Below are 57,671 nucleotides of genomic sequence, written 5' to 3' on the forward strand. Positions count from 1 at the left end.
TGCTTACTTTTGCGCTTTTCAAAAGTGAGCCGCCGTCAGGGCGGAACCCTAAGTGGCCGTTACCGCAGAAACGGATATGTACTCGGTCTGATCCAACATCCTGGTCGGCCCCGAGGCCGCCATCGGGGGCAAGCCCCTCCCACATTTGAGCCAGGATCGACACAAAATTCTGGTCGGCTCTGAGGCCGCCATCGGGGGCAAGCCCCCTCCCACAGTTGGGCCAGGATCGACACAAAATTCTGGTCGGCTCTGAGGCCGCCATCGGGGGCAAGCCCCCTCCCACAGTTGGACCAGGATCGACACAAAATTCTGGTCGGCTCTGAGGCCGCCATCGGGGGCAAGCCCCCTCCCACAGTTGGACCAGGATCGACACAAAATTCTGGTCGGCTCTGAGGCCGTCATCGGGGGCAAGCCCCCTCCCACAGTTGGATTGTGGAGCATCCGTAAATAGTCATAGGCTGCTCCCTCCCCCAGCGTCGCACCAAAGCTGTGTAGACACCTAGGGTGCCACGGACGATCAAGGCAGCCTGGAACTCACGTTCACTTATGCAAAATCGCCCGATGAATATCCCCCAACGCCATGATGCGCTGGGCGGCATTGAGCTTGATCGCCTCCTTGGGCATGCCGAACACCACACAACTGGCCTCGTCCTGGGCCACCGTGGCGGCGCCGGCGTCAAGCATCTCCTTGAGCCCGCGCGCGCCGTCGTCGCCCATACCGGTCATGATGATGCCCGTAGCGTTCCTGCCAGCGAACCTGGCCACCGAACGAAACAGCACATCCACCGAAGGCCGGTGCCGGTTGACCAGCGGCCCGTCGATCACCTGAGCGTGGTAATAGGCGCCGCTGCGGGTGACCATCAAGTGCTTGCCGCCAGGGGCAATCAGGGCCAGGCCGGGCAGGATACGGTCATTGTTGCGCGCTTCGCGCACCTCGATCTCGCAGACGCTGTTGAGACGCTCGGCAAACGAGGCGGTGAATTTTTCCGGCATGTGCTGCACGATCACCATGCCCGGGCACACCCGCGGCAGTGCCGTCAGCACCGCCTCCAGCGCCTGGGTGCCACCGGTGGAGGTGCCGATGGCGACAATACGTTCGGTGGTGTGCGCCATGGCCTGGCCATTGGCGGCGGGCAAGATTGCATCCGCACTGAGCTTGCCGGCCGGTGCCGGTAACGGCGTCACGCTGACGCTGCGCTTTCCCAGGTTCCTGACGTTGGCATTAGCCGCGGCACGGATCGCCGCCACCAACTCGGCCGCCGACTCGATCAGAAAACTCTTCAGGCCGGTCGTGGGCTTGGTAATGATTTCCACGGCACCCGCTGCCAGCGCCTGCAGGGAGGTTTCCGCGCCTTTTTGGGTCAGCGACGAGCAGATCACCACCGGTGTCGGCCGCTCGCTCATGATTTTCCTGAGAAAGGTGATGCCGTCCATGCGCGGCATTTCTACATCCAGCACGATCACATCCGGCCATTCCCGGGCGAGTTTGTCCATGGCGAAAATCGGGTCGGAGGCGGCCCCCATCACATGGATATCCGGCGTGTCAGCGAGAATCGCCAGCAGTACCTGGCGCACCACGGCCGAGTCATCGACCAGCAGCACACTGATTTTTTTGGTAGGCATCTTGTTGAAGTGTTCCCATAGGTTGGTGCCGGACCCAGACGTTGCCGTTCCACAGGTCGAACATGATCGTGCGGTAACCGGTACTGCCCATGTCCTGGGCCGTCAGGTGCAATTGATAGCGCTCGGCCAGGGCCAGCGCCGCGCGAATATTCAGGCTGGCCACGTCGTGGGTCGGCAGGCGGCGCTGGTGATCGGGAAACATCTCGCCGCCGCCGAACAACTTGACCTGGTAATCCTGCGCCCCCGTGCCATTGGCCTGGGCGTGGCGCAGCAGCAGTTCCATGGCTTCGTCGCCATAGCGGCCGTCCAGGGGCTGATGATTGCGCAGGCGCCCCGGCAGCATGAAATGACACATGCCGCCGATCCGCCGTTGCGGGTGCCAAAAGGTGATCGCCACGCAGGAACCGAGCAAGGTGCGCAGGCGCGTCGGCCGTGTCGCAAAGCTGACCTGGCCAGGCGCCAACACCACTTCGCTCACACCGACTGGTTTTTTCATGGCTTGCGGTAAATCGACGGCGCCACCAGCTTCAAGGTGTCGTTGACACCGTTGAGGCTTTCCGAATGGCTGATGATGAAATAACCGCCGGGCTTGAGCAGCGGCAACAGACGCGCGACCACCTGGCTCTTGGTCTGCTGGTCGAAATAGATCATCACGTTGCGCAGGAAGATCACCTCGAACTCGCCCAGGGCCGGCAGCGCTTCGTTCAGGTTGACCTGCACAAAATTGACGCGGTTGCGCAAGGCCTTGTCGATCAGGAAGGTGCCCTCCTGGCGGCCAATGCCTTTGAGGCAATACTTGGTCAGCAGCGGCTGGGGCAGCGTCGCGGCGCGCTCCATGGCGTAGTGGCCGTTGCGCGCCTTGGCCAGCACCTGGGTGCTGATGTCCGAGCCGATCACTTCCCAAGGCGTGGTGCCCAGGCCCTCGGCCAGGGTCATCGCCAGGCTGTAGGGTTCTTCGCCCGAGGAACTGGCCGCGCTCCACACGCGAAATACCTTGCCCGGCGCGGCCCCGGGCAGCACCTGCTGGCGCAGGAAGTCGAAGTGCTTGGGCTCGCGAAAAAAATAGGTTTCGTTGGTGGTCAGCAAATCCAGCGCAACCTGCAGCTCACCCTTGCGTTGGTCACTCATGATCAGCTTGAAGTACTCGCCGTAGCTGTGCAGCTCGTAGTGCTTGAGGCGCTTGAACAGGCGCCCGGCCACCAGGGCTTTCTTGGCCGGCGACAGGTTGATGCCGGCCGCGCGGTACAGCCAGCTCTGGAACTGGCCGAATTCACGATCGTCGATGGAGGCGGTATCTGGCATGGTCGGGACTCAACGCGGATCGAGGTCGAGGGCCGCCGCCTGGCCGTCCTCGGCGAGGCTGGACATCTCATCGATGGACAGCACCTTGTCCACCTCCAGCACAATCACGAACTTGCCGTCGACCTTGGCCATGCCACCGATGAAATCGGCGCGAATCCGCGCGCCGAAACTGGGCGGCGGCTCGATCTGCGCGGCGGGGATCTCCTGCACGGCGGACACGGTGTCGACCAGCAACCCGATATCCTGGGGCCGGCCGTCGTCGGTATTCGCCTCGATGATGATCACGCAGGAGCGCCGGGTGATGGCCGAGTTGGCCCGCCCGAAGCGCGCCGACAAGTCCACCACCGGCACCACCGCGCCGCGCAGGTTGATCACCCCGCGCACGAACGCCGGCATCATCGGCACCACGGTCAGGCTGCCGTATTCGATAATTTCCTTGATGCCCAGAATGCCGATGGCGAACATTTCACCGCCGAGCATGAAGGTCAGGTATTGCGCGTCCTCATCCACCGCAACCGCGGTATGCCGAGTCGTCATCACTGCGCCCATGTCACTCTCCTTGTAGGCCCGTATCGATCGTGGGATCAGAAGCGGGTGAAGTCCGATTCGTCAGGTGCGCCGGCCATGTTGTAGGCGAAGGCCTTGCGCGGTGCCTGTGGTTTCGGGCGCGGCGGCTGACGGCTGGGCTTGCTGCCGGGGCTGTCGACGCCGCTGCTTTGAACCGCGGACTTTGGGGTTGAATCGAGCACGAAGAAGCTCATGGCTTGCTGCAATTGCTCGGCCTGGCTGCTCATTTCTTCGGCCGTGGCCGCCAGTTCCTCGCTGCTCGACGCATTTTGCTGGGTCACCTGGTTGAGCTGGGTCATCGCGGTGTTGATCTGCCCGACACCGGCGGCCTGTTCTTCGGAGGCGGCGCTGATTTCCTGCACAAGGTCGGACGTTTTGTTGATGGACGGCACCATTTCGTCAAGCAGCTTGCCGGCCTTCTCAGCCATGTCCACGCTGCTGGACGACAGCTCGCCGATTTCCTGGGCCGCGACCTGGCTGCGCTCGGCCAGCTTGCGCACTTCGGCGGCCACCACGGCGAAGCCTTTGCCGTGCTCGCCGGCCCGAGCGGCCTCGATGGCGGCGTTGAGGGCGAGCAGATTGGTCTGGTAGGCGATGTCATCGATGATGCTGATGCGTTGGGCGATTTTCTTCATCGCCACCACGGTCTGCTGTACCGATTCGCCGCCTTCGGTGGCTTCCTTGGCGGCCTTGCTGGCCATGCCATCGGTGACCTTGGCATTCTCGGTGTTCTGGTTGATGCTGGCGCTCATCTGCTCCACCGAGGCGCTGGTTTCCTCGACACTGGCGGCCTGTTCACTGGTGGCCTGGCTCATCGATTGCGCCGTGGCGCTGACCTGTTCGGAGGCGCTGGCAAGGTTATCGGCGGCGTTACGCACTTCGCCGATGATATGCGCCAGCTTGCCGACCATGTTGCGCATGGCGTTGAGCACCATGCCGGTTTCATCCTTGGCACCCGGCTCGATGTGGGCATTGAGGTTGCCTTCGGCCAATTGTTCGGCGGCGGTTGCGGCCTGCCTCAACGGGCGGGAAATAATCCGGGCGATGAATACCGCCAGGCCCAGGCCGATCAACAAGGCCGCGACCAGTACCGCGCTGATCGACAGGCGTGCGTTTTCATACAGCGCCGAGCCCTTGTCACCCGCAACCGTCGCACCGGCATCATTGATCTCGATCATTTTTTGCAGGCGGCTGGTTACCTCATCGAAATGCCCCTTGGACTCTCCCCTGAGCAAACCACGTGCCTGGACTTCCTGGTTCTGCCGGGAAAACTCGAGCACTTGCTTGCTGCTCGCCAAGTACGCGTCCCACGCACTTTTCACGCTGGCCAGCAGTTGGCGATCTTCGTCGTTCGACAGCAACTGCTCGTAGGTGCCCATGCGGGTGTCGAACTGTTGGCGCGCGTCGGCGGCCTCACGTTCGGCCTGGGCCTTTTCCTCGGCGATGTCGGTCGCAAGGTGGCGGTTTTCTTTCAAGCGATAGTTGGCGGCAAAAAAACGCATGCCGGCCGCTGCGCGCATGGAAGGCATCCAATTGCCCCTGATGTCCTGGGCCGCCTGGTTGACGGCGCCGAGCTGGAGGATGGCGAAGCCACCCATGGCCGCAGTGAGCGCCAGGACCACCAGGAACGAGCTGATCAGCTTGGTGGAAATTTTAAGATCGTAGAACCATTTCATCGGGGAACCTCCATGGAATTGCTTATGCGTCAGCGAGCGACGACCGGCGGCGATTGAGGCGCCTGGGGCGTGCGGGCTTCCAGTTGTACGAGTTGGTTGAGCAGTGCCGGTACATCCAGGATCAGGGCCACCGCGCCGCTGCCCAATATGGTCGAGCCGCTGATGCCGCGCAGCGCGCCGAACAGCTTGCCCAACGGTTTGATCACGGTCTGGAACTCACCGAGCAGGTCATCCACCACCAGCCCGGCCTTGTGCTCGGCGTAGCGCACCACCACCACGTTCTGGCGCCGTGCGGCCGGCCCTTCGTGGCTGAAGTGTTCACGCAGGTCCACCAGCGGCAAGACCTCGCCACGCAGGTCCAGATAGCCGTCGTCGCGGCTGGACTGGCGCTGGCGTTCATCCAGTTCGATACATTCCTGGACCATGTCCAGGGGAATCACATAGGTGGATTGGTCGATGCCGACCAGAAACCCATTGATGATCGCCAGGGTCAGCGGCAAGCGGATGCGCACCACCGTGCCCTCGCCGGGGCGGCTGTCCAGGTCGACGGTGCCGCGTAACAAGGTGATATTGCGCTTGACCACGTCCATGCCGACGCCCCGCCCGGACAGGTTGGTCACCGCCTCGGCGGTGGAGAAACCCGCTTCGAAGATCAGGTTGTAGATCTCCTGGTCGGTCAGCACCGCGCCGCTGGCCACCAGCCCGCGTTCCTGGGCCTTTTGCAGGATGCGTTCGCGGTTGAGCCCGGCGCCGTCGTCGGCGATTTCGATTACGATGCTTCCGGAGTCATGGTAGGCATTGAGGCTCAAATGACCCTTGGTCGGCTTGCCGGCCGCCTGTCGCGCATCGGCGCTTTCGATACCGTGGTCCATGGCGTTGCGCAGCAGGTGCATCAGCGGGTCGCCGATTTTCTCGACCACGGTCTTGTCCAACTCGGTGTCCGCACCGCTGATGCTCAGTTCGATGTCCTTGCCCAATTCCTGGCTGATATCGCGCACCACACGGCGAAAACGGTTGAACGTGTCACCAATGGGGATCATGCGCAGGTGCAGGGCGCCATCGAGGATTTCTTCCACCAGCGCCGATACCGTCGAGGTCGCCTCTTGCAAAGGGTCGTTGTTACAGGAGCGGGCCAGCAGGCTTGAGCCGGCACTGGCGATCACCAATTCGCCGACCAGGTTGATCAGCTCGTCGAGCTTGTCGGCGTTGACCCGCACGTAATTGCCGTCGCGGGGTTTCGCTTCGCTGGCTGGCGCAGAACGCTGCGGTGTCGCCGCCACAAGGCTCTGCTCTGCCTGGGTGACCTGGTCGCCGGCGGCGACCGCCGTGCTGCCGGGCGCTTCGTCGACCGCACTGATGTGCACCTCGCAGTCGTCACGCACAAAGTCGAACACTTCGTTGAGGGTGGCGTGACTGGCCGTCGAACGCAGGTCGATCTCGAACCCCAGGTAGCAGCTTTCCGGGTCCCAACGGTCCATGGGCGGGATGCTGTCGGTCAGGGTGGTGACCTGCAGCACCTGACCCAGGGTCTCGAGGTAGCGCAAAAACGACAGCGGGTCCATGCCGTTACGGAACACGTCGACGCCGAAGCGCAGGGAGAGGTGCCAGAGCACGTCGACCGTCGCGTCGTCGGCCACCTCTGCGGTTTCGACGCCGGCAGCGGCGGTTCGCATCGGCTGATAGGCACTCAGTGCCTCGCGCAATGCCTCACCGCGCTCCAGCGCTGCAGGCGTCGGCGCCTCACCGCGGTTGGCGACCACTTCGACCAGTTCGAGCATGTGGTCGCCGCATTTGAGCAGCAGCGCGATCAACGCGGCGTCCACCGCTACCTTGCCTTCGCGCAGGCGGTCAAGCACGTCTTCGACGATATGCGTGAACCCCACGATCGACGCCAGACCGAAAAGGCCCGCCGAACCCTTGATGGTGTGTGCGGCGCGGAAAATCGCGCCGATGGCATCCTGGTCGCCGGGCTCGCTTTCCAATTGCAGCAGGGATTGCTCCATGGCCTGCAACAGCTCGCGTGCCTCAACGATGAATGTCTGCTGTGCCTGATCGAGATTGATGCTCACCTGGACTGTCCTTGTCGATCAAAAAAACATGGGAAGTGGCGACTACAAGCCTGCGCTACGGCACAGTTGCAGTGCGTGCATGACCGCCTGGCTTTGGCCGGTCACACTCAAGGCCGTACCGGCAACGCCCGCCTCACGCTGGACCACTGCGAGCAACTGCAAACCGGCGCCATCCATCTCCGTGACCTGCGACAGATCCAGCTCCAGGCGGGGAGTCGCGCCGATCCGGGGCAGCAGCGCAGCCGCCAGTTCCGCTACGGTGTAGATGGTCAGCTCGCCGTCGATGCGCACGCAGGCAGTATCGTCGACTGTTTCAGTGGTAATCGGCATGGGAGCCTCCCTGGCGCCGGGATCAAGGCAGGATCAGTTTAGACACTGCCGCCAACATCTGCGCCGGCTGGAACGGCTTGACCACCCATGCCTTGGCGCCGGCGGCCTGGCCCTCGGCCTTCTTCGATTCCTGGGACTCGGTGGTCAGCATGATGATCGGGGTGAACTTGTAATTGGCCAGCTTCTTGACCTCCTTGACGAAGGTGATGCCGTCCATGTTGGGCATGTTCACGTCGCTGATGATCAAGTGCACTTTCTGCCCGGTGAGCTTGCTCAGGGCATCCTTGCCGTCGCTGGCCTCGATGACGTCGTAGCCGGCGCTTTTCAAGGCGATGCCGACCACTTGCCGCACGCTGCTGGAGTCGTCGACCACTAATACATTCTTTGCCATGATGTGCTCCTAAAAGAAGGTGATGTCTTGAGAGTTCTGCTGCGCGGCCGCCGCTCCGTGATGGAGGCGCCGTTGCTCGTCGGTGGCATAGGTGGCTTCCATCCGCTCGAGCCACTGCCGGGCATCGACGCCCACCGCCTGGTCCGGCGCCTGGCTGGCTTGCAGGAGGTGGTCATGCAAGGCCTGCATGTTGTCTCGCACGTGGCTGAGGATCTGGCTGACCCGGTCCTGGAATTGCAGGCTGACCAGCACTTCGGTCATCTCATCACGGATGCCGTAGCTTTCCTGCTTGAGCAGGTCGGCAGAGTCGGCCAGGCGCCCGGTGATGTTCTGGAAGCGCTCGAGTACGCGTTGAATGCTGTTTTCCGACTCGGCCACCGAGTGGCTGTCCTGGTCGGCACTGCTGGATGCGGCCTGCACCAATTGCGTGATGGCGTTATTGATGATGTCGACCTTGGCCGACATCTGCTGGCCGGTTTCACTGGATTTGTTCGACAGGCTGCGCACCGCGTCGGCCACCACCGCAAAGCCGCGCCCTGCCTCACCGGCACGCGCCGCCTCGATGGCTGCGTTAAGGGCCAGCAGGTTGGTCTGCGCGGCAATCGCCGCCACGTCGGCGGCCATGGCGCGCAGTTCCTTGGTATAGGCGGTGAGGCTGCGGACCTGGGCCAGGGTCTGGTCACGGCTGGTCTGAGTGGCCTTGAGCGAGTTGATCACCTGGCTCAGCTCGCTGTCACTGCGCGCCAGCACCTCCAGCGCGCCATCGGCGGACTGCCCGTCCAGTTCGCCGGCAGCCTGCTGCGAGGCCTGTACCGTGTCCTGCAATCGCGTGGCGATCCCGGTGAAACGGTTGGCCAGGCTTACAATCGCTTCTTCAGTCTGATGCCGCGAGCTTTCCACCTGCTTGGCCCAGATCGGCATGGCGCCCAGCAACACTTCATCGAGCTGCGCGCGAGAAGCCATGCCGTTGTGCGCTGCGTCCACCGTTGACTGATCCGCCTGGGCCCGCGATGTCGTGCGCAACACCGCCTTGCGCTGTGAACCGGTGCTCCAGGCACAGGCACCGAGCCCCACCAGCACCAGTACCGCACACGCCACCAGGTTGGCCGTGGAGGCTGATTGCACCAGCAACCACACCACGGCAGGCACTACCGGGATAAGAGCAAACCAGCAAAAACGCGGATGACCAGGAAGGGTAATGCGGACGGATTGACGCTGGGTCATGAGTTCGATCCTTGAACAGTGTTGCGGATATAGGCGACATAGGGGTTATCTGCCCACTCCCTCTCAACTTTAGAATCCTTATGTGCCTTCCGTCTGTTTTATGACCATTGGATGACCGGCCTGGGCGTCCGAGCGCCTGTGCGCTGAACAAAAACGGAATATGGTGTGCGCGCAACATGGAACGAACCATGAAGCCTGCCGCTCACTACAGTGTGGCCGCTTTGCGTTCATCAGCCGACGTAGCATGAGGAGATACCGTGTCCACTTCCAAGCTGACCTCGCGTGTTCTCACTACCCCCCGCCATACGACGCACTATGTAGAGATGGGTCCGGTCGATGGGCCATTGATGGTGTTCCTGCACGGTTGGCCGGAACTCAGCCTGATCTGGCGCGCACAGATACAAGCGTTCGCTGCACAAGGCTGGCACTGCGTTGCACCCGACATGCGCGGTTATGGCCGCTCTTCCGCGCCCGCGCTCACTGGTGCCTACACCCTTGAAAACATCGTGGCCGACATGGCAGAGCTTCATGACCATCTCGGTGGCATGCCCGCCATTTGGGTGGGCCACGACTGGGGCAGCGTCGTGGCGGGTGAACTGGTCGCCCATGAACCTCAGCGCAGCCGGGGTGTTGTATTGATTTCGGTGCCGTACTTCCTCACCACTAACGCCTTGCCGACGCTCGTCCCACTGGTTGACCGCTCGATCTATCCGGCGGACACGTATCCGGACGGCCAATGGGATTATTACCGCTACTACACCACGCACTTTGCGTGTGCTGTCGCTGATCTTGATGCGGATAAAGCCGCATCGCTGGCGTCGATTTATCGACGAGGCGACCCGGCGAGTATCGGCAAGGTTGCAGCCAATGCCGAAGTCACCCGCAAAGGCGGGCGATTTGGCCAAGCGCACCGGGCTCCCCTCACCCAGCCAGACCTGGCGCTCTGGCCGCAGGCAGACTTCGCCGAATTGGTGCGCAATTTCCAGGCGCAGGGTTTCCGCGCGCCCTGCGCATGGTATTTAAACGACGATGCCAACATTGAGTATGCGCACCGCGCGCGCAACGGCGGCCGCTTGGCATTGCCAGTCCTGTTTGTGAACGGCGATTACGATCAGATGAACACCATCAACGGTAATCAGCTGGGCGATCCAATGCGAGCGGCCTGCGCAGATCTCACCGTGACCCGCCTGCCCGGCGGGCACTGGTTGCCGGTGGAGTGCAAGATAGAACTGGTTGAAGCCATACGCTCCTGGTTGTGCAAGCTTGACCTGGTCGCCCGGCCTTGAAAGATCGCTCCTACACCTTCGCCAAACACTTCCGACAGCCCCATCCGAAAAACCCAACAGTCACGAAAAATGACGAGCCCTTTTCCAAAAGAGACGTTATGTATTCAGCTGTTCAGGGCAAGAAGCCCACATTTCCATTCATCTCATGAAGAACCTGGATCATGCTGAATACTTCGTTTTTCCCCTCACTGCTTACCGCCCTCGGCACAGCCCTGCGCCCCCAACAGCTCAGCCGAGAGGAAGAGCGACTGATCCGCTACTACCGTTTATTGTCAGAACAGGATCGTGAAACTGTGCGCTGTCTGTTCTTTGCGATCAAGGAAACCAGCCGAGCCGAACAGCGGAAGCGGTAGGCGGTGACACAGGTATCTGTCATGAACAATCAAGCACCTGCGGGGTTGGACACGTTACCGGGAGCCTGTCGCCTACACCAACTTGACAGCGACCCAACGCGGACCATAAAGCACGACAGAGGTTTGACGCATTCAGCTTCCTGTATTGACGCCCGCCTCGCCATCACGCTCTATCGACTTGACTCCGCGTATGCCACGTAACCTGCGCTCAAGTTGGTCAGGATCGTCTGACTTCGACGTTTTGACGGCAAATCCGCCAAGGTCTTCATACATGAACAGAACTTTTCCGCCGGCTTTATTGATTTCATGCTCGATCAGCGTGCGCTTCAGATGGGTATTACAATCACATAACACGATGAACGTTGACTGCGCGTATGACGAAGGCGTCTTTATTTGCGTCGCTCCAGCGTTGAGCGACGAGACGGACAATACGCCTGCAATCAATATTAAAAGCCAATATTTCATAGCCGTAGCACTCCATTTCAAATACGCACGTTATAGACAGTGGTGTTACAGAGACGAACCCGAAAACTTTCTATTCGACCCAACTGGGCGCGCGAAAATGGCCATCCGTTTCGTCGATACCTTAGCGAATCAGCGGGAGTCGGTTCCGAGAGCTGTTATAGGCCTCGGGTTCTAACGACCTCCCCCCGCTACCGAACGCAACTTCTCCTCCGGTTGGCGTTACATGAAGTTGTAGGTGTAATCGAAAATAAGGCGGGTTTGATCGGTATTGGATCCCCCCGAGCCGTCACCTCGATACACACCGTGTCGCAGCGTTGCGCTCAGGTTTTTCAGCGGTCCTTCCTGCACGGTGTAAGCAACGCGCATGTCGCGTTCCCATTCAGAATGATCACTGCCGTTTTTCACGTCTTTAATGTCATCACCGTGCAAGTAGGCGGCGCTCATTTTCAAACCGGCAATGCCCACGGAAGCAAAATTGAAGCTGTACTGGCCGAATGTCGTATTTTCCCCGGCACGGGCGAACTGATTGATCATGCTGTTGGTGAACAGGTAGAAATCCGACCCGCCCTGTCCCTCGTTACGCCCACGGCTGTCGGCGATGCTTCCATTATTGACCCACACAAACCCGCCATCATCACTCACGCGCTGATGACCGACCATAATGGAGTGACCACCGAGGGCATACGTAAACATGGCACTCCATGTCCTGTTGGAAACCTCACCTGCATCTTTTGCGTAACCACCATTGTTGTTGAAGCGATAGCCCGCCTGGCCATTCTTGCCATCGGAGTTGCTATCGAAGTAACGCAGGTCGGTTTTCAGGGTTTGATCATTGCCAATCGGCACCAGATAAACGAGGCCGAGGAAGGTTTGATTGTAAAAATCCTTGAGTTGAGCGTGATAGGCTTGAGCGGTCAAGTTCCTGGTGATTTTCCAGTCGGCGCCCGCGAACTGGAAACTGTTGGAGTCCTTTGTCGCGCCGGATACAGAGAGTCCGGAACTATTGCTGGAGGCACGGCCAACAGCGTCCGTGATCTTGCCAACGTTCAGCGTTACATCATTGAATACTTTGGACGTCAGCATACCGCCCTGGAAAGTCTGCGGCAGCACACGACTTTCGCTGGCATTGAGAATCGGCAGTTCAGGACTTAGCGCATTGCCCACCTTCAACGTTGTATCCGCGAGTTTGACCTTCACGTTGGCGCCCGCGCGACTCCAGGTCTGTTCAGCAGAGCCATCCGAGTCGCTTGGAGAAAACGTATTTTTATCCGGATGATGCCCCCTGCCCCCATCCAGATGAATCCCCGTGAGCACTTGAGCGTCCACGCCCAGGCCAATCGTGCCCTGGGTATAACCCGACGCATAATTGAAGAGCAGCCCCTGGGCGGCTTCCTTCTGATCCGCACCACCGGCGCGGTTGTCATTATTGAAATACATAGTGCGCGAGCTGATGCTTGCCTTGGACCCAGAGATAAAGTCGCCTGCGCCTGCTGCTTCGCCGGCATATACGCTGAACGAAGATACGTTGGCGAGTGCAATGGCCACCACCAGAGTTTGCTTGTTCATACTGCCCCCAAATAGTGTGTCAACGGACGTGTTTTATTAATACCGCAGCGATAAGCGGCGATTTTTTATAGTTGAGTTGGTTCGCGGGTCAGCCCATCAATGCTGTTCACTGACGGGTCACCCCGATATTAATCAAACGTCCAGGACTGTCTGACCTGTTGACTAACAGTATCTAAACACGGACTGTCTTATTGACGCGCTGACTCATAGAGCGCTATCAAAAGACTCTTTGAGTTCGCGCCAGTTATTTAGCGCCGGTTATGACCGGACAGGTCTTGGGTGTCGGTTGGTCAAACAATACGGCCATCCCGCAGTTGGACGTAAACATTTTCAAATTATCGTGGCCGACGCCTGGCACTATCACAACCTTCTGTTTCAAGTGCGCCGGGTGCCGTTTTTTCATGTAATCGAAATAAGAGCGTCCTCGCGCGAGCCGATAAGGCCCCTGTGCCATACCCGCGCATGAACGATCGATGAAGTGCTTGTACGGGTCTGTGTCTGCTTCACCGAGCAGGTAGACGACATTGCGCGCGGCATAGTCGGACTCCAGCGTTTCCACATTCTGCGACGACACGTATTGCGGAGCATCCTTGAGTTGATATTTCCATTTCGTCGCTTCCGGGCACGCACCACCGGCGATAGCCTGGCTGTCGGGCCGCTCGTCACTGAAGTACAAGTAGCTGGATGGATTGGCAACCACGTAGCGAAGATCGATATGGGCACGCGCCAATATCGGATCGGCGCGTCCCACCACGGCATAACGTTGCAGAATCTGCGCGCCGGCCGAGTGCCCCATCAACACCACGCTGGACAGCGCCGGGTACTGACGTTTATCGGCAAAATGTTCGAGCAACGCGTCAAGCGCCGCAAAGGAACTGAGGGGTACAGGGCCGACCGCCGGCTCTCCGCCTTTCCAGCCCTCCTGCGTCCATGCCAGACTCCGGGCAGGCAGCGAGAAGGCTTTCACATCCGCAGCCGTTAGAAATTGCGGGGCAACCATCATTGCCCCTTTACCCAGCGATCCAGCGCCGGCGAGGATCTGTTGACCCGTTGCGAAATAGGTATCGGCGTTTCTGAGGGTGCCATGTATGACGATAAACACGTTCGTGACGTCCGGCGCGACCGCGTTGATATCGCCACTGGCAAACACCGGAATCAAACCTTCACCGCTCGGGCCACGGACGAGCAGTTGTTGATTGCCCACTTTTTTAACCGGTGCATCCAATACGGCGTCAGCGTTGGCGACCACCGTTTTCGGCGGTAACTGCTGACATCCGTACAGTGCGATGGACAAGGGGACACACAGCAGAACACCTTTGGCGTTCTTTAACGTTTTTATTATTTTCATCATTGCGCTCCAGGTTGAAGGGGTCTTCATCACAACATCAACATTGGTCAAAACGCTCAGGTCGTTGCCTCTTGAACGTGCAACCGATCCTCTGCGGCGTAGATCGCCGTATGCAGCCCGCCCTCGGCATCGCGCCAGGCGCGGTACATGCCGGGTGTATTGAACACCAGCGCGGTGTCGCCGTTAGGGGCCACGGCAACCACGCCGCCATTGCCGCCCAGCGCTTTCAGCTCGCCCAGCACCACCTGGTCGCATGCCTTGCGCAGTCTGGCGCCGGTGTAACGCATGCGTGCGGCGATGTCGTGGGCGACGGCACATCGAATGAAAAACTCGCCATGCCCGGTGGCGGAAATGGCCGCGCTGCGGTTGTCGGCCCAGGTGCCGGCACCAATCAGCGGCGTATCACCGATGCGTCCGTAACGCTTGTTGGTAATACCTCCCGTGGACGTCGCCGCGGCCACCTGGCCGCTGCGGTCCAATGCCACAGCCCCCACGGTGCCGAATTTTTTCTCAATGCCACCGGGTTCCAGGCTGAGCGCTTGCGGGTTCAGGCGCTGGGCTTGCCATTGCCTGCGACGCAGTTCGGTGTCGAACCATGCATTGTCGACATGCTCCAGCGCCTGGGCGGCAACAAACTGGTCGGCACCGACGCCGGACAACAGCACGTGGTCGCTGTGCTCAAGCACCGCACGCGCAGCCTTGATGGGGTTGCGCGCAAAATGGATCCCGGCCACGGCGCCTGCTTCACGGTTGTCACCGCTCATGATCGCGGCGTCCATTTCATGATCGCCCTTGTCCGTGAATACGGCGCCTCTGCCGGCGTTGAACCAGGGACATTCCTCAAGCTCCACCACGCTGGCCTGGGCAGCGTCGAGCGCGCTGCCGCCCTCCTCCAGGATGCTCAGTCCGGCCTTGAGCGCACTCAACAGACTGGCGTGCACAGCGTTCTCGTCTTCGGCGCTCAAAACGCCCGCTTGCAGTACGCCGGCACCACCGTGCAACGCGATTGCGATAGGAGACGTCATGCCGGCTGCGCCCCATGGTTCAGAATCTGGTTGAGGAAGCGCTGCGTGCGTGGCGACTGCGGCGCATGGAAAAACTCTGAAGGCGGCGCCTGCTCAATGATTTCTCCGCCATCCATGAACACCACACGGTCGGCGACCTTGCGAGCGAACCCCATTTCGTGGGTCACGCAGATCATGGTCATGCCATCTTCGGCCAGGCCGGTCATCACCTCGAGCACTTCGGCGATCATTTCCGGGTCCAGTGCGGAGGTCGGCTCATCGAACAGCATGATCCGTGGCTGCATGCACAGCGCTCGCGCGATGGCAATGCGTTGCTGCTGGCCGCCGGACAGCTGCGAGGGATACTTGTTGGCGTGATCACGCATCTTCACCTTGTCCAGCAACTGCAAGGCGCGCTCAATGGCTTCGTCCACCGGCACACCCAGGTTGGCCGTTTGAGGAAGGGTGCAGTTCTTCAGCACCGTAAGGTGCGGGAACAGATTGAAGCTCTGGAAACACATACCCACCTGGCGACGCAACTGCTCCAGACGCTTGCCGTCGAGTGCCTGGCCCAACACTTCGATCGTGCCCTGCTGGTGCTGCTCGAGCTGGTTGATACAGCGAATAAGGGTGGACTTGCCGGAGCCCGAAGGTCCACAGATCACCAACTTCTCGCCGGCCGCCACCGACAATGAAATGTCGCGCAGCACGTGGGTCTGTCCGTACCACTTGTTGAGGTTTTCGATACGCACGATAGGACCGCTATCGGTGTGATTGGCGATGCTCATGAGCGGTCATGCTCCAGGTTATTTTCGAGATGGCGGGCATAGCGCGACAACGCGAAGCAAATAATGAAAAAGTACAGGGCAAGGAAGATGTAGATCTCGTGGTCATGCCCCGCCCATTCAGCCGACGCCGCTGTGCTGCTGGCGATGCCGACGATGTCCAGCACGCCGACAACCATCACCAGCGTGGTTTCCTTGAACAGGCCGATAAACTGGGTCAGCAACGGCGGTATGGTTTGTCGGAGCACCTGCGGCAGGATGATGTGCCCCATGGTTTTCCAGTAACCGAAGCCCAGCGCCTGTGCTGCCTCGTATTGCCCCTTGGGCAGGCTCTGCAAGCCGCCGCGCACGGTTTCGGCCATGTAGGCGGCGGTGAACAGGATCAGCACCACCTGCACCCGCAGCAGAATGTCGAACGCCACGCCTGGCGGCAGGAACAGCTGGATCATCAGCGACGCCATGAACAACAGACTGATCACCGGCACCGAGCGCACCAGCTCGATGTACAGCACGCAGAGAAGACGGATGACCGGCTTCTTCGAGCGCCGTCCCAGCGCCAGCAGAATGCCCAGCGGCAGCGCGAAAATCATGCCGATGGTGCCCAGCATCACGGTCACGGTCATGCCGGCAAACTGCGTCGACGAGACGCCTGGCAGACCTGCTCCGCCCTTGAGCAGCCACCACATCAGCAGCGGCAACATCACCAGGTACGCCAGCAAGGCACGGCGGTCCAGACGTTTGAAAAACAACAGGACGAACGCGCCGACGGCCAGCAGGAATGCCAGGTTGACTCTCCAGCGCTGAGCTTCTGGATAGAAACCGTAAACGAAGAGGTTCCAGCGTTCGATGACCGGCAACCAGCAGGCTGCGTGAGGATTACAGGCGTCACGGGTGCTGCCGACGAACGTCGCGTCCAGCACCAGCCAGTTGAGTGCCTTGGGGATGCACCATGCCAGCAGAGCCAGTACCAGCAGGGTCAGCAGCGAGTGGCCGACACTGGGGAACATCGACTGGCGCACCCAGCGCCAGGCGCGCACCGAGGGCGTCGCCTGGGGTGGCAAACGCACCGGGACGATATGAGTCAGTTCGTTCATGCTCAGTGCCCCCGCTTGCTGATGCGATAGTTGTAAAAGTTCATCGCCAGAGAAATCACCAGGCAGATCACGCAATAGGTCGCCATCACCAGCACAATGCATTCGATAGCCTGACCCGTCTGATTTAACGTTGTGCCGCCGGTCGAAGACACCAGCTCCATGAACCCAACCACGACGCCAAGCGATGAGTTCTTGACGATGTTCATGTAGGTGTTGGTTATTTGCGGGACCATGGCGTAAAGCGCTTGCGGTGCAATCAGCTGACGCATGGCGGTGCCTCGCACAAAGCCCAGCGCCTTCGCTGCTTCGTACTGGCCTCGGTGCACTGCCTGGATGGCGGCACGCACCGTTTCAGCGATGTAGCTGGCGCTGTAGAAAGACAGCGCCAGCCACAGCGCCAGCAACTCCGGCACCAACGTGGCACCGCCGTGAAACCCGAAACCTTGACGGGTCGGCACGTCCCAGTGCAACGCGGTACCGCTGATCACGTACACCAGCATGGGCAGCACTAACGCGCACGCCATCACCCAGGGCCAGCGGCGTGGGGTAAACCCACGCCAGCGGGCACGTGCATCACGCAACTTGAAGGCGACGATAGCGGACAGCGCACCCACGCCCATCAATACCAGGCCCCAGCCGACGGCTGCGCCCTGCTGCGGCCACGGCACCTGCAGGCCGGCGTTACTCAGGAAAAACACGTCTGCCAGCGAGAAAGCCTGGCGCACACTGGGCAGTGCGAGCATCAATCCGTACCACCAGATCAGATGCACCACCAACGGCACGTTGCGCAGAAACTCGATACTCATCCCGCACAGGCGGTTGACCAGCCAGTTTTCCGAAACCCGGCCGACGCCCAGCAGCACGCCGATCAGCGTTGCCAGCACGATACTGATGACTGACACCAGCAAGGTATTGAGCAGGCCAACCAGATACGCCCGCCCGTAGCTGTCGGAGGGCGCATAGTCGATCAGCTGGAAACTGATGTCGTAGCCTGCCCGGTCAGTCAGAAAGCCGAAACCGGACGCAATGTTCAGGGCTTTGAGGTTCAGGCTTGCGTTGTGTGCCAGGCCATAAAACACCAGCACCACCAGCAACAGCACAAGCCCCTGCTGCAGCGCACTCAGCAGGCGCGCACGGTTAAAACGTTGGGTCAGCATGACTACATCCCGTTTCGTTGATTGAAGTTGGCCACTCAGCGGATCGGTGGCGCATACAACAACCCGCCGTCTTTCCAGAGGCGGTTCATTTCACGGGGGAAGTTCAAACCGGTTTGCGGACCAAGGTTACGGTCATAAATCTGCGCGTAGTTGCCGACCTGTTTGATCGCCCGGTACGCCCAATCGCTGTCCAGGCTGAACGCCTTGCCGATGTTGCCATCGGTGCCCAGCAAGCGCGCGACATCGGCTGACGCGGTTTTGTCCGCGTGCAGTTTATCGACGTTGTCGGAATCCACGCCCAGCTCTTCGGCCGTGATCAACGCATAGGCGGTCCAGGTCACGATGTTGCGCCACACGGCGTCGCCCTGCGCGACGTAGGCCCCCAACGGCTCCTTGGAAATGACCTCGGGCAGCAGCGGGTAATCGTCAGGCGTGTTGAACAACGCGCGGCGCGCCGCCAGGCCGGACATATCGTTGGTGATGGCATTGCACCGGCCTTTCTGGAAGGCGGCGAACAGCTCAGGACTCTTCTCAATGACCACCGTGCGGAAGGTCAGGCCGCGCTTGCCGAAATAGTCCGCAAGGTTCTGCTCCGAGGTCGTGCCTGGAGACAGGCAGAAGGTCGCGCCTGCCAGGTCGGTGAGCTTTCCGATCTTGTCCTCGGCATGCGTCATGAAGCCTTGCCCGTCATAGAACCAGATCGCCGTAAAGTCGACCCCCAGGCTCGCCACGCGGTCCGCCGTCCATGAGGTGGAACGCGACAGCACGTCAATCTCGCCAGAGGCCAGCGCGGTGAAACGGTTTTTGCCGGTGGTGGCGATGAACTCCACCTTGTTCGCATCGCCCAGCACGGCGGCCGCAATGCCACGGCAAAGGTCTGCATCCATGCCGGTCCATCGGCCCTGGTTATCAATGATCGAAAAACCCGGCTTGTCGCTGGCCACACCACAACGAAGGCTACCGTGTGCCTTTACGTTTTCCAGCACACCTGCATGTGCCGTGCAGGCGCCGAACATCATCAACGCCAGCGAGCACGTCTTGAGCAACGCGTTCAGACCATTCACTTTATGCATAACATTGCCCCGAAGCGGTAGTTGTTCTTATGATCGACGATGCACCCAAAGGGTCTTTGCAGGCTTGGGTTCATCAATACAATAACCAGCCATCGAAAGGTAACGATAGCGCCGATTGATTCACTTTCCGGTTCGGCCTATCGACTATTGGAATAACTATGGATATTGAGTGGTATGAGGATTTCCTTGCATTGGCAGACACGGGAAAATTTACCGCCGCTGCAAGCATGCGTAGATCGTCGCAGTCAGCCTTGAGTCGACGCATCCAATTGCTGGAAACGCGCCTGGGCGCAGTCCTGATCGACCGCAGCAAGAATCCCATCCGCTTGACAGTCGCCGGCCGGGCTTTGCTGCCGAACGCCCTGGAACTGGTACGTCTGGCACGCGACTGCGAGCAGAGCGTGAAAATTCTCGATTGCCCGTTGAGCTTCGCATCGCTGCACACCCTGGCCTGCAATTTCTTTCCGGACTGGATCAGCCACGCGATACCGCCAGGCGAGCGGGTGTTTACCCGCATCGACACCAGCTACCGCAGCACGGATGATTACTACATGGCCTTGCTGTCCGGCCGCTGCGACTTCATCCTGTTTTATCGGGAAGCTGAATCGCAGGCTTACGCCCAGCGTGAGGAGTTCGAAACCCTGTCGCTGGGTCACGACGAGCTTTATTGGGTGGCCACACCCCAACTGGCCGAGCATTGCACTCAATCAGAGGGTCCGATCCCGTGGCTGACCTATTCCCGTAGCGCCCAATTGCACGAACTCTCGCGCACCCAGGTCAGTCGCCACCCTCAACCCGAACGCCTGCAACGGGTATTCGAAGCGACGGTGTCCGAGGCGCTGAAATCCATGGTCGCCAACGGCCACGGTGTCGCTTGCATGCCCCACACCATGGTCGCGGGGATGATTGAACAGGGCGAACTGGTCAGGCTATATCCGCAAATGGAGCCTGATCATCTCGAGGTGATACTGGTGCGCTGGCTGGGTAATCACAACACGCAGGCGCAAGCGTTATGGGCTCGTCTGGCGGGTGCTTGATTGCGGATAAGAGCTCCGTTGGCGCATGAACATCCTGGCGATAAAGGCGATCGCGCCCGCTTGAACCTACGCGGACATCATCGCCCTTAATGCTGGAGTTCAGCAGGTGGCTTGGCCGGACGGCGATTCGCAGTAGCTCGCCAACATGAGTACAGACATTTTTCAGGCAAAAAAAAGCCACTCATCTGAGTGGCTTTTTTCTGAATCTTGGAGCGGGAAACGAGACTCGAACTCGCGACCCCGACCTTGGCAAGGTCGTGCTCTACCAACTGAGCTATTCCCGCTTGGTGATGCGCATTCTATAGAATCTTCGGCACCCGTCAACCCCTTGATTCAAAAAAGTTTTATTTCTTTTCAACGGTGGTGCGCAGGTGAGGCCAGGCGGCGCGCAGGTATTGCAGCATGGACCACAGGGTCAGGCCTGCGGCGACCAGCAGCAAGGCGTAGCCGGTCAGGACCCAGAACGAGAAGTCCGATGGGTTGGCCAGCAGGATGACCAGCGCGAGCATTTGCGCGGCGGTTTTCCATTTGCCCATGTTTGATACGGCGACATGGGCGCGGGCGCCGATTTCGGCCATCCATTCGCGCAGGGCCGAGACGACGATTTCGCGGCCGATGATGACGGCGGCCGGCAGGGTCAGCCACAGGTTGCCGTGCTCCTGCACCAACAACACCAGGGCCACGGCGACCATGAGTTTGTCGGCCACAGGGTCGAGGAACGCGCCGAAGGGCGTGCTCTGTTCCAGGCGGCGGGCCAGGTAGCCGTCGAGCCAGTCGGTGGCGGCGGCAAAGGCGAATACCGAACTGGACGCGACGTAGCTCCATTCATAGGGCAAATAGAACAACAAAATGAAGATCGGGATAAGCAGGACGCGTAGAACGGTGATCAGATTAGGGATATTCATCGGCACAACTGGCTACGAGGTGAGAAGGCATTCTATTCGCTGTGCAGGCTGGCATAAATCAATTCAGCGAGCTTTTTACTGATACCGGGTGCTTTGGCTATTTCGTCAATGCTGGCACGGGAGAGCTCCTGCAAGCCACCAAAATGTTTAAGCAAGTCGCGACGCCGCGTCGGGCCGACCCCTGCAACGCCTTCCAGGGTTGAGGTTCGGCGGGTCTTGCCGCGACGCGCACGGTGGCCGGTAATGGCGAAGCGGTGGGCTTCGTCGCGGATCTGTTGAATCAGGTGCAGTGCCGGGGAATCGCCCTTCAAGGTGAACTCATGGGCGGCATCATTCAAGTACAACGTCTCGAAACCGGCCTTGCGCGTGGCGCCCTTGGCCACGCCAAGCAGGATCAGGTCGGGCACCGCCAGTTCGTTGAGAACGTCGCGGGCCATGGATAACTGACCCTTGCCACCGTCCACCAGGAGAATATCGGGCAACTTGCCCTCCCCGTCCTTCAACTTGCTGAAGCGCCGTGTGAGCGCCTGGTGCATGGCGGCGTAATCGTCGCCGGCGGTGACGCCTTCGATGTTGTAGCGCCGGTAGTCGGCCTTGATCGGGCCTTCAGGGCCGAACACCACGCAAGAGGCCACGGTGGCCTCACCGCTGGAGTGGCTGATGTCGTAACACTCCAGGCGCTGCGGTGGCTCGTCCAGGTTGAGCACCTCGGCCAGGGATTCGAAGCGCGCGGCAACGTGCTGTCGATTGGCCAGGCGTGCGCCCAGGGCCTGCTCAGCGTTGGTCACGGCCAGTTGCTGCCAGCGGGCCCGGGTACCGCGAACGCGATGGCTGATGTCCAGCTCGCGCCCGCGCAGTTCGTGGATCGCCTCGATCAGGGTCGGGAAATCCTCGTGGACCACGTTGACGATAAGTTCCGACGGCAGGTCGCGCTCGGGGCTGCTCACATAGTACTGGCCGAGGAACGCCGCCATGACCTCGGAGACGTCTTCGTCGATGCCGGTCTGCGGGAAAAAATTCTTGCTGCCCAGCACTCGCCCGCCACGCACGCTGATCAGGTGCACGCAGGCACCTCCCGGGTTGACGAACGCCGCAATCACGTCGACCTCGCCGGTGCCGCCTTCCATGCTTTGCTGGTCCTGGACGCGGCGCAGCAAAGAGATCTGATCGCGCAGTTCGGCAGCCTTCTCGAAATCCAGGGTACTGGCAGCGATTTCCATGGCCCCCGACAGCTCATCGGTGAGCGCGTTACTGCGCCCCTCGAGGAACATCACCGAGTGACGCACATCCTCGGCGTATTCGGCAGGTTCCACCAGCCCCACGCAGGGCGCCTTGCAGCGCTTGATCTGGTATTGCAGGCATGGCCGTGTACGGTTTTTGTAGAAGCTGTCTTCGCACTGGCGCACAAAGAACGTTTTCTGCAGCAGGCTCAGGCTCTCACGAATGGCACCTGCGCTCGGGTAAGGCCCGAAATACTTGCCCTTCTGCTTCTTCGCGCCACGGTGAATGCTCAGCCGTGGGAAAGCGCCGTCCGACAAGAACACGTAGGGATAGGATTTATCGTCGCGCAGCAGGATGTTATACGGAGGCCGCCATTCCTTGATCAACGTCTGCTCAAGCAGCAGCGCTTCGGTTTCATTGGCGGTGATGGTGGTTTCGACCTGGGCGATGCGCGCGACCAGGGCGGCGGTTTTGGGCGCCAGACCGGTCTTGCGAAAGTAACTCGCCAGACGGTTTTTCAGGTTCTTGGCCTTGCCTACGTAGAGCAGGCGCGCCTCGCTGTCGAACATGCGGTACACGCCGGGGCGGCCACTGCAGGTCGAGAGGAAGGCACTTGGATCAAACGGTGTGGTCATGTCAGGCGCTGGCGTCCACCATGCCGTGACGCACTGCGAGCAGGGTCAATTCAACATCACTGCTGATGGCGAGTTTCTCGAAGATGCGATAGCGGTAGGTGTTCACGGTCTTGGGCGACAGGCACAGTTTGTCGGAAATCGACTGCACCTTCTGGCAACCGACGATCATCAAGGCGATCTGGATCTCCCGCTCCGATAGCGCGTCGAACGGTGAATCGCTGGTGGGCTGGAAAGACTTGATCGCCAACTGCTGGGCAATCTGCGGGCTGATGTAGCGCTGCCCGGCAAATACCAGGCGAATGGCTTGCACCATCTCCGCCAGGCCGGCGCCTTTGGTTAGGTAACCGGCCGCCCCCGCCTGCAAGAGACGTGTAGGGAACGGGTCTTCCTCGCACACGGTTACCACCACAACCTTGATATCAGGATGGCTGCGCAATAATTTAGTCGTGGCGCCAAGACCGCCGATACCCGGCATCTTGACGTCCATCAGCACCACATCGGGTTTCAACTCCCGGGCCTTGATCAGAGACTCCTCTCCCGACTCGGCCTGGCCGACTACTTGCAGGCCATCGATGTCAGCCAGCATTCGTGTAATGCCTGTACGAACGAGATCATGGTCATCGACTACTAGCACCCTAATCAAGCAGACACCTCGCGATATGGTCTTTATAGGTTGCTGACCACCTTAGCAAAAAACCGGGTCGCAGACCTAGCCGCTGGCATCATATATATGGAGTTTGACCGCTTGGCGCGCGGCCATCGGCGGGTGGAGGGCCGGATTTGCTGGGCAAAAGGTCAGGAATCCTGCGGGTGCGGCTTGATTTTTCCATTCCTGGAAAGGGAATGCTCGGCCAGGGTCGAGGTGAGGCGGCGGATTGCATCCTGGTCTTCCTTGAACATCGCCCGGTAATCAACCAGGACTTTCTCTTCAAGCTGGCTCAGGTTTTCCAGTTGAATCGGCGTGGCAGCCCCGGTCAACACGTACAGGATATCCACGCCTCTCTCGGCCACACGGGACAAATAGTAGGCCTTGGGCGCACGCCCACCATTTTCATATTTGCCTTGTGCGTTGGCTTCAACGCCTCCGATTTCACCAAACACTTTTTGCGACAGGCCAAGTCGCTCTCTTTCCTGCCTCAAACGCGAACCGATTCCACTCATTTGGATGTATGATCCTATTTGGCACACCCCAAGAGGTGACACACTCATCTCTTTGTTGAACGAACTTGAACGGTTTTGAACTATGCCCGGAATCCGTACTGCTGCACAAGCCAAGGCCTGGCTGGAACATCAGGGAAAGTCCGTTCAGGCGTTTGCCCGTGAACACGGCGTCGATCCGGCAACCACCTATCAAGTGCTCGCTGGGCGCAAAAAGGGACGGCGTGGGGAGGCCCATAAGGTAGCGGTCCTTTTGGGCATGAAAGAGGGGATCATCCTTGCTGAGGCTGACGGCCAGAACGACGATCAGGAAGTCGGCTCCTCACCCAGTATGCGCTTATCAGGATCCGACGCAGGCTTTTAGCTTGAGGGACAGACGCGCTCCATTCGCCAGAAGCTGTCTTCTTCACCGACAACGCGCAATCCCATGCGCTCATAAAGCTGTTTGGCCGGATTGTTCTTGAATACGGTCAAACGCAACAGCCCCAGCGTGCGGGCCTTCAACGCCATTTGTTGCAGCACCCAGCTACCCGCGCCAAGTCCACGGTACTGCTCAAGCATATGCAATTCGCGGATATAGAGCGCGTTGCTGTCACGGCTCAAGCTGATGAACCCCAGCACACTGTCATCCTGACAGATCATCCAGTTTTCCCGACCGGCCCAAGCCGTATCGAAGCCATCGTTGGACCACAGCAACTGGTTTTGCTGGTAATAGCGGTTCATTGCCTGGTGGGTCAGGTTTCGTGCAAAGGGCAGGTCCTGGTCCGTTGCAGCGCGCAGGTGGAAGGTCATTTACAAGACCACCACTTGTCCAACCCAGCGCTCGTCATCGCGACAGGCGATCGCCAGCGCTTCGCCGCCGCCGGGCACCGCTGCAAGCAACCGGCCGTCGGTGGCCCAGATCGCACTGCGTCCGGCACAGGTCCAGCCACCCGAGGGGCCGCCATGGTTAGCCATCAACACCAACAGACTGTGTTCCACTGCATAGCCTTGGAGAAGCGCGCTGTCCGTCGCGTAGCCGCTCTCGCTGATCAACACGCCTGCGGCGTATATATTGGCGCCCGCCAGCGCCGCCTGGTGCGGATGACTAGCGTGGGAAAAGTCAGCGCAAACGGCCAGTGCGATACGATCATCCCCCCATTCCAGCGCAGCGCCGCCCTGCCCCGCAACAAACGCGATTTCCTCGCCGGGATGCAGATGCTGCTTGGTGTAGACCACCAGGGAACCATCAGCTCCCAGCACCAAAGCGCCAATCAGCACACCCGCCTCTGGCGCCAGGCGGATCGGCATTCCCACCACGGCCGTCAACCGCAGCTCCCGCGCCATCTCGCGCAATGGCGCGAGCAGTGGCGCTTCAGGCGCGATCGCCAAGTCGCCTGCAAGCGCAGGCTCATAGCCGGTCAATGACAGCTCTGGAAACACCAGCAGTTGCACACCCCGTGCGGCTGCAGCCTGCATGAACACCAGGTGTCGCGCGATATTGGCGTCTACGTCGCCGGCGATTGAAACGGTTTGCGCGGCAGCGAGGGTCAAGGCAGTCATGGTCGGATTCCGGCAATCAGTGTGGGACGTCGTCATCATATCGACACTCACGCCATAGCCGTAAGTCCCGCTGCGCGATAGAAATTACTGATTGAATCCACCCGCGAAGCTCTAGTAAGCTGCCCAACATCATTTGGAGATCGACCATGTTGCCACTCACCCACACTCAGGTTTGCCCTGCCGCCAGCGCCTCGCGCTCGGTGTCGGCTACCCGTGTGAACGGTTCGAGCGCACTGGTCAGCTTTTATTTTGGGTATTGGTTTAGCCACTGGCGCGCCTGATACCTGAAATCGGCGCCCACTACTCAAGGGGTCGCCTGCCAGAGAAATCTAACCCCCGGTCGGCTCCCCGACCGGGGGTTTTGTTTTTCCAGGCCCGGATAATTTGCTCAATCAAACACACTTGAAGGAATCACGACATGAACTACGCCACCTATTACCGCTACGACACTTGCGCTGCATGGCGATTTAGCCAGCTCCGTTCGGGACAGCCTGCCGCCTCCGACCGGTCACCTCTTGGTGGCAAGCCAACACACGTAGCCGATACGGCCAATTGTCGAACACCCCAGTAGGCCAAGCGTGCGGGAATTGCCCGCCGCTTGCCCAGGAAACCTTGAATATGAACGCCTCCGTCGCCGCTTTACCCGTCTCTACGCTGACCAGCGCCAATGAAGCCCTGACCCAGCGCCTGCCCAGTGCCCATGAGCTCAAGCATCAACTGCCCCTCAGTCCGTTCCTCAATGAACAGGTGCATGCCCATCGCCACGCCGTGCGCGCCATCCTTGATGGCCAGGACTCACGCTTGTTGGTGATTGTCGGCCCGTGCTCGATACACGACCCGCAGTCGGCCATGGAATACGCGCGCAACCTCAAGAAGCTGGCGCTTGAAGTCAGCGACCAGATGCTGCTGGTCATCCGCGCCTACGTCGAAAAACCCCGCACCACCATTGGCTGGAAAGGCCTGGCTTACGACCCGCACCTCGATGGCAGCGATGACATGGCCGCAGGCCTGGCCCTGTCCCGGGAACTGATGCGCGAGATGCTGCGCCTGGGCTTGCCGGTTGCGACCGAGCTTCTGCAACCCATGGCCGCCGGCTACTTCGACGACCTGCTCAGTTGGGTGGCAATTGGCGCGCGCACCACTGAATCGCAGATCCACCGCGAAATGGCCAGCGGCCTGGGCATGCCCGTAGGCTTCAAAAACGGGACCGACGGCGGCGTTGCGATTGCCTGCGACGCGATGCGCTCGGCCTCGCACCCGCACCGCCACTTCGGCGTCGACAGCCTGGGGCACCCGGCCATCATCCAGACGCCGGGCAACCCCGACACCCACCTGGTGCTGCGCGGCGGTCACCGCGGGCCGAATTACGATGCGCAGAGCGTCTCCCAGGTGAAACACGACCTGGCCAAGTCCAAGGTCGCTGCGCGCATCATGGTCGATTGCAGCCATGCCAACAGCGGCAAGGACCCGCTGCGTCAGCCGGCGGTGTTCAACGAGGTGCTGGAGCAGCGCTTGCAGGGCGACACGTCGCTGATCGGCATGATGCTCGAAAGCCACCTGTTCGAAGGCTGCCAGCCGCTGGGCCCGTCGATGAAATACGGCGTGTCGGTGACTGATGGTTGCCTGGGCTGGGCGGGCACAGAGCAGTTGCTGCGCAGCGCCGCCGAGCGCCTTCGCGACTAGGCTCCTACGGCCGGCTGGCGGGATAATGCCCTTAACCACGGCAACACCCGCAAGCCGGCCAGGGTGTGGGGCGGGTCGATGATCTCCATGAAATGTTCGAGATTGACGTTATCCGGCACGCCCGGCAGGCGTACCGATACGGTCGGCATGGCGTCGGCGGGTACGTCCAGGTCCAGGTTGTCGTAGACCAGCACATGGCGCGCCTGCGGGTTGGGCCCGCTTGCATGGGCCGCCAGGACCGCATTGATGATCAGCACATCGAAGGGTTCGGCCGGAATGGCGGTAAGGATCTGGACTTCTTCAAAGGTCTGCACCGGCACAATTCGGTGATACCCCAACTGGTTGAGCATTTTCTCGATGTACAACCGTTGCAAGTGCAAGTCATCGGCTATGAGGATGGTCAGTGCTTTGTTCGGCATGGCAAACCCTTGGTCAGGCAGCGCTCGTCAGTGAGCGTCGACCATTTTCCAGACAAATCCCGAACACAAAATCAGGCTTATTCCCCCTTCGTGTAGGACTTCTCCCAAAAGATCCCAATGGCCGTTAATCGGGATCAAAGCTGATTGCAATAAAGGCTCAGCCCACCATGCAAAGCGAGGATAGCCTCCTCGACAGCCTCGGTCGTCGCGGCCAGCGCGGTGCGGTCCTGCCTTTCACAAACAGCCTCCAGGGCTTCACAGCGCGCGATCAGAACCTGTGCCTTGACCATTCGTGCCCCTCCCTTGGCGCGATGTGCGAGGTCGTGCAACTTGGCGAAGTCAGCCTTGCGCTGCAGCGTCGGCAACAGCCCCCGGTCCGCCTCCAGGCTGTCGAGCAAGGGGATCAGCAGCTCGGTGAGCGCGTGGTGGTCCTCCCCCGTCAACGTGATCAGGGTACTCAAATCAAACGCCGCCGCTTCAGGGCCCGGGGCGTAAGTGGAGCGTGACGCCAGCGCAGCGCGCAAATCGTCAATCCCGGTGGGTTTGAACAGGCAACCATCCATCCCGGCCTGCCGGCAGCGCTCGGCTTCCTCGGGTTGGGCATTGGCGGTGAACCCCAGGAGCAGGCACGGCGCCAGCCCTGATTCACGCTCCAGTAAGCGGATGTCCCGCGCCAACTGATAGCCGTTCTTGAACGGCATATTGCAATCGGTAATGACGCCATCGAACTGCCCCGCGCGCCAGTGCTCAAGCCCTTGAATGCCGTCCTCGGCCGTGGTGATGCGATGACCGAGGAAACTCAACTGTCGAGCCAGCAGCAAACGGTTGGCAGGGTAGTCGTCCACCACCAGGATACTCAAGGCATGAGGCGGCGTGACGGGAGCGCTCGCCGCCGTCCCCTCCTGCGGCACTGCAGCGGTCATGACCAGGGCCAGCGTCACATCCAGCCGGGTGCCCTGCCCCAGCACACTGCTCAAGTGCAGCTGCCCGCCCATCATTTCGCACAGGTTGCGGCTGATCACCAGCCCCAGGCCGGAGCCGCTACGCGCCGATTGCTCACCATTGCTGCCCTGGATAAAGGGGCTGAACAGGCGCAACTGGTCCTGGGCACTGATGCCAATCCCGGTGTCCTGCACCCACAATTGCAGTTTCAGGTGCTCCCCATCGAACGTCGCATGGGCACCGAGCGTGACCTGCCCGTTGTGGGTGAACTTGATGGCATTGCTCAGCAGGTTCGACACCACTTGCTTGAAACGCAGGGGGTCAACCAGCACCATGCGATCGATCGATGGATCAAGTTCAACCTGCAGCGCCAACCCCTTGGCCCGCGCCAAACCTTCGAACACGCGTGCCACCGACGTCAGTAATTCATGCAGATTGGCCGGTTCCAGGACCAACGACAGATGACCGGATTCGATCCGCGCGATATCCAGAATATCGCCGATCAACTCCAGCATGCCGCGCGAAGCCTCCGAAGCCACCTCCAGGGCATCCCGGTCCGCCAAGCCCTGTTCCGCGCTTTTCAGGGCCAGCTCGATCATGCCGATCACTGCATTCATTGGCGTGCGGATTTCGTGGCTCATGGTCGCCAGAAAGGTAGTCTTCGCCCGGTTGGCGGCGTCGGCATCGTCCTTGGCTTCCTGCAACTGACCCAACAATTGTTGGCGCTCGCTGACATCGACCCACCCGGCAATCATGCCCACCACTTTCTCGTCACCGTCGCGATACGGCAACATCCATTGGTAGATGGTCAGGGCCTCGCCACTGGGCAACTTGAGTATGCGGTCATGAATCTGTGGCTCACCGTCGGCCATCAAGCGCAGGTAATCCTGATGGAACGACTGAGCCTGTGGCAGGTTGCCGGCGTCGGTTTCAACCACTGTTTTACCAATCACGTCTTCAAGCTTGTAGCCAAATACATCCAGATAAGCGTTATTGCAGGCCATCAAGCGCCCTTGGCGGTCACGCACATAAATCGGGTGGGGGGTGCCGTCGATCAATACACTCATAAAGCGCATCTGGTCGCTCAAGGCGCGTTCGGCCTGGACGCGCTTGCGAATCAGACTGCGCAGATAGATGGCCCAGCTCAGCGTGACGATCAATAACAACGCGGCCAGCCCGAACCCCTGAATGATCACGTTGCGGTGACGCAGCCAGTAACTGTCTTCGATAATCACCTCACTGCGCCACTGGGCAATCATCTCATCCATTTCCTGCGGGGTGATGCTCAGCAGCGCCTTGTCGAGGATCGAATAAAGCTCCAGCTGACTGCGGTTGACCCCGAACGTGATACGCGCCGGCTCCGAGCCGACCGTGCTGGTGATGCGTAACCGATTGCGGTAATACCGGGCGATCATATAGCGCGCGCTGATCAACGAATTGACGGCCGCCTCCGCTTCGCCTCTGGCCACCATCGCCATCGCTTGCTCCGCGCTGTCCACATCGATAAACACGACGCCGGGAAAGTCCCGCGAGATGGTATCGCGCAACCCGTTGCCGTTGATCATCGCCAGGCGTTTACCCACCATATCTTCCATTGTCACAGGGCTATGTTCATCCCCTCGGGTTACCAGCACCAGGGCATTGGTCAGGTAGGGCCGGGTAAACCGCACCTTTTCCGCGCGCTCGACGCTGGGGGTCACGACCGCCAGCATATCCGCCGCGCCCGTGCTGACCTGGTCGATCTGGCCCGGTATCGAGTTGCCCGGCACCACGTCGAACTTCAGGCCGGTGCGCAGGCTGATACGTGACAGCACCTCGGCGCTCAGCCCCTCGAACTGTCCCTGATCATCGACGACGGACAGCGGCAGGAGTTTGTCGAGCACCGCCACTTTGACCCGCGGATGCTTGAGGAGCCAGCGCTGTTCACTGGCGCTCAGGTGCAACCGGCCAGCACCGACAATACCGAGGTTGCCGCCACTCCAACGGCGTAATATTTCCATCTGCTCGCCGGCGGGAATCGCCTCCAGCGCCGCATTGATGATCGGCGGCAGCCGCGTATTCTGCCGGGTGAACGCAAACCCGAATGGGTTGGCTTCGAGGGTGGAAAAATCCGCCATGCGCACAATATTGAGCTGGTTGCGGTTGATCAGGTAATTGGTACTGATGGCATCGCCCAGGTACACATCGGCGCGGCCAAACGCTACTGCGCCGATCGCCTCGAAGGCCGAAGAAAACAATTCCACGCGGGCATGGGGGTAGAACGCCCGTACCACCTCGGGCTGCAGATAGTGATAAAGCATCGCCACGCGCTTGCCCGCCAGGTCATCGCTCAGCGCCTGGCTATCGTTGGTACGGGTCACCAGAGTGGGTTGGTCATTGGCGTAGGAGCGCGACAGGATCAGTTGCGGGTCGGCCGCCTCATAGCCATTGGCCGAACCCAGGAAGTCCACATCACCGCGTTTGAGGGCTTCGATCACTTCATCGCGGGTTTCGTAGCACCGAACCTCAATGGGAATATTCAGGGCCTGGCTGATCAGCGCTGCGAAATCGGCGGTAATCCCCTCGAGCTCTTCACGGTTATTGGTCAGGTCGAAGGGTGCGTAATCGGGAGCGGACACCCCCATCAGCAACCTGCGCCGTTCGCGCAGCCAGCGCCAGTCGGGCTCTTGCAGGGTGACGATGGGAGGGTCGATACGAGAGTGGCCCAATAGCCGCAAAACATTGGGCTCATCAAGGGCCATCGCGACCATGGGCAACAGGCTCAACCAGAGAAACGTGGCGAACCGCTTGAACGCGATGGCGACCATTTCAAATCAGATCAGATGATTGCGCTGGGCAAATTTGGACAGGTGCACCACTGAGGACATCCGTAACTTCTCCTTGAGACGTGTCTTGTAAGTGCTGATGGTCTTGTGGCTCAACAGCATGTCTTCAGCAATTTCCTTGTTGCCCAGCCCCAGGGCCAGCTTCTGCAGGACGGTCAATTCACGGTCCGACAGGCACTCGATCATCTGCCGCTCGGTTTCCTGCAGGTCGTCACGGCGGACCGAGCTGGTGGGCAGGCTCGGGAAACAACTGTAGCCCGACTGGATCGCTCGGATAGCCTTTTGCAGCTCATCCAGCTCGCCGGTCTTGGCCACGAACCCCATGGCGCCGGCGCGCATGCAACGGGTGGAAAAAAACACGGCCAGGTAGGAGGTCAGCACCAGGATCCTGCACGGCAGGCCCAGGGCCTTGACCCGACTGATCACCTCCAACCCTCCCAGCTTGGGCATCGCCAGGTCAAGGATGATCAGCTCGGGACGTTGCTCCCGCGCCAATTGCATTGCATCTGCACCGTCACCCGCCTGATAGATCTCATCGAATCCTTCCTCCTTCAGCAGATATTTGACCGTCGCACGTATAAAAGGATGGTCATCCACGATTAATGCTTTGCTCATACACACCCCTAGGCGATCGAAGTACCCTTACATATCAAATGGGACCTAGGTACCTGTGAGATATGACAGTTCCGACAAACGGCACTGCACCCTCATCAGGACGATAACCACTCGCAGCCTGGTCCCTTCCATTGAAACATCACGAGCAATCACGGATGGACCAGAACGGGCAGCCAGCCGTAAGTGCCCAACCTTAACAATGCAATGATGTTTTGATTGAAGGGATAGTCCTGACTACTTGTAGGATTTTTCCTCACGAAAAGCCTAGTCGATATTGGCTCAACGGGCGGTTCGGGCACACGGGTCAGTCGGTGGTACTTGGGCTCCAGAACGCCTGCACCACCAGACTGGAGGTGGAAATACGCGCCACCAACGCGTCCAGCTCGTCACCGTCGACCGACGTCGCGGCGAGGGTGGCTTCGATTTCGACTTCTTCGCTGCCGAAGGGGCGTACATCGACATCGCTGGCCGGGTAGTTGCATCGCGCCAGCTCCGCCTCCAACAGCACCATGACTGCCTGTTGCTGGCTACGCCGTGCGATGACATAGAGAATGTTGGTCACCTCGGCCGAGACCACGTCCAACGGCTGACGGTTGATGTTATTGACGATCGGGCGCAGCAACGTATTGGCCGCCAGCACGAACAGCGTTCCCAGCAATGCCTCGAGAATCAGGTCGGCCCCCGCACAGGCACCGACTGCGGCCGATGCCCACAGGGTGGCGGCCGTATTGAGCCCGCGCACATTGCCCTCCTCGCGCATGATCACACCGGCCCCCAGAAAACCGATACCCGACACCACGTACGCGACCACGCGCACCGCGCCTTCGGCACCGCCCAGCCGATTGGCCATGTCGACAAAAATCGCCGCGCCGACCGCCACCAGTACATTCGTACGCAGACCTGCGGTGCGCTGACGGTATTGGCGTTCAAAGCCGATCAGACCGCCGAGAACAAACGCGGCGCTGAGGCTGACCACGGTGTCGACCAGTGAGTCGAGGTTGATGTTGTTGATGGCCTGCATAAAAAAATCTCCATGACTGCTGCGGCAACCGAGCCCCTGTTACTGCCAGCCAAACTTGCGGATGTAGTAGCCCTTCACTGCCTGGGTCAATGCCATGTAGGCCAGCAGAATCACCGGCAGGAACACAAAGTACAGCGACGGCAGTGCCTGCAATTTGAAGTAATGCGCCAACGGCCCCATCGGCAGAAAGATCCCGACGGCCATGATCACGCCTGTCATCACCATCAGCGGCATTGCCGCGCGGCTTTGCAGGAACGGGATTTTCGGGGTGCGGATCATGTGCACGATCAACGTCTGGGTGAGCAGCCCCACCACGAACCAGCCCGACTGGAACAGGGTCTGGTGGTCCGGCGTATTGGCATCGAACACATACCACATGAGTGCGAACGTGGTGATGTCAAAGATCGAACTGATCGGCCCGAAGAACAGCATGAAACGGCCCACATCTGCCGGCTGCCAGCGTTGTGGCTTGGCGAGCATGTCGTCGTCGACGTTGTCGAATGGAATCGCGATCTGCGAGATGTCATACAGCAGGTTCTGCACCAGCAAGTGCATCGGCAGCATCGGCAGGAACGGAATAAACGCACTGGCCACCAGCACCGAGAACACATTGCCGAAGTTGGAACTGGCCGTCATCTTGATGTACTTGAGCATGTTGGCGAAGGTGCGCCGACCTTCCAGCACGCCCTCTTCCAGCACCATCAGGCTCTTTTCCAGCAGGATGATGTCGGCGGCTTCCTTGGCGATGTCCACCGCGCTGTCCACCGAAATACCGATATCGGCTGTGCGCAGCGCCGGCGCATCGTTGATGCCGTCCCCCATGAACCCCACCACATGCCCGTTGGCCTTGAGCAGACGCACAATGCGTTCCTTGTGGCTGGGCGTGAGCCTGGCGAATACGTTGGTGGTTTCCACCGCCTGCGCCAGCTCGGCGTCGGTCATGTCTTCGATATCGTTGCCCATCAGCAGCCCTTGTTGCTCCAGGCCCACTTCACGGCAGATCTTCGCTGTGACCAGCTCGTTGTCACCGGTCAGCACTTTCACCGCCACGCCATGCGCCTTCAAAGCCTTGAGGGCGGGCGCGGTGCTTTCCTTGGGCGGATCGAGAAACGCCACATAGCCGATCAGCGTCAGGTTGTTTTCATCCGCCAGGGTGTAGGTATCACGCCCGGCCGGCATCGGCTGCGCCGCGACTGCCACCACGCGCAGGCCTTCTTCGTTGAAGGCCGCGGTGACCTGGCGAATGCGCGCCAGCAGCTCTGGCGTCAGCGCTTCATTGACGTCGCCATGGCGCACGCTGGTGCACACCGACAAAATCTCCTCCACCGCGCCCTTGCAGATCAACAGGTGCGGCTGGTCCTGCTCGGCCACCACCACCGACATGCGACGACGGTTGAAGTCGAACGGAATCTCATCAACCTTCTGAAACGCGGTACCGACTTTCAATTCACGATGGATCTCCACGTGCTCGAGCACGGCCACATCCAGCAGGTTTTTCAAACCGGTCTGGTAATAGCTGTTGAGGTAGGCCATTTCCAGCACATCGTCAGACTCCCGGCCCCACACGTCCACGTGGCGCGCCAGGAAAATCCTGTCCTGGGTCAGCGTGCCGGTCTTGTCGGTGCACAACACATCCATGGCGCCGAAGTTCTGGATCGCGTCCAGGCGCTTGACGATGACCTTCTTGCGCGACAGGAACACCGCGCCCTTGGCCAACGTCGAGGTGACGATCATCGGCAGCATTTCGGGGGTAAGGCCCACGGCAATCGACAGCGCGAACAGCAACGCTTCGGTCCAGTCACCCTTGGTGAACCCATTGATGAACAACACCAGCGGTGCCATCACGAACATGAAGCGGATCAGCAGCCAGCTGACCTTGTTGACCCCATGCTGGAACGAGGTGGTGGCGCGGTCGGTTGCCGTGACACGTTGCGCCAACGCACCAAAGTAGGTGCTGTTGCCCGTAGCAAGAATCACCGCCGTGGCGGCGCCGGACACCACGTTGGTGCCCATGAACAGGATGTTTTCCAGATCCAGCGGGTTGCGGGTATGGGCATCCTGCTGCTGGGCGAACTTCTCCACCGGCATGGATTCACCGGTCATCGCCGCCTGGCTGACGAACAGGTCCTTGGCACTGAGTACGCGGCAATCGGCGGGAATCATGTCGCCGGCCGACAACACGATCAGATCGCCCGGCACCAATTGCCTGATCGGCAGTTCAAGGCGCTTGGCCGCGTCCCGGCGCAGCACGGTCGCCGTGTTGCTGACCATCGCCTTCAACGCGTCGGCGGCCTTGTTCGACTTGGCTTCCTGCCAGAAGCGCAACAGGGTCGACAGCACCACCATGGAGAAAATCACCGTAGCCGCCTTCATGTCCTCGGTCAGCCAGGAGATCACCGCCAGCAAGGTCAGCAGCAGATTGAACGGGTTTTTATAGCAGTGCCACAGGTGCACCCACCAGGGCAGCGGTTGCTCGTGCTCGACCTCATTGAGCCCATATTGCCCGCGCAGCGCGTCGGCCTCCTGGGTGTTCAGCCCCTCGGCATGGCTGCCCAGCGTGCCCAGCACTTGCACGGCACTGCCATTGGCTGCGGCCACCAGGGTTTGCGCCAGGCTGGGCGGTACTTCGCGGCTGACACTGGCGTCGGTCACGGTCTCCAGCATCGCCAGCCGGCGAAAATGCCGGGCGATATGCCGGGTCCGCAGGAAGCCGGCGAAGAACTCTTTGAGTAGGCTGAGGTTCATGGTGTTACTCCTGCGCGAGGAAAAACCCGTCGTGCAGGTACTGGCCGCCCGCGCCGTGCCCGTCAAACACAGGCACAGCCGAACCTGGCCCGCCCGCCGTAAAAGGCAGGCGCGTCCGTAGCCTCCCGAGTCAACTCAGGTGCTGGTCAGCGTCGATGAGAGAGGATCAGGCAGACGCCAGGACTGGCCACTGCCGGGATGCCGCTTCTCGCTTTTATGGCGAGACAACGGCATCTGAAACATGCGCGTTACCTTGCCAAGTATGTGCCGGTTACCGAAACCGGCCGACTACTGTCACTCGAACAAGTACCCACTGAGGGTCTCCGCTATTGATGAAAACGCGCGAAGCTTACGCCGCGATGTTGCCAGAGTAAACCGTAGGAAAGTGCCTGAATGGGGAATAAGAAATTTCTTCAGGATGGGTTCAGGAATGCCGTCCTCAACCACACCGGCGAGTACATGTGGGAGGGGGCTTGCCCTCGATAGCCATAGGTATCTACACAACTCTGTAGCGCTCAACCGTACGTAACCACGATGCGAAGCGAGTCGCTCTTGATCTTGATCTGCTTTTGCTCTTGATCTCAGGCGCCCCGTTAAACCACGCTGGCCGAACGCAGGCTTGAATCCGTGGGCAACCCGGCAGGACGCCGGGTTAGCCGCACTGGGCCAGGGATGGCCCATTGCGGCGGCCCACGGATTCAAGCCGGAGAGAGGGCACACCGAGCCTAAGCGAGGTGCCGAGTGGTGGGGCAAGAGCGTTTTGCTTACTTTTGCGCTTTTCAAAAGTGAGCCGCTGTAAAAGCGGAACCATTAGCAGCCGTGACCGCAGAAACGGATATGTACTCGGTCCAATCCAACATCCTGGTCGGCCCAGAGGCCGCCATCGGGGGCAAGCCCCCTCCCACATTTGGACCGCAGCGCATCAGTTAGATAGCCGTCGGCTGTGAGGCCGTCAGCCGCCTGGTCACAGGTCCGACGCCGTACCGCCATTTACTGTGGGAGGGGGCTTGCCCCCGAAGACGGTGCGTCAGTTACGAATTCATTGCCTGATACACCGCAATCCCAGGCATTGACGCCCAAGGGGCGAAAGGCGCTGTACGGCAGATTTGGAATCAAGGTTGAGGAGACATCAGGCGCCTTGCACTGATGAGACCGGTACAGGTTACCGGGTGCTGGGTCGGTCCCGCTCAACCCGCGTCAGGTAGCCGTCAATGGTCCCGTTGCGCAGCGGCTTGATCTGGATAGAGACCCTGTTCACCTGAAGACCCATCGCGATGCCCTCTCGGGTTCGCACCTGCACATACCCAAGCCTGGGCCAAAAGCGCTCGGCCCTGGTATTGCCCACCACCACCGTCAGCCGCAGCCACTGGGCGCCCTTCGCCGCCGCCCATGCCTCAAGGTCCGAGTGCAAGCGCTGCGCGAGCCCGCTGCCGTGCCAGCGCGTATGCACCAGCAGCAACCCGATATGCCATACCCCGGCGGCGAGCAGATCCGCGGCGATATTCACCACAGCGACCAGTTGATCCTGCGCATCGCGGTAACCCAGCCAGTACATGCGGCTGCAATGCCAACCTGCGGGTAATTGGCCGCGCAACTCGTTCCGCGCTTCGGTCGGGGTAGCCGGCTCACCATTCACTGCAATGAAATAATCCGGCGCCTGTTCAAAAAACTGCTGCAGCTCAGCCTCATCCCCGCCAAGCAGCTCAACCACCTGAATGCCGTCGAGGGAGCAGCCAGGCAACACGTCTGGATCAACATCCATATTCAATCCCTTCAATCATCGCGCGTCAGCACTTCCAGCAATTCAATTTCGAAACGCAGATTGCTGTTCGGCTTGATATGCGCGCCCATCGAGCGCTCGCCATAGGCCAGGTGCGCCGGTACATACAACGTGCGCACACCGCCAACCTGCATGCCCATCAAACCTTGGTCCCAGCCCTTGATCACGCGGCCGGTGCCGATCACGCACTGGAACGGCTTGCCCCGCTCCCACGACGAATCGAACACCGTGCCATCTTCCAGGGTGCCGGTGTATTGGGTGGTGATCAGCGCGCCCTTGACCACGGTTTTGCCGGTGCCCAGGCGGATGTCGGTGACCTGCAGTTCGTCGTTGCTCATGGGAGTCTCATTGGAAGCGTGAAAGGCTGGGGTTTTCCCAGAATCGGCGGGGTTTGGCAAGTGTAGGAACAGGCATCTGGTGGAAATGGCACAAAACCAAATGTGGGAGGGGGCTTGCTCCCGATAGCGGTGCATCAGTCGAGATATCAGTGGCTGACACTCCGCTATCGGGGGCAAGCCCCCTCCCACATTTGGATCGTAGCGCGTCAGTTAGATAGCCGTCGGCTGTGAGGCTGTCAGCGGCATCGCCACAGGTCCGGCGCCGTACCGGCATTTACTGTGGGAGGGGGCTTGCCCCCGATAGCGGTACATCAGTCGCAACATCAGTGGCTGATACTCCGCCATCGGGGGCAAGCCCCCTCCCACATTGGGTCTGCATGCATCCAGAAGCTTTTTACAACCAATGCCAGAACCGGCTCCAGAACCCTCGGCCCAACTCATCCTTGCACCCGGCATATTGCCGCGCATACAGCTGCGAACGCGCCTGCACCTTGCTTGCCACCGGTAGCAGCCAGGCTTTGCTGGCGTAGGTGCGCTGGCGGTAGCCGCCCCAGCCTTCGTGGTAGTTCAGGTACTGGCCGTAGGCGTCGTATTTGTAGACGCCGTTGATGGTGTAGGTCTTGTCCATGTACCAACCGATGAAGTCGATGGCGTCGTCGAAATCCTCGCGATCGGCGCCGCTGCGGCCGGTGCTTTTGCGGTAGTCATTCCATACCTCATCCTTGGCCTGGGCATAGCCGGACGCCGTGGACACGCGACCCCAGGGGATGATCCACAGCAGGTATTTACGCGGGGTCTTGGCGTCGTAGCGAAAGCCCGACTCCTGATACATGATCGCGAACGGCACCTGGATGGGTACGCCCCAGCGCTTTTGCGTGACCTTCGCCGCGTCGTACCAGTCGTCCTTTTCGCGAAAGATGCTGCAGATGTCGTTGGGCGTGCGTGGCGGCGAGGTGCCGCACGCCGCCAACAGAGAGGTGAGTAGTAACAGTCCGACGGCTTTGCCTGCGCTCAAGGGGCACCTTTGCGTGATACGCGTAAAATGTCGGGCATTTTACGCGTTCACCGAGGCGGCGTCCCTGCCGCAGACAGTTTTTAAGCCAATGGCACGCGACGGGTTGTCAGCGCGATACGACCGACAAAGAAGCTCAAGGCCGCACCCAGCAGCAGCATCGCCAAGGTGCTCCAGGCTGCACGAGACAGTTGCTTGGCCGCTACTTCACCGGCTTCACGGGCTTTCTGTTCAGCCTGTTGCTTGAGTTCTTCGACTTTCTGCATGGCCTGCTGATAAGCCTGGGCATAGTTGTCGACGATCTGCGTGGCTTCTTCCTTGCTCTTGCCGGTACGCGCCGCGACGATGTTGACCAGGGCCTCTTTATCTGCAGCGTTCAGTGCAGGCTCGCCGGACGATTTCACGCGCTCGAACCACTGCTTGAGCTCATCGCCCGCCTGGGCAGGGTTGGTCGCTGCGTCAGTCGCGGTTTGCTTGCCATCGGCTGCAGCCTGGTCGGTTTTCTGCTCGACGTTGGCCGGGTCCAGCTCAGGCTTGCCGCTTTGCTTGAGCAGGGTATCGAGTTGACCTTGCAGGCTGTTCCAGTCCAGCTGGATACCCTGCTCGTTCAACTGCTGCTTGATGCTGTTGCCGATCCCCGGTGCGGCGGCGGCGATGCCACTGCCGGCAGCCGACAGACCTTTACCCACCACGTTGCCCGCGGTACCCACGACGCTGGAGGCCAAGCCTGCCAGCAGCCAGGTGGTCAGCAAGGTGGTCAGGGTCCAGGTCAGTACACCGTGCAGACCACCGCGATCCGGTGCGGTACGCCCGGCCACGAACGCGCCAAGCGCAATGGCGATCAGCGTCGATACAAACAACCAGATCCCGGCGCCCGTACCGAAACCGCTCAACGGGTTACCGGCTTCCATCGGCTCGACGGCACTCGCGCCAATCGCCGTACCCAACACACTCAATACCAGGTAGGTCACCAGTGCAATTGCACTACCGGCCAATACCGAGCTCCACGACACCCGAAACAGCGATCGATTGGTTTCATAGACAGTGGTCATACAAAGGTCCTTTTCAAATTATCGGAGCAAGGCAAAGTGCCTTGACTGGTGTGAGTGTGGCGAAACGACATACGTTCAGTCGTGGCCCAAATGCACTATCTGGCCTGGTGCATTCGCACTCCCACAGGGACAACTTCTCTGCACTATCCGAAACCTGGGATGTCGTAATTCAATGCGTCCAGACTTCGGAGAATCTATGACACAGGATGTTCTTGCCAAAGAAACCAACCGCCGCCAACTGCAACAGATCATCTCCGGATTATCCGATGGTGTGATATTGGCGGAGGTCGACCAGACCATCCTCTGGGCCAACGAGGCCGCGTTGGCCATGCATGGCGTCGGCGACGTCATGGGGCTGGGCGCCAACACCCGGCAATACGCCGAGCGCTTCAGTCTGCGCTATCGCAACAACCACCCGTTGCAACTGGACAGCTACCCCCTGGCCCGCGCAGCGGCGGGAGAAGAATTCAGCGACGTGATCGTGGAGGTCATTCCCACCACCGACCAGGAAAAAACCTGGGTGCACCGCCTGCGCAGCCTGGTCATCACTGACGCACAGGGTGAGCCGGAACTGCTGGTGCTGATCCTCAGCGATGCCACCGAGTGGGCCAGCGCCGAACAGCGCTTCGAAAAAACCTTCAACGCCAACCCCGCACCTGCCGTGATCTGCCGCCTGAGCGATCTGCGCTACATCAAGGTCAATCAGGGCTTTCTGGAAATGACCGGCTACAACCGCGACCAGGTCATCGGCAAATCCGTGTATGAACTGGACGTGCTCGAGCAGGCCGAGCGCAAGGACCTGGCGATCGAGCGCCTGGGGCAAGGCGCGACCATTCCACAGATGCAGGCCGAACTGAGGCTGCCCGAAGGCGGCAGCAAGCTGGTTGTGGTGGCCGGCCAGCCCCTGGATATGAACGAGGAAGACTGCATGCTGTTCTCGTTCATGGACCTGGAGCCGAGGCGCAAGGCGGAAATCGCCCTGCGCCAGAGCGAAGAACGATTCGCCAAATCCTTCCGCCTGACGCCAGTGCCGACCCTGGTGTGCAACGCCGCCAATCGCCAGGTTGTAGACGTCAACGAAGCGTTCATGAGCATCACGGGTTACATCAGTGAAGAACTGATCGGCAAGTCCATCGAAGAAATCAATTTCATCGACAACCCGCCTACCAGCGCGCAATTGTTCGCCACGCTGGAAAAGGCCGGAAACCTCGACGGCCACGACCTCAAGGTACGCAAGAAAGGCAATGAAGTGATCGACTGCGTGGTGTCCGCCGACACCGTGGTGATCCAGGATGTGCCGTGCTACCTGCTGGTGTTCATGAACATTACCGAACGCAAGCGCTCGGAGCTGGAGCTGGTGGCGGCCATCGAAGAAGTGATGCAGGACGCCTCCTGGTTCAGCCAGACCCTGATCGAGAAACTGGCCAATGCCAAAAGCGTCAACAGCCCTAACCTGCCGAACGTATCCTTCACCGACCTCACGGCCCGTGAACGGGACGTGCTGGGCTTGATCTGCGAGGGCCTGGCCGACAAGGAGATCGCTTCGCGCCTGAAGCTGGCACCCAATACCGTGCGCAATCATGTGGCGACGGTGTACTCCAAACTGGGCGTTCACAGCCGCAGTTCGGCTATTGTCTGGGCCCGTGAACGCGGGCTGTTTGCTGGCGAACTGCGGGTAAAAAACAAGCGCTGAGAGTGCAAATGCACTAGTTCATATAGTGCGAATTCGCCTTATTAGCTGGCGGCGCAATCAATAACCTTCAAGGCATCGAATCTGTGCCTTGAAGGAATCTGCATGTTTACCCTCTCTCAACTGCGAAATTGCATCGAAGAAGGCCTGTCGCCGCTGACATGCGAATTCACCCTGTGCCGGGATGCGTCCTTGACCCTCAAGGTATTCGACGCCGAAACCGGCCGAGTCGACCTGGTGGTTACCGGCATCAGCACCAACCGGCTGCAGACCCCGGAAGAAGTGACGAAAATGGTCGATGAATTGCGCTACGAACTGCAGAGCAATACGGTCGGCAAACTCAACCTGGATGACCTGCCTTCAGCTTCGCCCCAATGAAATAGAACACCCCGCCCCCTACGATAAATCCCCCGAGCATCAAAAACATGTAATGCGCCGGCAGGCTGGCCAGCACCAGCCCGCATAACACCGGTCCCAATGCGGCACCGAGATTGGCCAGGTTCTGCGCGCCGTAATACATACCGCGCAAGTGGTCAGGAGCAATCCGGTCGATAAACATGTACTCGGCCGGAAACACGATGATTTCCCCCACGGTAAAAACCGCCATCGCCAGCACCCACCACAACAGGCTGGTGGACAGCGCAAAGCCAATCAACCCCAGCATGAACATACTCAAGCCCGCGATCAGCCACTGGCTCAAGTAGCGGTGCGAGATGCGCCGGCCAATCAGGTACTGCAAGGCAATCACCAGAACGGCGTTGGTGGTGAGTATTGTGCTGATTACCGTGTAGGTGTATTCAGCGGTGGTGGTGGTCACCAGGTATTGCGACAGGTAGGCGACGAACTGACCGAACACCACGGCACTGAGCAGTCCACCAACGGTGAAACACACCAGGCGGTGATCCTTGAGCAGCACACGGCCTACGGCGAGGAATGACACCGGTTTTTGCGTGGCGTCGACGGTGGTCAGTGCGCGGTCGCCCAGGCGCCAATACAACAGGAAAAATCCCGCGCCCAACAACGCCGACAGAATAAACGGCAGGCTGATATCCAGCGTGGCCACCATCGCGCCAAAAAACGGGCCCACGGCATAGCCGATATTGGTCAGGGTGTATTTGATGGAGAACACTTCGCTGCGCCCATCCTCCGGCAGCACGCTGGCGAAACCGGCCTTGATCGCAATATCGATGACCGCATAGGCCAGGTTGATCAAAATCAGGCAGCTATAGAACGCCCAGATAGTCTGCGCCAGGACCGTACCGATGAAGCCCAGCACAAACACCAGGCTCAGCCCGAGCAGCAAGCGGTAACTGTTGACGCGGTCGACGAGGAAACCGCCATAGACGCTGAGCAGCGAGCCCACAATCAGCGAACTGCCGATCACCAGGCCGACCTGGCTGATATCCAGGGCGAAATGGCCGGTGAGGTAAATCACCAGGTACGGAAACGTGATCGCCTTGGCCAACGTCAGCAACAACGTGGCCGACAGCAGCAGGTTCACCGTGCGGGGATAGTTTCTTATTGCGGCAAGCATCCTGCTCTCTTTCCTTGAAGGTAACGCGACCATTGCGGTCGGCTACCTTAACCCAGGAAAGATGACGCGAGCAGGTGGTCCGGCAGGATTATTTCTTGACCGGCGTAATCTCAAGGATGGTGCCGTTGGTGGTCTTGAGCAGGACGTACTTGTCGCCTACTCGTGCCCACTGGCTCTCATCTTCGGGCTGCTTGAGGCCGCGTTTTTTCCAGTCTTTAACCGCCGATTCCTTGCGCATCAACATGTCCGGGGCGCGGTCGCCTTCTTTCAAGTCACGGGCGTTGATATTCGAAGGTTGCACGGTTTCCTGAGGGGTATCGCCGGCCTGCACCACGAAACTCGCAGTGGACAGGCTTGCGGCAACGAGAACACAGGCAAATAGGGATTTGGACTTCATGGGTGCTCCTTCAATTCAGGGGACGTACCCAGGTTCCGACCGCAGCGGCGCGAAATCATTCAGCCGCTCACCTTGCTCCAGCCCCACGCTTGAGTTGCCGTCATCAACGGCCCAGCCGGATCACTGGCCGGTCGGCACTTTTAACGTTGGACAAGCAATTGGAAATGGCCATTATCCGCTATGATCGCGACCTCACTTTCACAGATAAGGACATCCAATGTTCGGCAGCGTTTTCTGGGTCATTTTCATTGGCGTTCTCAGTGTGATCGCGCTCTACCTGATCAGCCTCTACAACACGCTGGTCAGTTTGCGAAATCGCTTCAAGAACGCGTTCAGCCAGATCGAGGTGCAACTCAAGCGGCGCCATGACCTGATCCCCAACCTGGTGGAAACGGCCAAGGCTTACATGAGTCATGAGCGCGGCACACTGGTGGCTGTCACCGAAGCACGCAACGTGGCGGCAGCCTGCCTCAAGCTCGCGGCGGCAGAACCTGGCAGTGCGCACTCCATCGCGCAACTGGGCAAGAATGAGAGTCGGCTCAACACGGCCGTGGATAACCTGAACGTTTCGCTTGAGGATTATCCGGACCTGTATGCATCAGAAACAATGATGCAACTGAGCGATGAAATGACCAACACCGAAAACCGCATTGCGTATGCCCGTCAGTTCTTCAACGATGCGGTGATGGAATACAACATTTTCCGCCAGAAATTTCCGACGATCCTCATGGCCCAGGCTGTGGGGCACGGCACGGACGCGACGTTGCTGGAGTTCGAAGACAGCAAACAGATTCAAACCGTCCCGACGGTATCCTTCACCTGATCAGTGCCACGGATGGCTGCATGAACTTTTTTGAACATCAGGACCGGGCTCGCAGAAATGCGATCTATCGCGTGTTACTGGTGACCGTGATTGTGCTCACCCCCGCTCTATTCGGGGTATTTTTATCAACCTGGTTTGATGAGATTCATTGGTACGAACCCTTGCTTATCTCTGCGGTGATACTGCCGTTCATTGCGGCAGGGTACTGGTTCCAGGGCCGCAAGCTGAAAAAGGGCGGCAGCGCAATTGCAGAAAGCTTCGGTGGCGTACTGATCAGTGCGGAGCCGGTGGCGCAAGACAATCGTTGGCTGCTTGATATCGTCGAGGAAATGGCCATTGCTTCAGGCAGCCATGTGCCCTTGGTTTACATGATGAATCAGGGATGCATCAACGCCCTTGCCGCCGGCCGCACACCGAAAAACTCGGTCATCTGCGTGACCTTTGGCGCGACCGTCATGTTCAATCGTGAAGAAATGCAAGCAGTCATTGCCCATTTGTTCAGCCAGATTCACAACAATGACATGCGCTCCGATGCACGTATGACGGGAGTCTATCTAGGCGTCGCCTGGTTTACCCTGCTGCTTCTACCTGTCGCCGCCAGTGGCGTGATCGGCGCATCGTTGTTCTTCCTGGCAGGCGGCTGGGCTTACCTCACCTATTTCGCGATGTCGCGCGTCAACCGCCAACGCAAGTTCCTGGCTGACGCGACAGCTGCGCAGTTCACACGTCACCCGCAAAGCGTTGCCAGCGCACTGATGAAAATAGGTGGACACCCACCTTCATCGTTTCTGACGTGCTGCCAGGAGACAGAGAACTTCCTGCCGATGTTTTTCGCGGCGCCCTTCCGCAAATTCTCACAGCGATCCATTTCTCCTCATCCCCCACTCGCGAAACGAATAGCGCGGCTCTATCCCGAGTGGGATGGCGAGTACCCGGATGTTCCTCCGCTGGAAACCCTGATGGGCGACGATGAACAGGCCCAGGAGAATCGTCGCCGCTGGGAAGTCCTTGGCGCCGTCGCCATCGCTGCCAGAGGGCTGAACAGCACGCAAGAGGATCCCGCACAGCGTTATCAGACTCAAGCCACCCAGAGCATGATCCCCTATGAGGCCTGGTCGGTAGCGGGCGACCCTGCCGGCGCACAAGCCCTGATCTACAGCTTGCTGCTCTGCGTACAGCCGGCTCTGCGCGCGCGGCAACTTACGCTGCTGCAGGAAATCCTCGATCCACAAGTCGCCCACTTCCTGCCGGGGTTGGACGCACCTGTACGTGGGCTTGACCGCTATCTGCGCCTGTCGTTGTTGGACCTGTGCGTTCCGGCGCTCAAGCAATTGCCAGCCGACCAATACAAAGTGTTCACCAACACGGTGAGGAGCCTGGTTGCCGTCGATTCCCGCAGCCTTTTTGGGGGTTGGGCCTTGATCAACATACTCGATGCACAAGTGCTGCCCAAGCCCCCAATCAAACGCCGGTCCACACTGGAACAACAGGAGGACAACATAACGTTGCTGCTCGGCATACTTGCCCTCACAGGGCAAAGAAGCCAGGCACAGATTGAGCTGGCGTACTACCGCGCCTGTGATGTATTGCCCTTTTATACGGCGCCAATGAAGACACTGAAAGAAGGTGCAAGCCTGGATGCACTCGACAAACCGTTGAAAGGCCTGCAACAGCTTCAACCGGAAGATAAAGCGATCCTGATGGAAGCGGTCGCGGTCTGCATCGAAAACGACGGCCATATCACCCCCGAAGAAATCGAGTTGGCGCGCGCGATCGCCGCCATCCTCGATTGCCCGATGCCCGAAGGCCTGCAAACACCTCCGATTGCGGAGGACGAAGCGTCCCCATTGCCGGCATGAAATAATTCCTGTAATTTTTCATGAAATTATCTGACATATATTTCATGAGCCCTCAAGAAGAACTCGCCACCCTCGCCGCGTTGATCCACGACCTGCGCAAGCACAAGAAACTCACCCTCGCCCAACTCGCGCAGAAGATCGAGCGGTCGGTGGGTTTTCTGTCCCAGGTCGAGCGCGGCCTGTCGCGCCCAACCGTCGCCGACCTGACCGCCATCAGCCACGCCCTCGACGTCCCTACGACCTATTTCTACAGCCGGCCCAAACCCAGGGCGGTGGATTGGGTCACCCGCCCCAACGAGCGGCGCACGGTGTACTACGCCAATGGCATCACCGACATCCTCGTCTCGCCGAGCATGAACGGCGCGTTCTCGATGCTCGACAGCCTGTTGGCACCCGGCGCCAACAGTGGTGAACAGACCGTGAGCGACCGCGCCGAGCAGGCCGGTTTTGTGCTGGAGGGCGAGCTGACCCTGTGGGTTGAAGGTGAAGCCGATGCAGTCACCCTAGGCCCGGGCGACAGCTTCCATCTCGCCAGCTTCGCCCACTGCCGCTACGCCAACCTGACCGACCTGCCCGCCCGCGTGCTGTGGGTTTACAACTAGGAGCTGCACCCGTGAAAAGCCCCTCTGCAACCTTGCTGGCCGAAGTTCGGACCTTCCGCCAGAACCACCCCGATGTGCGCTACGTCGACCTGATCGCCCTGGACATTGCGGGGCATTTCTACGGCAAGCGCTACCCGGTGGACATGCTCGAGAAAGTCGCCGCCGGCAGCCCCTTGAAGCTGCCGCAGAACGCCGTATTGCTGGGGGCCCAGGGCGGGTTGTTCAAGATTGGCGACTACTGCTTCAACGACGGTGACCCGGACGCCAATCGGCGCCTAATTCCAGGTACGCTGAAGCCGGTGAGCTGGGAGTCGCAGCCGCTGGGGCAGATGCTGATCACCTCCGACGGCACCGAAGCGCCGATCGAATTCGAACCTCGCGAAGTCCTGGCCAACGTGCTGGAGCGCCTGCGCCTCAAAGGCATTCACCCGGTCGTGGCGTTTGAGCTGGAGTTCTACCTGTTCGACAAAAAGCTCGACAACGGCCTGCCGCAATTCCCCCGCGACCCGCTGAGCGACGATGCCGACGACCAGCCCACCCTGCATATCGAACGGCTGTCGCGCTTTGGCGACGTGCTGGACGACATGGCGCAAACCGCCACGGCCCAGGGCATCGATATCACGGTGATCACCGCCGAAATCGGCCCGGGCCAGTTCGAAATCAATTTCGGCCATTGCGACGACGGCCTGCGCGCCGCCGACTGGGCCGCCCTGTTCTGCCGCAGCACGCGCGGCGTGGCGCTCAAGCACGGCTACCGCGCCAGCTTCATGGCCAAGCCTTACCTGCAGTTTCCCGGCAGCGGCATGCATGTGCACGTCAGCCTGTATGACGGTGCGGGCAACAACCTGCTGGCGGCGCACCAGCAGCAACCGCTGCGCCACGCCGTGGCCGGTTGCCTGGCGTTGCTGCCCCATTGCATGCCGATCTTCGCCCCCAACCACAACGCTTTGCGCCGCCTCGGCGGTACGGTCAACGCCGCCACCCGAGCCAGCTGGGGTTTCGAAGACCGGGATGCGTGCGTGCGCATCCCCGAGTCAGACCCGCGCAATCTGCGTATCGAGCATCGCCTGGCCAGCGCCGACGCCAACCCCTATCTGGTGTTGGCGGCGATCCTCGCCGGTTTGGAGCATGGCCTCGAAGCCAGGCAGGACCCTATCGCGCCACTGAATGAAGACCGCAGCAGCGGCACCGATTTCCCCGTGGAAATGCTCGACGCCGTGCGCGCCATGCAACATCAGCAGGTTGTGCGCGACAAGCTGGGCGCGGAATTTGTCGATGTGTATTGCGAGAACAAGCGCCAGGATCACCTGGCGTTCCAGCAGGAAATTCATGCGCGGGAATATCGCTGGTTCCTTTAGCCAACGACGACGGGCGAAATGCGAAAGGCCTGACACACATCAAGGAAAGGCTCTAGAACGGGCCTTTCAGGCGAAAAAATTGTCGAACAATCCTGGCCTTGGCCGTTGAGAGCGATTATCATCCGGCGCCTTCTCACTACCCGTCGGGTAGTTGTTTCAATGTGTCACCCGAGGCGCCCATGTACCGTTTTTCGTTTCACCGCCCTTTGATTGCCATCAGCCTGGGGCTGGTTTCCCATACCGTCTGCGCAGCCCTGCAACCTGTCGCCGAAGCGCCACTGGCCAGCGACACCCAATTGCACTGCCACTTCAATCGCGACGCCAGTACCGACTGCACCACCACCGAGCACTACACCATTCTCAAGCCCAGCGGGCGCGAAATGCTCTCGCGCATCGACTTCGATTACGCCGAAGACGACCGGTTTGAAGTCATCAGCGCGCAGACAATCCAGCCTGGCGGCAAGCCCGTCAGCCTGAGCGCCCAACACATCGACACCCGCACTGCCCCTGGCTCCGAACATGGGTTTACGCGGGATAAACAGACCTCCCTGGCCTTTCCAAACCTTCGCGTTGGCACACAGATCAGCTACACGGTACGTAAATATCAGCCTGCACAAGCGCTGATATCCCAGTCTCACTACAGCCTCATGTTCGGTGCAGGCCCCATTCGCAGCGATCACTTCAAGGCGCGCTTTACTGCCGAAACGCCCATCCAGTGGCGCAGTGAATATTTCGAAGGATTTACCGTGACCCCGTCGGCCGACGGCAAGGCACTGGAGATTGTGCGCAAGGCCCCGGTTTACCGAAACTATATCAATGAGCCAGCCGACAGCGCGTACCGGCGTCAGGCGCATATCGAAGTGGGCAGCTCCCTGGACCGCCAGGCCTATTTCGGCGAATTGGCCCAACGCTACAAGCAGATACTCGATGCCGCCCTGCCCCCCGACAGCGCAGCGACCGTGGCCCGGGTTCGGGCCCTTCCACCCGGCGAACGGGTAGCCGCCCTGATGCAGCACATCAACGATCACTACCGTTACCTGGACGATTGGCGCGCGACGGGGCGTGGCTATATACCGTTCGACCTCAAGGACATCGAGGCCCATGGTTATGGCGACTGCAAAGACCTGGCGGTCCTGCTCAGCGCCATGCTCAACGCCAGTGGCATCAAGGCCGAGACCGCGTGGGTCAGCCGTGGCTACAGGGTGAACGCCTTGTTGATTCCCGGCCCCAACGCGCCAAACCATGTGATCGTTCGCGCCGAAGTGGACGGTCAGGTGTGGTGGCTGGACCCCACCAATCCGGTCTTCGCCCCCGGCCAGGTCATGCCCGATATTCAGGACCGCTGGGCATTGGTCAACAACGCCCAGGGACAGGTACGTGAAGACCACATTCCCATGGAGCGTCCGGAAACCAGCCTGCGCATGGACAAACAGGTGCACTACGACAAACACGGCCATGGCGCTACCCAGGCCACTATCACGTTCAGCCGCCTGCCGCTGATGCAACTGAGCGTCGCTGATCGCGAGCAGGGCACTACCGCTACCGATGAGGACATCTGCGCCAACTTCGGCAATGGCATCAGCGACTGCCGGATCACCCGTGAACCCACCGAGTTTGTGGTGCACGACGGCTACAGCGTCAGTGCACGGATGAACGATCAGCGCGCCCTGGAAAAGCTGGGCAATGATTACGTCTACACCGATCCGTCACTGCAAGATCGCTGGGAGAGTTACATCAATTACCGTCGTCAGGGACAACAGACCGACCTGTATCTGGGCAACCCTGAAACCTATGACTACACCTATACCCTGACAGGCGCCAAGATGGAAAAAGCCATCCCCGACTGCGCAGTGCGCTCGCCCTGGTACGACCTGGACTTGGACGGTAAACTGGAGGATGGCACGCTGCGCTATCACTATCGCCTCAGCCAGAAAAAGCGCTGGTTGACCCATGATGAAGTGGCCAGTGATGCATTCGGCAAGATGATTGACGAGGCTCGAGCCTGTGCCGAGCAGGTGCATCAGGTGGTGAAGCTCTAAATTCCTGCCTGACATAACAGGGTTCAAATGTGGGAGGGGGCTTGCCCCCTCCCACATTTCAATCAGGTTCCTTCAGTTGGATTCGCCAAGCAACAAACCCTGCTCCCGCGCGCACAACTCCACCACATAATCCCACAACACCCGCAACCGCACCGACTTGTGCAACTCCCGCCGCGAGCTGATCCAATAACTGCGCTGGATGCTCTCCCCCGGCAACAACGGCACTAACTGCGCATCGCCCGCCGCCATGAAACAGGGCAATACCGCGATTCCCAGGCCGGATCGCGCGGCCTGGTGCTGGGCAATCACGCTGGTGCTGTGAAAGACCACCTTGGGACTGCGACAAAAGCTGCTGAGGAATTTCAGTTCCTGGCTGAACAGCAGATCGTCGACGTAATCGATCCACGCATGGGCCGCGAGGTCTTCGCGTTTTTCAATCGGCGGATGACGCTCAAGGTAAGTGCGGCTGGCATACAGCGCCAGGCGGTAATCGGTGAGTTTGCGGGTCACCAACTGATCGACGCTGGGGCGTTCCAGGTGAATGCTGATTTCCGCTTCGCGGTTGAGGATGCTGACAAAGCGCGGCACCGCGACCAGTTCCACTTCCAGGCCGGGATAACGTTCAAACAGCCCGCCCATGCGACCGGCGAGGAACATCACCCCCAGGCCCTCCGCCACCCCCAGGCGAATCTTGCCCAGGGGCGCCGCACAATGGGTCAGTTCGTCTTCAGCCAGCAGCGCCACGTTTTCCATGGCTTCGGCATGTTTGAGCAGGGCTTCGCCGGACGGCGTAAGCTCGTAACCCTGGGCGTGCTGCACGAACAGCGCCGTACCGAGGCTTTTTTCAATGGCCTCGATATGCCGCGCCACCGTGGCGTGCGTGGTCTTCAAGCGTTGCGCGGCGGTGAGCAAGCGGCCGCTGCGCTGCAATTCGAGAAAAAACCGCAGGTCATTCCAGTCGAACATATCGCCTCCGTTGCGCAACCGTGGGCAGCGCTGTTTAAAAACGCACAGCAGCTGGGCAAAAACTAACATTTTTAAGACGAAAACTAACAACTAGGATGGAGCCAATAAGAAAAACAAGCGAGACCCCAGATGCCCACTGCAACTGCTGAATACGATTATGTGATCGTCGGTGCCGGCCCCGCCGGCTGCTTGCTGGCCAATCGTCTGTCCGCCAACCCGGCCCACCGCGTCCTGCTGCTGGAAGCCGGTGGTCGCGATAACTACGCCTGGATTCATATTCCGGTCGGCTACCTATTCTGCATCGGCAACCCGCGCACCGACTGGTGCTTCAAGACCCAGGCCCAGGCCGGCCTGCAAGGTCGCGCCCTGAGCTATCCGCGCGGCAAGGTACTGGGCGGTTGCTCGTCCATCAACGGCATGATCTATATGCGCGGCCAGGCCCGGGACTATGACGCCTGGGCGGCGCAAGGCAACCCGGGCTGGGCCTGGAATGACGTATTGCCGCTGTTCAAGCACAGCGAAAACCATTTCGCCGGCGATTCGCCATTCCACAGCGACGGCGGCGAATGGCGCGTCGAGCAGCAGCGCCTGCATTGGCCCATCCTCGATGCGTTTCGCGACGCAGCCGAGCAAAGCGGCATCGCCAACATCAGCGATTTCAATCAGGGCGATAACGAAGGTTGCGGTTATTTCCAGGTCAACCAGAAGGCCGGGGTGCGCTGGAACGCGGCCAAGGCGTTTCTCAAACCGGTCCGCCAACGGCCCAATCTGACGGTATTGACCGAAGTGGAGGTCGACCGCGTGGTGCTGGAAAACGGCCGTGCCTCCCAAGTGATCGGGCGCCGGCACGGCCAGCAACTGAGCTGGAAAGCCTGCAGGGAAATCGTGCTGTGCGCCGGTGCCGTGGGCTCGCCAGGCATCCTGCAACGCTCGGGTATCGGCCCTGCCCACGTGCTCAAACCGTTGGGCATCGACGTGGTGCATGAACTGCCGGGCGTGGGTGGCAACCTGCAGGACCACCTGCAACTGCGCCTGATCTACAAGCTGGAAAACGCGCGCACCCTGAACCAGATCGCCGGCACCGTATGGGGCAAGATGGGCATGGGCCTGCGCTACCTGTATGACCGCAGCGGGCCGCTGTCGATGGCGCCCAGCCAGCTTGGCGCGTTTGCCCGCTCCGGCCCCGAGCAGACCTCGGCCAACCTTCAATACCATGTGCAGCCGTTGTCCCTGGAGCGCTTTGGCGAACCGCTGCACGCGTTTCCGGCCTTTACCGCCTCGGTCTGCGACCTGCGCCCACACAGCCGCGGGCGCATCGATATCCGCTCTGCCAACCCGGCGGACGCACCGCTGATCCAGCCCAACTACCTCAGCCACCCCGAAGACCTGCGCGTGGCCGCCGACGCCATTCGCCTGACCCGGCGAATCGTGGCCGCGCCGGCCCTGAGCCGGTTCAAGCCGGTGGAATACCTGCCCGGTGACGCGCTGCAAACCGAAGAACAGTTGCACGAAGCCGCGGCGCGCATCGGCACGACCATCTTCCATCCGGTGGGCACCTGCCGCATGGGCGATGACAAGGACGCCGTGGTCGACGCACAGCTGCGCGTGCATGGCGTGCCGGGCCTGCGCATCGCCGACGCCTCGATCATGCCGCGCATTACCTCGGGCAACACCTGCTCACCGACGCTGATGATCGCCGAGAAGGCCGCGCAGTTGATCCTCTCACCGAACACAAGGAGCCTCGCCCCGCAGAGAGAACTGGTTCACGCAATCTGAATAGCGGCGCCGCACCCGGCGCCGACAGTGGAACAACAATAAATAATCACTGTGAGGGTTACCCGATGTCAGAACATGCTCAACCCCTGGGCTCGGCGATGGATGCGAGCACCGGCAACGACTCGAAGAAAGTCATTTTTGCCTCGTCCCTCGGGACGGTTTTCGAATGGTATGACTTCTTCCTCTACGGCGCCCTCGCGGCGGTGATCAGCAAGCAGTTCTTTGCCGGGGTCAACGACACCACGGCGTTTATCTTTGCGCTGATGGCATTCGCCGCAGGCTTCGTGGTGCGGCCGTTCGGCGCGCTGGTATTCGGCCGCCTGGGCGACATGATCGGGCGCAAGTACACCTTCCTCGTCACCATCATTCTGATGGGCGTGGCCACCTTTTGCGTGGGCCTGCTGCCGACCTATGCCAGCATCGGCATCGCCGCACCGATCATTCTGATCGTGCTGCGCATGCTGCAAGGCCTGGCGCTGGGCGGTGAATACGGGGGCGCCGCCACGTATGTGGCCGAGCATGCGCCTGCCGGCAAACGTGGCTTGCACACCAGCTGGATTCAATCCACCGCCACCCTCGGCCTGTTGCTGTCGTTGCTGGTGGTACTGGCCTGCCGTTACTTCACCGGCGACCAGTTCGAGGTATGGGGCTGGCGTATTCCGTTCCTGTTCTCCATCGTGTTGCTGGGCATCTCCACCTGGATTCGCATGAGCCTGCACGAATCGCCCGCGTTCCTGAAAATGAAAGAGGAAGGCAAGGCCAGCAAGGCGCCAATCCGCGACTCGTTCGGTAAGTGGGAAAACCTCAAGGTCGTACTGATCGCACTGTTCAGCATCAACGGCGGGCAGGCGGTGACCTTTTATGCGGCGCAGTTTTATGTGCTGTTCTTCCTCACCCAGTTCCTGAAGATGGACCCGGCCCTGGCCAACATGTTGCTGATCATCAGCGTGGTGATTGGCGCGCCGTTCTTCATCCTGTTTGGCTGGCTGTCGGACAAGGTCGGGCGCAAGCCGGTGCTGATGCTTGGCCTGCTGCTGGCGACTTTCCTGTACTTCCCGATCTTCAAGGGCCTGGCGCACTACACCAACCCGGCGATGGACCAAGCGAGCCGCCAGGCACCGATTACCGTGCTGGCCGACCCGGCCACCTGTACGTTCCAGTTCGACCCGGTGGGCAAGGCACGCTTTGACAGCCCGTGCGACAAGGTCAAGACCTTCCTGGTCAAGCAGGGCCTGCCCTACAGCAGCGTCGCCGCCCCAGCCGGCACGCCGGTACAAGTCAATGTGGGCGACGTCAGTATCGATGGTTTTGATGAAGCGGCCTTGCGTGGTGCAGTGACGCTGGCCGGCTACCCGAGTTCGGCGGACATGGCCCAGGTCAATAAGGTGATGGTGGTGGCGCTGATCGTGGCACTGATCCTGATCGCAGCCATGTGCTACGGCCCCTTGGCGGCGCTGATGGTGGAACTGTTCCCGACACGCATCCGCTACACCTCGATGTCGCTGCCCTACCATATCGGTAACGGCTGGTTCGGCGGGTTCCTGCCCACCGTGTCGTTTGCCCTGGTGGTGTACACCGGGGATATCTTCTATGGCTTGTGGTTCCCGGTGGTGGTGACCGGCGTGAGCCTGATCGTCGGACTGTTCTGTCTTAAAGAAACCCGGCATGTGGATATCGACAATAACTGAGTTGCCTTAAGCACTGCACATCCCCTGTGGGAGGGGGCTTGCCCCCGATGGCGGTGGTTCAGTCGATGTCTTCAAAACTGATACACCGCTATCGGGGGCAAGCCCCCTCCCACATTCATCTGTGGTGCCTACATAATTTGCTGTACATCCATACAGATAACAGTTGCTCAATTCGCTTTGACTAAGCATCCTGCAAGGCATCAACCAATACGATGTGATGACCATGCAGCTGTACCTCTGTGAAAAACCCTCCCAGGCCAAGGACATCGCGGCCGTGCTCGGCGCCAGCCGCCGGGGCGATGGATGCTGGCTGGGCAATGGGGTCACGGTCACCTGGTGCATCGGCCACCTGCTGGAAACCGCCCCGCCTGACGCTTATGACGCCAAATACAAGCGCTGGGTATTGGCCGACCTGCCGATCGTCCCGGAAAAATGGAAGATGCAGGTCAAGCCCAGAACCGCCAGCCAGTTCAAGGTGGTCAAGCGCCTGCTGGGGGAAGCCAGGGAACTGGTGATCGCAACCGACGCCGACCGCGAGGGTGAAATGATTGCCCGTGAGCTGGTGGAACATTGCCGTTATCGCGGGCCGATCCAGCGGTTGTGGTTGTCGGCGCTCGATGATGCCTCCATCCGCAAGGCCCTGGCCGCGCTCAAGCCCGGCGCACACACCTTCAACCTGTATCACTCGGCCCTGGGCCGCTCCCGTGCCGACTGGCTGATCGGCATGAACATGAGCCGCCTGTTTACGTTGCTCGGACGTCAATCCGGCTATCAGGGCGTATTGCCGGTCGGCCGCGTGCAAACCCCTACCCTGCGCCTGGTGGTCGACCGTGACCGCAGCATCGCCGATTTCATCCCCGTGGCGTATTGGGCCATCGACGTGGACCTGCGCCACCAAAGCATGACCTTCACCGCGCAATGGCGCGCCACCGACGATGCCTGCGATGACCAGGGCCGTTGCCTCAACCCGCAGCTGGCCCGGGACGCCGCCGACGCCATGAGCCACGCGGCCGATGCGCGACTGGTAAAGCTGCGCACCGAACGCATGCGCGAGGCCGCCCCCCTGCCCTTCGACCTCGGCACCCTGCAGGAAATCTGCTCCAAAAAGCTCGGCCTCGGCGCCCAGGAAACCCTGGATATCGCCCAATCGCTCTACGAAACCCACAAGGTCATCACCTACCCGCGCAGCGATTGCGGCTATTTGCCATTGAGCCAGCACAGCGAAGCGCCAAAGATTCTCGCCGCACTCGGCCGCGCGGATGCAGCGGTGGCCGAGTTGATGCAGCATATTGATCCCCAGCGCCGCTCACGCGCCTGGAACGACGCCAAGGTCAGCGCCCACCACGGCATCATCCCCACCGGGGCCGGCAAGGACGTCGGGCAACTCACCGGCAAGCACCGCGCGGTCTACACGCTGATACGCGCACGCTACCTGGCGCAATTTCTGCCCAACCATGAATACGACCGAACCCAGGCGGACTTCGACTGTGCAGGCCAGGCGTTGCGTGCCGTGGGCAAGGTCATCATCGAACCGGGCTGGAAACGCGCATTGCCCGAAGCCCTTGCCCCCGCCAAAGGTCGGGACGTTCCTGCTCCCCAAGCCTTGCCTATGCTGGTGCAAGGCCAGGACTGCGCGGTGGCAAGGGTCAACCTCAAGGACCTGTGGACCCAACCGCCCAAGCCTTTCACTGAAGGCGACCTGATCAAGGCAATGAAAAACGTCGCCAAGCTGGTGGAAGACCCACTGCTCAAGCAGAAACTCAAGGACACCACCGGCATTGGCACCGAGGCCACCCGCGCCGGCATCATCCAGGGCCTGCTGGACCGTGGTTACCTGGTGAAAAACGGCAAGGCACTGTCGGCCACCCCGGCCGCGTTCAGCCTGATCGATGCCGTACCCCGTGCCATCGCCGACCCCGGCACCACCGCCATCTGGGAACAGGCGCTGGATATGGTGCAAAGCGGCGAAATGAGCCTGGAAGAATTCGTCGCCAAACAAGCGGCGTGGATGAGCAAGCAGGTGGCTCGTTGCACTGGCATGCGCATGACCATCACCGCCGCTGCCAGCCCGGCAATCAAAGGCGCGGCGCCATGGAAAAACAAACGCAAGAGCGCGCCACGCAAGACGGCGACCAGCCCCAAACGGGCAAAAAGGCCGGCAAATGCCGGTTAAAACGCAAAAAAATCCGGCGAATGACGCTTTTCGACGGGTTTGACGCCGCTTTGGACCTTGCTGCGACGTAGTGCGTCTAGGATTCTGTAGGGGATAGCTGACTACCTAACAACAACACCGGAGTGGCCGCCATGAAAACCGTCGCAGAATTGCTCAAAGCCAAGGACCAGAAGAACCAGGAGGTCCACACCATCCAGTGGGACCACACCGTGTTCGAGGCGCTGGTGCGCATGTCCGAGAAAAACGTCGGGGCTTTGCCAGTGGTCAAGGACGGCGCAGTGGTGGGGATCATCAGCGAGCGCGATTACGCCCGCAAACTCATCCTCAAGGGGCTGTCGTCGGTGACCACCCGCGTGGACGACGTGATGAGCTCCCCGGTCATTACCGTAGATACCCATAAAACGGTCGAGGCGTGCATGAACATCATGACCGACAGTCACCTGCGCCACCTTCCGGTCGTCGAAGACGGCAAACTGCTCGGCCTGTTGTCCATCGGCGACCTGGTCAAGGAAGCCATTGCTGA

At 60.2% G+C, this 57,671-nt stretch carries 51 protein-coding genes and 1 tRNA gene (1 of these 52 running past the window's edge); 16 read left to right on the forward strand and 36 right to left on the reverse strand.

Annotation, left to right across the window (positions count from 1 at the left end; genetic code table 11):
* Window positions 1-540 precede the first annotated feature (540 nt).
* From J1G34_RS13515 to J1G34_RS13555, 9 genes are read right to left on the reverse strand one after another with little or no spacing between them, the layout of a single operon-like run.
* Window positions 541-1,623, reverse strand: a complete 1,083-nt coding sequence (locus J1G34_RS13515; RefSeq protein ID WP_065888289.1) for a protein-glutamate methylesterase/protein-glutamine glutaminase — start codon at window positions 1,621-1,623, stop codon at window positions 541-543.
* Complete coding sequence (gene cheD / locus J1G34_RS13520) at window positions 1,586-2,119, reverse strand: chemoreceptor glutamine deamidase CheD (RefSeq protein ID WP_065888288.1); 534 nt, start codon at window positions 2,117-2,119, stop codon at window positions 1,586-1,588. The genes J1G34_RS13515 and cheD overlap by 38 nt, the downstream gene beginning before the upstream one ends.
* On the reverse strand, window positions 2,116-2,925 hold the full coding sequence (locus J1G34_RS13525; RefSeq protein ID WP_065895561.1) for a CheR family methyltransferase: 810 nt from the start codon (window positions 2,923-2,925) through the stop codon (window positions 2,116-2,118). The genes cheD and J1G34_RS13525 overlap by 4 nt, the downstream gene beginning before the upstream one ends.
* Window positions 2,926-2,934: 9 nt before the next feature.
* The gene (locus tag J1G34_RS13530; RefSeq protein ID WP_065895560.1) at window positions 2,935-3,474 is read right to left on the reverse strand and encodes a chemotaxis protein CheW; all 540 of its coding nucleotides are present in this window, start codon (window positions 3,472-3,474) and stop codon (window positions 2,935-2,937) included.
* A 35-nt stretch (window positions 3,475-3,509) separates the two neighbouring features.
* Window positions 3,510-5,168: a methyl-accepting chemotaxis protein gene (locus J1G34_RS13535; RefSeq protein WP_065898265.1), complete on the reverse strand. Its 1,659-nt coding sequence runs from the start codon at window positions 5,166-5,168 to the stop codon at window positions 3,510-3,512.
* Window positions 5,169-5,197: 29 nt separating this feature from the next.
* A complete protein-coding gene (locus tag J1G34_RS13540; RefSeq protein WP_222994187.1) occupies window positions 5,198-7,237 on the reverse strand; it encodes a chemotaxis protein CheA in 2,040 nt (679 codons plus the stop codon).
* 42 nt (window positions 7,238-7,279) lie between these two features.
* Entirely contained in the window at window positions 7,280-7,567 is a 288-nt protein-coding gene (locus tag J1G34_RS13545) for an STAS domain-containing protein (RefSeq protein ID WP_065888283.1), read from the reverse strand.
* 22 nt (window positions 7,568-7,589) lie between these two features.
* Window positions 7,590-7,958: a response regulator gene (locus J1G34_RS13550; RefSeq protein WP_010446480.1), complete on the reverse strand. Its 369-nt coding sequence runs from the start codon at window positions 7,956-7,958 to the stop codon at window positions 7,590-7,592.
* Window positions 7,959-7,967: 9 nt separating this feature from the next.
* Complete coding sequence (locus tag J1G34_RS13555; RefSeq protein WP_222994188.1) at window positions 7,968-9,182, reverse strand: methyl-accepting chemotaxis protein; 1,215 nt, start codon at window positions 9,180-9,182, stop codon at window positions 7,968-7,970.
* Window positions 9,183-9,439: 257 nt separating this feature from the next.
* On the opposite strand from J1G34_RS13555, the gene J1G34_RS13560 reads away from it, so the two are divergent.
* Both J1G34_RS13560 and J1G34_RS13565 read left to right on the forward strand, forming a co-directional pair.
* On the forward strand, window positions 9,440-10,468 hold the full coding sequence (locus J1G34_RS13560) for an alpha/beta fold hydrolase (RefSeq protein ID WP_222994189.1): 1,029 nt from the start codon (window positions 9,440-9,442) through the stop codon (window positions 10,466-10,468).
* Between the two features lie 161 nt (window positions 10,469-10,629).
* Window positions 10,630-10,821, forward strand: a complete 192-nt coding sequence (locus J1G34_RS13565) for a hypothetical protein (RefSeq protein WP_130138723.1) — start codon at window positions 10,630-10,632, stop codon at window positions 10,819-10,821.
* A 132-nt stretch (window positions 10,822-10,953) separates the two neighbouring features.
* On the opposite strand, the gene J1G34_RS13570 is transcribed toward J1G34_RS13565, so the two are convergent.
* From J1G34_RS13570 to J1G34_RS13605, 8 genes are all read right to left on the reverse strand, one after another.
* A complete protein-coding gene (locus tag J1G34_RS13570; RefSeq protein WP_065895555.1) occupies window positions 10,954-11,286 on the reverse strand; it encodes a hypothetical protein in 333 nt (110 codons plus the stop codon).
* A 219-nt stretch (window positions 11,287-11,505) separates the two neighbouring features.
* Window positions 11,506-12,852, reverse strand: a complete 1,347-nt coding sequence (locus J1G34_RS13575; protein ID WP_222994190.1) for an OprD family outer membrane porin — start codon at window positions 12,850-12,852, stop codon at window positions 11,506-11,508.
* Window positions 12,853-13,096: 244 nt separating this feature from the next.
* The gene (locus tag J1G34_RS13580; RefSeq protein WP_122461731.1) at window positions 13,097-14,200 is read right to left on the reverse strand and encodes an alpha/beta hydrolase; all 1,104 of its coding nucleotides are present in this window, start codon (window positions 14,198-14,200) and stop codon (window positions 13,097-13,099) included.
* Window positions 14,201-14,256: 56 nt separating this feature from the next.
* A complete protein-coding gene (locus J1G34_RS13585) occupies window positions 14,257-15,225 on the reverse strand; it encodes an isoaspartyl peptidase/L-asparaginase family protein (RefSeq protein ID WP_065895552.1) in 969 nt (322 codons plus the stop codon).
* Window positions 15,222-15,992 (reverse strand): amino acid ABC transporter ATP-binding protein, encoded by a 771-nt coding sequence (locus tag J1G34_RS13590; RefSeq protein WP_065898270.1) that lies wholly within the window; start codon window positions 15,990-15,992, stop codon window positions 15,222-15,224. The genes J1G34_RS13585 and J1G34_RS13590 overlap by 4 nt, the downstream gene beginning before the upstream one ends.
* Window positions 15,989-17,083 carry an amino acid ABC transporter permease gene (locus J1G34_RS13595; protein ID WP_222994191.1) on the reverse strand — a complete coding sequence of 365 codons (1,095 nt, stop codon included), beginning with the start codon at window positions 17,081-17,083 and terminating at the stop codon, window positions 15,989-15,991. Before J1G34_RS13595 ends, J1G34_RS13590 begins: the two co-directional genes overlap by 4 nt.
* A 2-nt stretch (window positions 17,084-17,085) precedes the next feature.
* Window positions 17,086-18,240 (reverse strand): amino acid ABC transporter permease, encoded by a 1,155-nt coding sequence (locus tag J1G34_RS13600; protein WP_222994192.1) that lies wholly within the window; start codon window positions 18,238-18,240, stop codon window positions 17,086-17,088.
* Between the two features lie 35 nt (window positions 18,241-18,275).
* On the reverse strand, window positions 18,276-19,313 hold the full coding sequence (locus tag J1G34_RS13605) for an amino acid ABC transporter substrate-binding protein (RefSeq protein ID WP_065895548.1): 1,038 nt from the start codon (window positions 19,311-19,313) through the stop codon (window positions 18,276-18,278).
* Between the two features lie 158 nt (window positions 19,314-19,471).
* Here J1G34_RS13605 and J1G34_RS13610 point away from each other — a divergent pair, with 158 nt between their 5' ends.
* Complete coding sequence (locus J1G34_RS13610) at window positions 19,472-20,350, forward strand: LysR family transcriptional regulator (protein WP_122461714.1); 879 nt, start codon at window positions 19,472-19,474, stop codon at window positions 20,348-20,350.
* Window positions 20,351-20,558: 208 nt separating this feature from the next.
* On the opposite strand, the gene J1G34_RS13615 is transcribed toward J1G34_RS13610, so the two are convergent.
* The 5 genes from J1G34_RS13615 to J1G34_RS13635 form a co-directional block, all read right to left on the reverse strand.
* A tRNA-Gly gene (locus tag J1G34_RS13615) sits at window positions 20,559-20,634 on the reverse strand.
* A 60-nt stretch (window positions 20,635-20,694) separates the two neighbouring features.
* Window positions 20,695-21,255, reverse strand: coding sequence for a CDP-diacylglycerol--glycerol-3-phosphate 3-phosphatidyltransferase (pgsA, locus tag J1G34_RS13620; protein ID WP_003190391.1), 561 nt, complete (start codon window positions 21,253-21,255; stop codon window positions 20,695-20,697).
* Window positions 21,256-21,287: 32 nt separating this feature from the next.
* Window positions 21,288-23,111: an excinuclease ABC subunit UvrC gene (uvrC, locus tag J1G34_RS13625; protein WP_065895546.1), complete on the reverse strand. Its 1,824-nt coding sequence runs from the start codon at window positions 23,109-23,111 to the stop codon at window positions 21,288-21,290.
* Window position 23,112: 1 nt separating this feature from the next.
* Window positions 23,113-23,754 carry a response regulator transcription factor GacA gene (gene gacA / locus J1G34_RS13630; RefSeq protein ID WP_017530522.1) on the reverse strand — a complete coding sequence of 214 codons (642 nt, stop codon included), beginning with the start codon at window positions 23,752-23,754 and terminating at the stop codon, window positions 23,113-23,115.
* Between the two features lie 152 nt (window positions 23,755-23,906).
* The gene (locus tag J1G34_RS13635) at window positions 23,907-24,272 is read right to left on the reverse strand and encodes a helix-turn-helix domain-containing protein (protein ID WP_065895545.1); all 366 of its coding nucleotides are present in this window, start codon (window positions 24,270-24,272) and stop codon (window positions 23,907-23,909) included.
* A gap of 82 nt (window positions 24,273-24,354) precedes the next feature.
* Between J1G34_RS13635 and J1G34_RS13640 the strand changes: the two genes are divergently transcribed.
* Entirely contained in the window at window positions 24,355-24,633 is a 279-nt protein-coding gene (locus J1G34_RS13640) for a DNA-binding protein (protein ID WP_065895544.1), read from the forward strand.
* Here the strand turns inward: J1G34_RS13640 and J1G34_RS13645 are convergent.
* Window positions 24,630-25,061 carry a GNAT family N-acetyltransferase gene (locus J1G34_RS13645; RefSeq protein WP_065895543.1) on the reverse strand — a complete coding sequence of 144 codons (432 nt, stop codon included), beginning with the start codon at window positions 25,059-25,061 and terminating at the stop codon, window positions 24,630-24,632. The two genes, J1G34_RS13640 and J1G34_RS13645, sit on opposite strands and share 4 nt — an antisense overlap.
* Complete coding sequence (locus J1G34_RS13650) at window positions 25,062-25,811, reverse strand: carbon-nitrogen hydrolase family protein (protein WP_065895542.1); 750 nt, start codon at window positions 25,809-25,811, stop codon at window positions 25,062-25,064.
* A gap of 618 nt (window positions 25,812-26,429) precedes the next feature.
* Between J1G34_RS13650 and J1G34_RS13655 the strand changes: the two genes are divergently transcribed.
* Window positions 26,430-27,494: a 3-deoxy-7-phosphoheptulonate synthase gene (locus J1G34_RS13655; protein ID WP_065895541.1), complete on the forward strand. Its 1,065-nt coding sequence runs from the start codon at window positions 26,430-26,432 to the stop codon at window positions 27,492-27,494.
* Here J1G34_RS13655 and J1G34_RS13660 read toward each other — a convergent pair.
* The 9 genes from J1G34_RS13660 to J1G34_RS13700 all read right to left on the reverse strand — a co-directional run bounded on the left by J1G34_RS13660 (window position 27,491) and on the right by J1G34_RS13700 (window position 40,243).
* Entirely contained in the window at window positions 27,491-27,913 is a 423-nt protein-coding gene (locus J1G34_RS13660; protein ID WP_065888252.1) for an ANTAR domain-containing protein, read from the reverse strand. The two genes, J1G34_RS13655 and J1G34_RS13660, sit on opposite strands and share 4 nt — an antisense overlap.
* 134 nt (window positions 27,914-28,047) lie before the next feature.
* On the reverse strand, window positions 28,048-31,662 hold the full coding sequence (locus tag J1G34_RS13665) for a transporter substrate-binding domain-containing protein (RefSeq protein WP_222994193.1): 3,615 nt from the start codon (window positions 31,660-31,662) through the stop codon (window positions 28,048-28,050).
* Between the two features lie 6 nt (window positions 31,663-31,668).
* Window positions 31,669-32,295, reverse strand: coding sequence for a response regulator transcription factor (locus J1G34_RS13670; protein ID WP_057725622.1), 627 nt, complete (start codon window positions 32,293-32,295; stop codon window positions 31,669-31,671).
* A 304-nt stretch (window positions 32,296-32,599) separates the two neighbouring features.
* Window positions 32,600-33,316 carry an MgtC/SapB family protein gene (locus J1G34_RS13675; protein ID WP_065935890.1) on the reverse strand — a complete coding sequence of 239 codons (717 nt, stop codon included), beginning with the start codon at window positions 33,314-33,316 and terminating at the stop codon, window positions 32,600-32,602.
* 39 nt (window positions 33,317-33,355) lie between these two features.
* Window positions 33,356-36,061: a magnesium-translocating P-type ATPase gene (gene mgtA, locus J1G34_RS13680; RefSeq protein ID WP_065898281.1), complete on the reverse strand. Its 2,706-nt coding sequence runs from the start codon at window positions 36,059-36,061 to the stop codon at window positions 33,356-33,358.
* Between the two features lie 1,162 nt (window positions 36,062-37,223).
* Entirely contained in the window at window positions 37,224-37,823 is a 600-nt protein-coding gene (locus J1G34_RS13685) for a GNAT family N-acetyltransferase (protein ID WP_222994194.1), read from the reverse strand.
* 11 nt (window positions 37,824-37,834) lie between these two features.
* Window positions 37,835-38,179 (reverse strand): FKBP-type peptidyl-prolyl cis-trans isomerase, encoded by a 345-nt coding sequence (locus J1G34_RS13690; RefSeq protein ID WP_065895535.1) that lies wholly within the window; start codon window positions 38,177-38,179, stop codon window positions 37,835-37,837.
* Between the two features lie 394 nt (window positions 38,180-38,573).
* Complete coding sequence (locus tag J1G34_RS13695; RefSeq protein WP_065898283.1) at window positions 38,574-39,194, reverse strand: transglycosylase SLT domain-containing protein; 621 nt, start codon at window positions 39,192-39,194, stop codon at window positions 38,574-38,576.
* 80 nt (window positions 39,195-39,274) lie between these two features.
* Entirely contained in the window at window positions 39,275-40,243 is a 969-nt protein-coding gene (locus tag J1G34_RS13700) for a hypothetical protein (protein ID WP_065898284.1), read from the reverse strand.
* A gap of 196 nt (window positions 40,244-40,439) precedes the next feature.
* Between J1G34_RS13700 and J1G34_RS13705 the strand changes: the two genes are divergently transcribed.
* Window positions 40,440-41,936, forward strand: a complete 1,497-nt coding sequence (locus tag J1G34_RS13705) for a PAS domain S-box protein (protein WP_065895532.1) — start codon at window positions 40,440-40,442, stop codon at window positions 41,934-41,936.
* 102 nt (window positions 41,937-42,038) lie between these two features.
* The gene (locus J1G34_RS13710) at window positions 42,039-42,311 is read left to right on the forward strand and encodes a DUF1652 domain-containing protein (RefSeq protein WP_065895531.1); all 273 of its coding nucleotides are present in this window, start codon (window positions 42,039-42,041) and stop codon (window positions 42,309-42,311) included.
* Here J1G34_RS13710 and J1G34_RS13715 read toward each other — a convergent pair.
* Together J1G34_RS13715 and J1G34_RS13720 are read right to left on the reverse strand one after the other, a co-directional pair.
* Complete coding sequence (locus J1G34_RS13715) at window positions 42,274-43,467, reverse strand: MFS transporter (RefSeq protein WP_222994195.1); 1,194 nt, start codon at window positions 43,465-43,467, stop codon at window positions 42,274-42,276. The genes J1G34_RS13710 and J1G34_RS13715 overlap by 38 nt on opposite strands.
* An 88-nt stretch (window positions 43,468-43,555) precedes the next feature.
* Entirely contained in the window at window positions 43,556-43,864 is a 309-nt protein-coding gene (locus J1G34_RS13720) for an RcnB family protein (protein ID WP_065884410.1), read from the reverse strand.
* A gap of 217 nt (window positions 43,865-44,081) precedes the next feature.
* Here J1G34_RS13720 and J1G34_RS13725 point away from each other — a divergent pair, with 217 nt between their 5' ends.
* The 5 genes from J1G34_RS13725 (at window position 44,082) to J1G34_RS13745 (ending at window position 50,545) form a co-directional block, all read left to right on the forward strand.
* On the forward strand, window positions 44,082-44,687 hold the full coding sequence (locus J1G34_RS13725; protein ID WP_065884409.1) for a LemA family protein: 606 nt from the start codon (window positions 44,082-44,084) through the stop codon (window positions 44,685-44,687).
* Window positions 44,688-44,707: 20 nt separating this feature from the next.
* Window positions 44,708-46,546 carry a M48 family metalloprotease gene (locus J1G34_RS13730; RefSeq protein WP_222994196.1) on the forward strand — a complete coding sequence of 613 codons (1,839 nt, stop codon included), beginning with the start codon at window positions 44,708-44,710 and terminating at the stop codon, window positions 46,544-46,546.
* A gap of 44 nt (window positions 46,547-46,590) precedes the next feature.
* Entirely contained in the window at window positions 46,591-47,148 is a 558-nt protein-coding gene (locus tag J1G34_RS13735) for a helix-turn-helix domain-containing protein (protein ID WP_222994197.1), read from the forward strand.
* 11 nt (window positions 47,149-47,159) lie between these two features.
* Complete coding sequence (locus tag J1G34_RS13740) at window positions 47,160-48,506, forward strand: glutamine synthetase family protein (RefSeq protein ID WP_128875593.1); 1,347 nt, start codon at window positions 47,160-47,162, stop codon at window positions 48,504-48,506.
* A gap of 179 nt (window positions 48,507-48,685) precedes the next feature.
* Complete coding sequence (locus J1G34_RS13745; RefSeq protein ID WP_222994198.1) at window positions 48,686-50,545, forward strand: DUF3857 domain-containing transglutaminase family protein; 1,860 nt, start codon at window positions 48,686-48,688, stop codon at window positions 50,543-50,545.
* Window positions 50,546-50,617: 72 nt separating this feature from the next.
* Here J1G34_RS13745 and J1G34_RS13750 read toward each other — a convergent pair whose 3' ends face one another.
* A complete protein-coding gene (locus tag J1G34_RS13750; RefSeq protein ID WP_122686715.1) occupies window positions 50,618-51,511 on the reverse strand; it encodes a LysR family transcriptional regulator in 894 nt (297 codons plus the stop codon).
* A 129-nt stretch (window positions 51,512-51,640) separates the two neighbouring features.
* On the opposite strand from J1G34_RS13750, the gene J1G34_RS13755 reads away from it, so the two are divergent.
* The 4 genes from J1G34_RS13755 to J1G34_RS13770 all read left to right on the forward strand — a co-directional run.
* A complete protein-coding gene (locus J1G34_RS13755) occupies window positions 51,641-53,287 on the forward strand; it encodes a GMC family oxidoreductase (protein ID WP_130138713.1) in 1,647 nt (548 codons plus the stop codon).
* A gap of 65 nt (window positions 53,288-53,352) precedes the next feature.
* The gene (locus tag J1G34_RS13760; protein WP_222994199.1) at window positions 53,353-54,975 is read left to right on the forward strand and encodes an MFS transporter; all 1,623 of its coding nucleotides are present in this window, start codon (window positions 53,353-53,355) and stop codon (window positions 54,973-54,975) included.
* 217 nt (window positions 54,976-55,192) lie between these two features.
* A complete protein-coding gene (locus tag J1G34_RS13765; protein WP_065936105.1) occupies window positions 55,193-57,148 on the forward strand; it encodes a DNA topoisomerase III in 1,956 nt (651 codons plus the stop codon).
* A gap of 131 nt (window positions 57,149-57,279) precedes the next feature.
* Window positions 57,280-57,671, forward strand: partial view of a CBS domain-containing protein gene (locus tag J1G34_RS13770; protein WP_065884401.1) — the 5' portion only. The gene runs 49 nt beyond the window's last position; only the first 392 of its 441 coding nucleotides appear in the window; the start codon lies at window positions 57,280-57,282; its stop codon lies off the right edge, out of view.

Source organism: Pseudomonas sp. Wu6, from assembly GCF_019891515.1.
Classification (GTDB): Bacteria; Pseudomonadota; Gammaproteobacteria; order Pseudomonadales; family Pseudomonadaceae; genus Aquipseudomonas; species Aquipseudomonas orientalis_A.

Bases quoted from the DNA above. Each gene is read 5' to 3' on its own strand.
- J1G34_RS13515 (WP_065888289.1), bottom strand. From the start codon at position 1,623: ATGCCTACCAAAAAAATCAGTGTGCTGCTGGTCGATGACTCGGCCGTG.
- cheD (WP_065888288.1), bottom strand. From the start codon at position 2,119: ATGAAAAAACCAGTCGGTGTGAGCGAAGTGGTGTTGGCGCCTGGCCAG.
- J1G34_RS13525 (WP_065895561.1), bottom strand. From the start codon at position 2,925: ATGCCAGATACCGCCTCCATCGACGATCGTGAATTCGGCCAGTTCCAG.
- J1G34_RS13530 (WP_065895560.1), bottom strand. From the start codon at position 3,474: ATGGGCGCAGTGATGACGACTCGGCATACCGCGGTTGCGGTGGATGAG.
- J1G34_RS13535 (WP_065898265.1), bottom strand. From the start codon at position 5,168: ATGAAATGGTTCTACGATCTTAAAATTTCCACCAAGCTGATCAGCTCG.
- J1G34_RS13545 (WP_065888283.1), bottom strand. From the start codon at position 7,567: ATGCCGATTACCACTGAAACAGTCGACGATACTGCCTGCGTGCGCATC.
- J1G34_RS13550 (WP_010446480.1), bottom strand. From the start codon at position 7,958: ATGGCAAAGAATGTATTAGTGGTCGACGACTCCAGCAGCGTGCGGCAA.
- J1G34_RS13555 (WP_222994188.1), bottom strand. From the start codon at position 9,182: ATGACCCAGCGTCAATCCGTCCGCATTACCCTTCCTGGTCATCCGCGT.
- J1G34_RS13565 (WP_130138723.1), top strand. From the start codon at position 10,630: ATGCTGAATACTTCGTTTTTCCCCTCACTGCTTACCGCCCTCGGCACA.
- J1G34_RS13570 (WP_065895555.1), bottom strand. From the start codon at position 11,286: ATGAAATATTGGCTTTTAATATTGATTGCAGGCGTATTGTCCGTCTCG.
- J1G34_RS13575 (WP_222994190.1), bottom strand. From the start codon at position 12,852: ATGAACAAGCAAACTCTGGTGGTGGCCATTGCACTCGCCAACGTATCT.
- J1G34_RS13580 (WP_122461731.1), bottom strand. From the start codon at position 14,200: ATGAAAATAATAAAAACGTTAAAGAACGCCAAAGGTGTTCTGCTGTGT.
- J1G34_RS13585 (WP_065895552.1), bottom strand. From the start codon at position 15,225: ATGACGTCTCCTATCGCAATCGCGTTGCACGGTGGTGCCGGCGTACTG.
- J1G34_RS13590 (WP_065898270.1), bottom strand. From the start codon at position 15,992: ATGAGCATCGCCAATCACACCGATAGCGGTCCTATCGTGCGTATCGAA.
- J1G34_RS13595 (WP_222994191.1), bottom strand. From the start codon at position 17,083: ATGAACGAACTGACTCATATCGTCCCGGTGCGTTTGCCACCCCAGGCG.
- J1G34_RS13600 (WP_222994192.1), bottom strand. From the start codon at position 18,240: ATGCTGACCCAACGTTTTAACCGTGCGCGCCTGCTGAGTGCGCTGCAG.
- J1G34_RS13605 (WP_065895548.1), bottom strand. From the start codon at position 19,313: ATGCATAAAGTGAATGGTCTGAACGCGTTGCTCAAGACGTGCTCGCTG.
- J1G34_RS13610 (WP_122461714.1), top strand. From the start codon at position 19,472: ATGGATATTGAGTGGTATGAGGATTTCCTTGCATTGGCAGACACGGGA.
- pgsA (WP_003190391.1), bottom strand. From the start codon at position 21,255: ATGAATATCCCTAATCTGATCACCGTTCTACGCGTCCTGCTTATCCCG.
- uvrC (WP_065895546.1), bottom strand. From the start codon at position 23,111: ATGACCACACCGTTTGATCCAAGTGCCTTCCTCTCGACCTGCAGTGGC.
- J1G34_RS13635 (WP_065895545.1), bottom strand. From the start codon at position 24,272: ATGAGTGGAATCGGTTCGCGTTTGAGGCAGGAAAGAGAGCGACTTGGC.
- J1G34_RS13640 (WP_065895544.1), top strand. From the start codon at position 24,355: ATGCCCGGAATCCGTACTGCTGCACAAGCCAAGGCCTGGCTGGAACAT.
- J1G34_RS13645 (WP_065895543.1), bottom strand. From the start codon at position 25,061: ATGACCTTCCACCTGCGCGCTGCAACGGACCAGGACCTGCCCTTTGCA.
- J1G34_RS13650 (WP_065895542.1), bottom strand. From the start codon at position 25,811: ATGACTGCCTTGACCCTCGCTGCCGCGCAAACCGTTTCAATCGCCGGC.
- J1G34_RS13655 (WP_065895541.1), top strand. From the start codon at position 26,430: ATGAACGCCTCCGTCGCCGCTTTACCCGTCTCTACGCTGACCAGCGCC.
- J1G34_RS13660 (WP_065888252.1), bottom strand. From the start codon at position 27,913: ATGCCGAACAAAGCACTGACCATCCTCATAGCCGATGACTTGCACTTG.
- J1G34_RS13665 (WP_222994193.1), bottom strand. From the start codon at position 31,662: ATGGTCGCCATCGCGTTCAAGCGGTTCGCCACGTTTCTCTGGTTGAGC.
- J1G34_RS13670 (WP_057725622.1), bottom strand. From the start codon at position 32,295: ATGAGCAAAGCATTAATCGTGGATGACCATCCTTTTATACGTGCGACG.
- J1G34_RS13675 (WP_065935890.1), bottom strand. From the start codon at position 33,316: ATGCAGGCCATCAACAACATCAACCTCGACTCACTGGTCGACACCGTG.
- mgtA (WP_065898281.1), bottom strand. From the start codon at position 36,061: ATGAACCTCAGCCTACTCAAAGAGTTCTTCGCCGGCTTCCTGCGGACC.
- J1G34_RS13685 (WP_222994194.1), bottom strand. From the start codon at position 37,823: ATGGATGTTGATCCAGACGTGTTGCCTGGCTGCTCCCTCGACGGCATT.
- J1G34_RS13690 (WP_065895535.1), bottom strand. From the start codon at position 38,179: ATGAGCAACGACGAACTGCAGGTCACCGACATCCGCCTGGGCACCGGC.
- J1G34_RS13700 (WP_065898284.1), bottom strand. From the start codon at position 40,243: ATGACCACTGTCTATGAAACCAATCGATCGCTGTTTCGGGTGTCGTGG.
- J1G34_RS13705 (WP_065895532.1), top strand. From the start codon at position 40,440: ATGACACAGGATGTTCTTGCCAAAGAAACCAACCGCCGCCAACTGCAA.
- J1G34_RS13710 (WP_065895531.1), top strand. From the start codon at position 42,039: ATGTTTACCCTCTCTCAACTGCGAAATTGCATCGAAGAAGGCCTGTCG.
- J1G34_RS13715 (WP_222994195.1), bottom strand. From the start codon at position 43,467: ATGCTTGCCGCAATAAGAAACTATCCCCGCACGGTGAACCTGCTGCTG.
- J1G34_RS13720 (WP_065884410.1), bottom strand. From the start codon at position 43,864: ATGAAGTCCAAATCCCTATTTGCCTGTGTTCTCGTTGCCGCAAGCCTG.
- J1G34_RS13725 (WP_065884409.1), top strand. From the start codon at position 44,082: ATGTTCGGCAGCGTTTTCTGGGTCATTTTCATTGGCGTTCTCAGTGTG.
- J1G34_RS13730 (WP_222994196.1), top strand. From the start codon at position 44,708: ATGAACTTTTTTGAACATCAGGACCGGGCTCGCAGAAATGCGATCTAT.
- J1G34_RS13735 (WP_222994197.1), top strand. From the start codon at position 46,591: ATGAGCCCTCAAGAAGAACTCGCCACCCTCGCCGCGTTGATCCACGAC.
- J1G34_RS13745 (WP_222994198.1), top strand. From the start codon at position 48,686: ATGTACCGTTTTTCGTTTCACCGCCCTTTGATTGCCATCAGCCTGGGG.
- J1G34_RS13750 (WP_122686715.1), bottom strand. From the start codon at position 51,511: ATGTTCGACTGGAATGACCTGCGGTTTTTTCTCGAATTGCAGCGCAGC.
- J1G34_RS13755 (WP_130138713.1), top strand. From the start codon at position 51,641: ATGCCCACTGCAACTGCTGAATACGATTATGTGATCGTCGGTGCCGGC.
- J1G34_RS13760 (WP_222994199.1), top strand. From the start codon at position 53,353: ATGTCAGAACATGCTCAACCCCTGGGCTCGGCGATGGATGCGAGCACC.
- J1G34_RS13765 (WP_065936105.1), top strand. From the start codon at position 55,193: ATGACCATGCAGCTGTACCTCTGTGAAAAACCCTCCCAGGCCAAGGAC.